The organism is Paenibacillus sambharensis, assembly GCF_003233845.1.
Lineage (GTDB): Bacteria > Bacillota > Bacilli > Paenibacillales > Paenibacillaceae > Paenibacillus_I > Paenibacillus_I sambharensis.
Genome location: NZ_QKRB01000031.1, coordinates 57,672 through 115,342, shown reverse-complemented (window position 1 = coordinate 115,342; position 57,671 = coordinate 57,672). Strand labels below are relative to the sequence as shown.

Sequence of the window (57,671 nt, the reverse complement as noted above, 5' to 3'; positions counted from 1 at the left end):
GAAACATGGCGCGGGTCGATCTGAAAATCGGCGGTGTAACGAAGGGAACCTTCTACTTCGGCGGGAGCTATCCTGCGGTTTACACAATTAACAATGTGAGTCATGGAACCGGCAACCAAGAGATTCAGCTCGTATGCACCTCGGATAACGGGACATGGGATGTGTTAATTGACTATCTGGAGATTAAGTAACACAAAATCCTGAACAATCGGCAGCCGGGCATGCTCCATTGACGTTCCTAACAATATGGATTACCCTGTCAGCAAGGAAGTCCCGAGTGTGAAAGGGTGATGGAAGATGGAAGCGGCAGTCTGGATTGCCATCGGGCTTTGCCTGGTTGTGTCGATTGGCTTGCTGTCCAAGAAGAAAAAGTAGTCCGTGAACTTGCTCAAGGCGCCTGATGGCGCCTTGTTTGCCTGTTAGGACGTTCACCATTAATCACGGGCACATAGTTGAAGTTTCCATTCTAGCAGAATATAATGACATGGAGATGCAAGCAAAGGGGTCAGGAATCTACTATGTGTACGCTATAAACTGTAGGGGAAACCATGGTTTGAACACGTAATGAAAGTGGCAATCTGCTGCTTTTATTTGCTGTTCATATCACCTTTACAGGGTACGCGGGCAGCGGTTATCATAAACCCAGCATGCGAATACCTGGCAGGTATTCGTTTTTTTTATGGGGAAATGCATCTCAATTGATTCCTGTCTGAATATCCTCCACACCGCAAAAGGAGGAACACGATGATTACATTAAAGAATAAAATAGCAGTTGTAACGGGTGTTAGCAGATCAACAGGGATCGGTACCGCGATATGCCGGTCACTTGCCAGCTTTGGCGCAGATATTTTCTTTACACATTGGAGTGCATTTGATGCGAAAGAAGGTAATGGTCTTGATCCCGGGTGGCCAGAAGCTTTAAAGAGAGAGCTGGAAACCATAGGTGTTCGGGCGTTCCATATGGAAGCCGATTTAGCAAAGGTAGAATCGCCTTCTCTGATCATGGATCAAGCAGAACAAAAACTTGGTACACCTGCGATATTAATAAACAACGCGACATTCGAAAGCCCTGCAAATTACAAGATGCTGGATGCACTTACACTTGACAACCACTATGCCGTCAATGTTCGTGGAACAATCCTGCTTACTGCCGAGTTCGCGAGGAGGTTTGAGACCAATATGCCGCAGGGAACTGTTGGCAGGGTGATCTTTATGTTATCTGGAGGTCCGGATCCGAACAACCTGGCTTATATTACGACGAAATCAGCATTAACGGGGATCGTTGAGCCTCTCTCCGTCGGACTAGCGCATTTAAACATAACTGTAAACGGGTTTAACCCTGGACCGACAGATTCCGGCTGGATGAATGAGGATATGAAGCAGCATTTTCTGGGAATGTTCCCGATGGGGAGAATAGGTACACCGCAGGATGCTGCACGCGGCGTCGCTTTGCTGGTGAGTGATGAATCCCAGTGGATTACCGGACAAGTCATTAAGTCAGAGGGTGGATTTCTTGGAAGATAATATTGACATTAAGCATACGACCCGGGAAGAAGTATTAAGCGGCGGGAATGTAAACCATATCGTCCGTGTTGGAGATACCGTCCGGCGCCCTACAGGTTATTGGAGTCCAAGTGTCCATGAACTTCTTAAACATTTGGAACAGCAAGGCTTTGAAGGAGCACCAAGATTTCTCGGAATCGATGATAATGGCCGTGAAATATTGACTTTTGTTACGGGTGAAATCAATCAGCCTGAACTCGAAACGCGCATATGGTGGACAGACGAAACGCTTACCGGCTTTGCATGCCTTTTACGTCAGTTCCATGATGCAACTCAAACCTTTAAGCCCGGCAGTGAGGCTAAATGGCAGCTTACTTACGCTAACGTTGCCGAGCACGAAGTGATCTGCCATAATGACGCAGCGTTTTATAATCTTGTCTTTCAGAATGGGAAGCCAGCGGCGCTGATCGATTTTGACATGGCAGGTCCGGGTCCACGCTTGTGGGACATTGCTTATACCCTGTATACCTCGGTGCCGCTTGGCGGTTTCACGCCTGATTTCTCTTCTGGAGCAATGGAGGTCGTACCTTATCAGCATGACAAACATGCTGCAGAGCGCATTCGAAAAATCCGTCTGTTCTTTGAAGCCTATGGTATTCCTGTTCCCAGCAATCTGCAGGAGTGGATAATCGAACGATTAATGGTACTGTGTGAAACGATCAAGAAATTTGCCGCTAACGGAAACCAGGCCTTTCAGAAGATGATTGATGAGGGGCATTTGGCGCATTATGAGAGTGAAGTTCACTTTATAAGAGATCATTTCGGTGAATGGGAAATAATCTGAAGCACTATCATCAACTGCGCAATCGAAAAGAAATCCCCTTATCCCTGAAATGATAGTATAGAAGCATCAAGTCCAACTATTATTAAGGGAGCTGTTGCGTAATGTCCATTCGTTTGAACCCTTACTTGAATTTCGACGGTAACACCAAAGAGGCCGTCCTATTTTACGAGAAAGCGCTTGGCGGAACGTTGCTCGGTATGATGAAATTCGGCGATATGCCAGAGGACCCGGAGCATCCGATGACGGAGGAAATGAAGGAACGCATCATGCATGCCCACTTGCAGGTCGGCGACTCTGAGCTTATGTTTTCCGACACGTACCCAGGTATGCCATATCAGCCGGGTGATGCCGTGCAGATCGCGATTCATCCCAGTGATGAGACAAGAGCGAGAGAAATCTTCTCGGCCTTGGAAGAGGGAGGGCAAGTCCTCATGCCGCTGCAGAAGACAGACTGGAGTCCCTTGTACGGAATAGTTAAAGACAAGTTCGGTGTTACCTTCCAAGTGAACGTCCCAATAGAAACTGGATGTGTCTAGAATGTCAGGCAGTCGGCGAGTACGCCGGCTGTCTTTTTTTATATATTCTATCTATAGCTTTGGGTTATAACCAGCTATAACTTATTGGTAGTCCATTATAACAGATCTATTATGTTATCTTTGAACCAATCATTAAACACTCAACAGCTAAGGAGATTTATCTTATGAGCACACAAATTGCACCCAAACAGCGTTCCGTTAGTCCGTTCCGATATGACATTGTTGGCAGCTTTCTGCGTCCCAGAGCGTTGAAGGATGCGAGGCGCCAGTTTCAGGATGGTGACATCACAGCTGATCAGCTTAGAGAAGTGGAAGATGCTGAAATCATTAAGCTTGTGAGTAAGCAAAAAGAGATTGGTCTTCAAGCGGTGACCGACGGGGAGTTTCGCCGCTCCTGGTGGCATTTAGACTTTTTCTGGGGTTTTGACGGCGTAGAACGGATTGTTCTCGATCAAGGCTACCAATTTAATGGCGCGCAGTCCAGACCAGAGACAGCTCAGTTGACTGGTAAAATACGCTACAGCAGTCACCCGTTTGTGTCCCATTACACGTTCTTGCAGAAGATTGCAGGAGATGATGTGATAGCACGCCAGTCCATTCCAGCGGCTGCGCAGTTCCTGTTCGAGCTGGACAGAGAAGAAAATCAGGCGAGCACTAAAGCGATATACAAGGACCGTGAAGAGCTTGTGTCCGACATTGCCAAGGCGTATAAGGCCGCGATACTTGAGCTCTATGCAGCGGGCTGCCGCAGCATCCAGATCGATGACTGTACATGGGGAGCGCTGTGCGACGAACGTTTCATGACTGTCATGAATCAGCTTGGCATGAACCTTGCTGAATACGCGAACGAATTCGCAAGGCTGAATGAAGAAGTTGTCGCCGGTCTGCCTGACGATTTGGTTGTTACGACACATGTGTGCCGCGGCAATTATGTATCCACTTATGCGGGAGTCGGAGGAGGCTATGAGCCGATCGCCCAGACGCTGCTTAGTATCGATAACTATTCCGGCTTTTATCTGGAGTATGATACCGATCGCGCTGGTGATTTCAAGCCGCTTCGCTTCCTGAAGGACAATCAGCAGGTCGTGCTTGGTCTGTTCTCTTCCAAGTTTGGCGAGCTCGAAGACAAGGAAGAGATCTTGAAACGTATTGAGGAAGCAACGCAATATGTCGACCTGGAAAGGATTTGCCTTAGCCCGCAATGCGGCTTTGCTTCTACAGAGGAGGGCAACCACCTGACCGAGGAGCAGCAATGGCGCAAGCTTGCTTTCATTAAAGAGATTGCTGAAGAGATCTGGAAGTAAGCGGTAACCCGCAGGTATCAGTAAATTACAATAGTTAAGATATAGAACATGGCTGTCGAGACCGACCTCGGCAGCCATTTTTGCATCCATTGAAGTCATTCTTCACATGTTCTTAATTGCAAAGTTCAGTTAGTAGTCATACAATTAGACTATAGTTGAAAGCGCTATCGATTGAGTGGAAAATGAAACCATTGATCCGCGTTTCGTAATCGAAGATTTTTATGACGACTAGCACAGTTTCATAGGAAAGGATGATTCTTATATGGGAGAGAATGTAATGGGCGACTATACGGAGAAGGTTGTAAAGATTAATCATCATGGCAGAGAAATCCATGGTGTATCCTATATGCCGGAAGGTGAGGGCAAGCACCCGATCGTCATCTTCAGCCATGGTTATAACGGCACGCATGCAGACTTTACGCTTAACAGCCGGTATCTTGCTTCGAATGGGGTAGGAGCATACTGCTTTGACTTCTGTGGCGGGTCCGTCAATTCGCAGAGTGACCTTCAGACGACGGAGATGACTATATTTACAGAAAAAGAAGACCTGTGTGCTGTAATCGACAGCGTGAAGCAGTGGGAGCAGGTGGATGCCAGCAGCATTTTCCTGTTTGGAGGCAGCCAGGGCGGCTTGGTCACTGCATTGACCGCTGATGAGCGCAGGGAGGATGTTAGAGGCGTTCTCTTGTTATTCCCGGCATTCCTGATCGCCGATCAATGGAATGAAAGATTTCCCTCGCTTGAAGATATTCCGGACACGCAAGAGCTGTGGGGGATGACGCTCGGTAGAGTCTTCTTTGAAACGATTCACGGGTTTGATGTATACAAGCATATCGGCAAGTACGACAAGAATGTTCTGATTTTCCACGGAGATCAAGATTCGGTTGTGCCGCTGGCAATCGGCGAGAAGGCTCTGGAGCTGTATCCTCATGTGAAGCTTGAAGTTTTCCCCGGTGAGGGACACGGCTTCTCTGAGGCAGGCAGTCAGCGTGTAACGGAGATGACGTACGAATTTGTGAAAGCGAATTTATAGGCGGAAAAATAAAGCCAGCAGGGCAGGGATGCCATGCTGGCTTTAAACTGCGTCAAGATTCATCTGGAGCTGTAACGTATGCCTCCAGCAGGGCTTATTGATCCTGATCCAGCTGAGCAATCCAGTCTTGAATGGCCGCTGCCGTCTCTTCGATTTGCTGCTCACCGGATATCGCAGGCTGCTGGTCGCCTTGCTGCATTCCGTAGGAGCCGAATTGGCCATGATTTCCTCCGTCAATCTCCACATAGATGGTATCCTCAGGTAAATTCACTCTGGAGCTTTCCCAAACCTCCCGGTTCAGCACAGCATCGTTGGTTCCCGTAATTTGCAGGACTGACAGCTCTGTATCCCGGATTGCAGCTTGTTCATCGGCATAGGACGCCAGGAAGAATACACCTTGAAGCTTATCGGCATGCGCGGCAGCATACCTCGAAGCGAAGACACCGCCTAATGAATGCCCGCCGATAACGAATGCTTCCTCAGGATATTGCGAAACGAATGAATCCGCCTTATTCTCACCGAAGATAGCCAAGTTCAAGGGCATGTCCGCGATGAACACCCGATGCCCCGCTTCAGCAAGCTCCCTCGCCAACGGCGAGTAGCTCACCGGTTCAACTAACCCTCCAGGATAGAAAATAATATTGGGCTCCTTCACTGGACCGTCTGCATATTCAAACTTATAGCCGCCTTTCACTTCCGTTACCGTCACCTTGCTGTCACTTTGCAGGCCTGCTTGAGCGATAAATGAAGGCTGGTAGGTGACAGACTTCAGATAGATATAACCGGCAGTTAAACCCAGAATGATAATAATGCCTACCCAAAGTAATATTTTCTTCCATTTACTTGTTCGAGCTGCTTTATGTGGTTTTGTCTGCACGATGATCTGCTCCCTTACTCTGGTTGTCTGGTATAACAAGCAAGCAACCAGCTATACGCTGGCTTACATATAACCGCGCACAGCTCTGCTGCGCGCTTCCTGATTGGCACTGCGGAGTGCGCTCTTGGCTTCACCATAGTCAGCTGTTCGAATCGCCTCATAGATCTTCCGGTTGAGTGCCGTCATGGAATAGTGGGGCTGGGTGGGCGTCAAGCTGTAATTGACCATGGCGGCCTGCTTGAACTTGTCATGCAGCGAGTCGAACACCCGCAGCATAATCACATTATTCGCGGCTCCGATTACGCCCTTGCAGAACGCAAGCCCGTGATCGACATACGCCCCATAGTTACCCTGCGCGGTGGCGTCCTCCTGCAGCCGCAGGCGTTCGCCAAGCATCGCCAGATCAAAGGCTGTTTCCTTCTCCGTGACGAGATCAATGCTTGCGGTCTGCAGCATCAGAATCATCTCGTACGTATCCAGCATGTCCTTGAACGGAATATCCTTCACTAGCACGCCCCGGTTCTTCAGCGCCTGCAGATAGCCTTCCTGCTCGAGCCGGGAGACTGCGGAGCGAATCGGCGTGCGGCTCATTCCCATCTCCGCGGCAAGCTCATTCTCCGATAGCACGGAACCGGGCAGCCGGTCACCTCTAACAATTTGTTCTCTTATATAATGATAAGCCGTTTCGACCATAGAATTTGCCGCCATAGATAATCCTTTCCTCTCCCCAAATCAATATATTGTCCATACTACAGGCTGTCTCTATCAGGTGCAAGCATCTGCTAAAGGCGGCCAAGCCTGTTTACAATTTCTTATTCTCTCCTTGATGTCCGCTTGATGGTTGGCCGTTATGATCATCTTGTATCCAAGTTGTATCCAAGTAGAAGCTTATCATTTCAGGGAGGTTTATTACAATGAGAAAATGGATGTTACTGCTTGCTGTCATCACCGTATTTACGGCCATCGTAACGGGATGCGGCTCGCAGGCGGCTTCAGCGCCGGACAAGTTCGTGATTGCCTATCTGCCGCAGGAGTCGGACACGCAGACGCAGCAGACGTACAAGGATTTTGAGAACAAGCTGTCTGAGGCGATCGGCGTGCCGGTCGAATCGTATAAGGCGACCAGCTATAATGCAGCAATTGAGGCTATGAAGAACAACAAGGCGGACCTGGCTATGTTCGGACCGTTCTCTTATATCGTAGCGGTAGAGCGCGCTGGCGTCGAACCGATCGTCGGCGTATCGATCCCGGCTCTGGCGAACGCGCCGGCTTCGGTTATTATCGTACCGAAGGATTCTCCAATCCAAACGCTGGAAGATTTGAAGGGCAGAACATTCGGCTTTGTCGATCCGGTCAGCACGACCGGCCATCTGTTTCCGAAGGCGACACTCGTGAAGCAGCTGGGTGTTACACCAGAAGAGCTCGATACCTCCTTCTTCAAGAGCGTCCAGTTTGCGGGCAAGCATGATAACGCTGTGCTCGGAGTGGTACGGGGACAGTATGACGCGGCTGCGGCATCTGCCATCATACCGGACATGCTGGTCCAGCGCGGTATTATTGAGAAGGATTCCTATCGCGTGCTGGCGGCAAGCGAAGCCATGGCGCCCATAACACCGTTTGCAATACGAAGCAGCGTCCCGCAGGAAATGAAGGACCAGGTGAAGAGCTTCCTTCTCGGTTACGAGGACCCGAATTATTTCAAGGCCGTCATGGGCTCGGACCAGGCGAAATTCGTAGACATAGCGGACAGTGACTTTGATCCGATCCGGGAGACGGCTGAGCTGCTTAACCTGAGCCCAGAGCAGCTGCTCGAGAACTGATGCTGTGAAGGAGAACTAGTCATGTTGAAGTTAACTGTTATACCCGGCGGTGCGCAGGCCCGCCGGAAGAGGAGGGCGAAGCAGTGGGCTGCGGCAGCAGCCCTTCTCCTGCTGACCGTTCTGTCACTGGTGTATATCCGGTTTGACGCGGCTGAGTTTATACTTGGCATCCCGACCTTCCTGCGGTTCCTGTTCAGCGATTTCCTGCCGCCGGATCCAGCCAACCTGCAGGGCTATATCAAGCCGGTGGCCGATACGTTCATCTATGCTGTTATTGCGACATTCTGCTCGTCGGTGCTCGGCGTCTGCCTGGCGCTCTTAATGGCGCGCACGACAACGCCGCATCCGCTTGTCCGGACCGTACTGCGGGGCTTGATATCGTTCCTTCGCAATATTCCTTTTCTGGCATGGGCCTCGCTGCTGGTCGTCATCTTTGGCGTCGGCACGACGGCAGGGCTGATTGCGCTTATCGTATTCGGCTGCGGCTTCCTTGCCCGGCTGTACGCGGAGTCGATAGAAGAGCTTGACCAAGACAGCATGGAGGCGCTTGAATCCTGCGGAGCAACCTATGGACAGCGCATTAAGCATGCCATCATCCCGCAGTTTCTGCCGGCCTTCTATTCCTGGACGCTGTTCATGTTCGAGATTAACATCCGGGCTTCGGCGGTACTCGGACTTGTAGGAGCAGGGGGCATCGGCGCATTGATCAAGCAGACGATGGATCTGTTTCAGTACGGGAAGACGTCGATGGTTATTGCCATTATGGTGGCGATGATTCTGCTGGTCGAGCTAATGACGAGCCGGATTAGGAGGCGATTGATCTAATGGCGGTACGAAAAATTCCGATCGCGCACAAGGCGACACAGCGGCAGCAGCGGATGCTGGGCATCAGCTCGCTGCTTCTGCTCGGCATCAGCCTTTACTGTGCGGATCTTGATATGAAGCAGATTGCTGCAGGTATGGAGCGGCTTCCAGCCATTGGGAGACAGCTGGCGCAGCTGTCGTTCACGAACGGGGGCGAGCTGCTGCGCGAGCTGGTGACCTCGATTGTCGTGGCCTTCCTCTCCGTCATTCTTGGTGTTGTGGCCGCCCTGTTCCTGGCATTCCTTGTGGCGGCTAATACGACACCAAACCGGTTGTTCGGAAGGGTGCTTAATGCTGTATTCGTCATTATCCGGACAATACCAACAACGATCTGGGTGCTGCTCGCCGTTGCCAGTATGGGCTTCGGTCCGATGGCAGGCGTGCTCGGCCTGATGTTTCCCACCGTGTCCTACCTGATCCGCACATTTGCTTCCCAGATTGAGGAGGCGGGGGGCGAGACAATCGAAGCCATCCGGTCTGTGGGCGGTACCTGGTGGCATGTCATAGCCAAGGGGCTGCTGCCGACGCTGCTTACAGCATTCATGGCGACTACGGCGTTCCGGTTCGAGATCAGTGTTGCCGAATCCGTTATTCTCGGAATGGTGGGCGCAGGCGGCATCGGCTCTCTGCTGCAGGGGTACATCAGCTATTACCAGTTCGCAGATTTATCGCTCGGCATTCTGATGGTATTCTTCACGATGTTCCTGCTGGAGATGGGTACGGTCCAGATCCGGAAGCGGATGGGCAGGCAAAATTAAGGAGGCGGCATAATGGAACCGATTCTGACGATACAAGGGCTGAAGAAACAGTATTCGGCGGGTACATGGGGCTTGAATGGCATCGAGCTGACTGTGCAGCCGGGTGAATTCATTGCGGTCATCGGACCGAGCGGCGCGGGCAAGTCTACACTGCTGCGATGCATGAACCGGCTGATTGAGCCGACAGAGGGAAGCGTTACCTTCCTTGGCGAGGATGTGGTGCATGCGAACAAACGTCAGCTCCGCAGTATCCGGGCGCGGATGGGGATGATTTTCCAGCATTACAATCTTGTCTACCGTTCCAGTGTTCTGGAAAATGTGCTGCACGGCCGGCTTGGCTATATAGGCTCGCTTGCGGGCATGCTGGGCCGCTATCCAGAGGCCGATAAGGAGGAAGCCATTGCGCTCCTGCAAAAGGTCGGGCTAGAGAACGAGGTCTACAAGCGTGCGGATGAGCTTTCCGGCGGACAGAAGCAGCGCGTTGGCGTCTGCCGAGCGCTTGCTCAGAAGCCATCGCTGATACTCGCTGACGAACCAATTGCTTCCCTTGATCCCAAGTCGTCGAAGACCGTAATGGATGCGATTCACACAAACTGCCGGGAACAGGAGATCGCCTGCCTGGTCAATCTTCACCAGGTCGATTACGCGAAAGCCTATGCGACACGCATCGTCGGGATCAAGGCAGGACGAGTCGTCTTCGACGGACCAGTTGAGCAGCTGACGAGCGACATCACGCAGTATTTATATGAGGGTCAGGAGCATGAGATGTTCCACAAAGCAGCCATCTAATCAGATAGGCGAGGCAATACATTTTAACGGAAATGAGAGGGTGTTTAGATGAGCAGCTATGCTGTATATCCGGATGGCCGGATGATTCCGTATGAAGGGGTACACAATTTTCGCGATATGGGGGGTTATGAGACCGGAGAAGGGAGGAGGGTCAAATACGGGCTGTTCTTCCGCTCGGCTGAGCTGCACGGTCTGACGCCAGCCGATCTGGAGCATCTGGAGACCCTCGGCATCAAGACGGTACTCGATTACCGGCATGAGCAGGAAGCTGCGCGGAAGCCCAATCCAGACATTGCCGGCGCTGCGTACGAGTGCATCCCTGCGCTGGCTGTCGATCCGTCGGTACCCGTATCTGCAGCAGGCTCGATCGAGGAGCTTCTGGCCGGCGGACTGCCGGCTGCGTTCGGACCGGACATGCTGGCCGGCTTCTATGCGAAGCTGCCATTCGGGAACGCTTCGTATCAGCGGCTGATGGCTGTCATACAAGAACCGGTTCGCCTCGGCCTCCTGCATCATTGTGCGGCTGGCAAGGACCGAACGGGTGTGGGATCGGCACTGATCCTGCTGGCACTCGGCGTGCCGGAAGAGACGGTCATGGCCGATTACCTGCTCACCAATGAAGGACTTGCTTCGTTCACAGCAGCAATCAAGGCGCGCCTTGCGCCTTATCTCGATGAGCAGGGGCTGGTGAGCTTCGAAGCGATGATGGCGGCTAAGCCGGCTTATTTGGAAGCAGCGCTTGATGCAATCAAAGGCCGTTATGGAAGCTATGACGCTTACTTTGAGCAGGAATTCGGCCTAACGGCTGAGCGGCTGGGCAAGCTGCGGGCGTATTGCTTGGAGTAGATTGTACAGGAGAATTGCAGGCGAAAGTGAAATATGCGGCTTATACGTGAATGTTAAGGAAGGCAGCCGAACGGCTGCCTTTTTACTATGTCTGCTAATTATAGTTCAAGTTATGGACTTGCATGGCTGTAAACTGATAAGCTGGGAATGAATCAACAATCGAAGGCAAGTTAGACTAGACGGGGGCATACTTCGTGGATATTGTAAAAGAAATGACCCATGGTCCTTACATACGCTATGAACTCGGACTCCAAAATCTGGTGGGTGAGGCCTATCGATGCGAGAGTCTTCGAAGAGCGCGGACCATATACCGTTCCATCTTTGAACCCGAGGACAATGTGATTTTTATCCATCGCACCAGCTATTACAGGTGTGATCGACAAGCCGGGAAGGTTCGGTTAAAACGCTTTTTCAGAGCAAGATTACCACAAGTACGATCGCGCATCCTGCCATATGAATTTGATGAATTGGATGAAGATCTTTGCACAAGAGAATGGTCTGTCGAAGTTAAAGCGAAGGAAATCCGAGTGCCCTATCTGCTTGAAGCCATTGAGAATACCGACTTCATGCGTAAACCTGCCTCCGGGGGACGGATTTACCTGTATAACCAAACAAAAGACATATTGTTTCACATGTATGACGACCGGGGCTGTGATGTTTTCAGTTCTGATAAAAACTCTCTTCTGCCGCTTTACCATTTGCACCGAAAATGGATCCTTGATTATAACCGATACGAGATTGACGGCTTCTTAGGCAAAGGACTCGCCGGTATCATTGAAACAGGCGAAGAACAGAAGAATCGGCGGAAATACAATGACAGGAAAGCTGCGGATTTGGGAATCAACCTAAGACGCGCTAATATCTGTCACATTACGCATTATTTCAAGATACCGTCCATCCATGCCGACAAGTTTGAAGAGGAAATCTCGTTGACCTCGTTCACTGTCCAGCGTATTTTATCAACAGATGACCAGGTTACGTTCACTGCTGCCAAAACAGAAGCTTTGGCGCTTATTGATTATCAAACTCATCTTATGAGCATGTACGGCAAAAAATATGGCAGCTATAACGGATGGAGCATTCTATAGAAAAACAGTCTTCCGAGACTTGGTCCTCTGTTCGAACCGCGCTCCACATCATCCTTGCTGGGAGGATATGGAGCGGCAGATTAGAATGAAAGCATTCCTGCTTATTGTGCCGGCGAGTATTCTTCGTCCAGGAAGGCTTGAATGGCTTGAAACGCCTGCAGCCTGTTTTTCTCCAACAGGACCATGTGCGTTCCTTCACCTATTTCTACCCAGCGGCGGTAGGCGGCACCGGTGAGGGAAGTAAAGAAATGCTGCGCCAGTTCAAGAGGCACGTCGATATCCCATTCCGCATGCACAAGTAGTACGGGCACTGTGATGCTCCCGGGTTCATAGAAGGCTTTGCCAGCCGCCCAATATTCGCGGATATCCTGAATCGGCCCGTTGGCTGCCCGAATGTGCCCGGGGTGTACGGCCTTTGCCTTAGGGTCAGATGCCAGTGTTGCCTCGACCCATTGCTCGAACCAGCCATCTGGGATCAGCCCGTCTCGTTTTCCTTCTGGAGCTGCGCTTAACCAGCGCTCCTTCGTCGTGCCTGCTGCAACAAGACGGTAGGAGCCAAGCGGGCCGCCCGTATCGATCGGCACAGGCTTGGTGCTTAGCCACTGCGGCGCAACAAGAGTCAGCTTGTTCACTTTGTCGTTATTGCGGCTGGTGTAGGCACCTGCCACCGTTCCGCCCCAGGACATGCCGAGGATATTCACCTTCGTCAGCCCGCGCCGGTTCAGGACATAATCGACCGCTGTGCCAACGTCCCGAACTCCAGTCTCGGTGCCGGCAAGCGGCGGATTCTGATCCGCCGGCTGCTCCATCTCAGGCGGCCTTGTCGAGCCGCCGTAGCCGCGAACATCGACGGCATAGACATCATAGCCATGGCTGGCGAGGTAATCTAGAAACGTATAGCCGTCCAGCTCCACATCGTACAGACTCGCGGTTGAATAGGTTGCGCCATGCACCATGACAATTGTTTTCTCATTCGAGAACGTATCCATAGCAGCCGGACGCTTGTTGCGAATCGATAATTCGATACCAGCCGTATCACTGGCAATCATAAGGTCTTCGGTAACGATCGGAACATGCGCCAGAAATTTATTATTCATCGGATTATGACCCTCCTTCATGAAATTAGATGAAGCTCCATTTGAATCCATTGCCTTCTCGAGTCACGTAACCTGCGGCGCTCTCGGGGAAATGGGTGCTGAAATAGATGACGGGGCGATCGGCAATATGCTCAAGAACAAAGCGGCGTGAGGCACGGGCCTGATCTTCGAATTCACAATACATGGAATTCCATTCGGGATGGAGCACTTGGAAAGGATGATGCATCACATCAGCGCCGAACAACGCTTCTTCTCCGCCTGATCTCAGGCTGATGGACATTTGCCCGATGCTGTGGCCTGGTGTCGGGATGAATGTAAAGCGGTCAAGAAATACGCCGCCTTCCGGGCCGATTGTTTCGGCTAATCCGGCTTCAATAACAGGCAGGACGCTTTCCTCGAATACATTAAAATCCGCCTCGTTTTTGGAATTGTGGCTTGCTGTGCTGCCGTAATATTCCTGCTCCTTAAGCGGGAAGACATATCTGGCATTCGGGAATGTCGGGACCCAATGTCCATCGACAAGTTTGGTATTCCAGCCCACATGATCCACATGGAGATGGGTCAGCAGGACGTAATCTACCTCCTCTGGCGTAACCCCGGCATCCTTCAGCCGCTCCAGATAAGGCAGCTGGAGGTTGGCGAGATCCGGGTTTAGGGGCAGATTCTTGTCATTACCGGTAGCGGTATCGATCAGTATCGTATGTTCGGGTGTCTTGACGACCCAAGTACCGATGGTTACGATGAGCTGTGCATTGCTGTCAATCAGACCAGCTGGAAGGGAGTCGTTATTCGATTCCAAGAAGTCGGGATCCCACGATCCGGGAAAATAGATCTCTGGGGACACGCCGCCGATCACCATTTCGGTAACGCGGGTAACGGTGACATCGCCTACGCGGTAAACCTTGGGACGATCGCTCATTGTATATCCGCCTCCTGCAATTAATACATGTAAAAAAGTAAGTATTCATATAAATTTCGCTGTAGTTGAAAAATGATATGGAATGAGTCTAGTGGAAATGCCCCGGGAACGAATTCGCACTTTAACTTTGATAAAAGCTTAATCCAATAATGGTGTCAAATCAACGTTTTTACAGCGTAAAACACACACCCCGAAAGGGCTTGATATCACTAGATAATTTCACTATGATGAACCTAATAATTTCGCTCACAGCGAAAATAATTTCGGTAATCAGGAGACCTGCCTATGAAATCAATCGGTGAAGTAATTCGCAGCACAAGGAAAAAGCAGAATTTAACGCTTAAAGAAGTCACACAAGCAGCCTCAATTTCGCTGTCATTTCTAAGTGAAATCGAACGAGATAAAGCCAATCCTTCCATTAGCGTCTTGAAGCGCATCGCCAATGCGTTGAACGTTAATTTCACAGATCTATTCGGCGAGGAGAAGCAAAGTATTGTCATTAGGAAACATGAACGTAAACCACTGGTGCATTCAGAGGGATCCCGAATTACGTGGTATGCCCTCAGTCAAGGAAGCGCCAACAAAATGGGAGCTATCTGGGGCGTGCTCGAAGAGGGGGCAACCTCCGGTGAAGTGGGCGTAGGCCATAGCGAAGGTGAAGAATTTCTACTTGTTCATTCCGGAAGGCTGGAGTTCTTGCTCGGCAATGATCGTTACACGCTGGAAGAGGGAGACAGCATCTATTACGATGCAAGAACGCCGCATAGCTACAAGAATATCGGGAAAGGCGAGACACTGCTGCTGGCGGTTTCGACGCCCGCTTCTTTCTGATAGATGTCCATCATCCTTAATACGGAGGGTGAATTGATTCAGCTGGAGACCAATAGGGAGTCACATCATCCCATCAAGCCACCTTTGATTAAAGGTGGTTTGATTGTGCAGAAGTACTAGTGGGGTTAAGGGGAGGTATTGACGATTATGGATCGCCTTGATATATTGACAGATAGTAATTATTTCGATTAGCGAAAGGTAATAACGATAGGGTGTTTGCAGCTTACGTGAAGTTTAAGATCAAGATCCCTGTACATAGTCATTGCTGAGAGACACGCCAGTGCTTCCCGTATGGAACCAATCCATGAAGAAAGCGGAAGGTGATGAAGCATGTTAAGGAATGAGCCTGACTTTGTATACTTGCAAATGAACTACAATGTTTCTCTCCAGCATCGCGAGAATGCCTTGTATACCGTGCGTTTGAAGGATCTGGCAGACCAAGAACATATGGAACAATTTGTTCAATTCTTCGTGCCATTATGGAGGGCGAAGAGTCCTGTTGTCGCGGCGGCACACTTGGGGAGCTGGCTCGGTGCCTTGTGTACGTCGTTACAGGACAGCATCTCACGTTTCGATCGCATACCTGTACTGACACTGGAGCGTTTAAGTCTGCAAATTTATGAGGAAGAGGGTCGCCGCAGGCATGCTTTCCATATTTCAGATCCAGAAACGGAGGAAGTACCGGTTAAGAATCGGGCAATATGGCGTAACAGAATGCTTGCATCATTCTATAGCGAGGTCATCAGACCATTGCTGGAGACGGCTTCTCATGCAACCGGTGCTCCGGTCAGAGAGCTGTGGGGGCAGTTCGTTATCCGCATGTACAATGAACACGAGCGTTGGCTGCAAGATGCAGCTACAGAACAGCAGAAGCGCAGGCTTGGTGACGACTTCGAGGCGCTCCGAAGCGGTTTGCCGCCGTCTGTCTTCGGACTGCCTAAGAACCCATTTCATGTACCTATTCGCTGGATCGACAACCCCTATAAGGAGGGAGAATTAATCCGAATGCGAAGTGCTTGCTGTCACGCTTACTACACTGAAAGCGGTCAAGGCTATTGCTACAGCTGCCCGCGTATGAGCGAGGAAGAACGCAGGGCGAAGCGGCTGATGTTGATAGCACAAAATGCTTGAGTAACGTCAGAGGAAAGATCATCCTTCCAAAATATAAGGAGCCGCATGCTTGCGGCTTTTTTCAGTTGGGCGGTATGCGGACTACACCTGTTAAACGTCTTGCAGAATTGTAAGATAAGTTTATATTTACAATAAATTCAAGTGGACATACAATTAGATTACACGAATGACCCCTGCGAAATCATTGACCCGAGGCGTTCCGGAACCTTTAGTCCCTTGCTGCAGCATGCTCAAAGCAGTTAATCTTGGCAGTCTAAGGAGGAGACAATAATGGCATTAACAATTAAGTCTTCGAACGCGCTTTTTAAAGACTCCGTTACACTTGCTGAATTCCTGGAAACGACGAACCAACTCGAACTCTCATTAGCAGAACGCCGCACCATCATAGACCAGGCACTGGTACTAATTGACTCTGTATACGTTCACCTGCCGCTCAAACAAGCCATGTATGCCATCAACCCGGTTCAAAAGCTGAAGATTCTGCGCCGCCAAATGAACACCCTGACAGAGCGGGAGTTTCACTGCGAAATGCTTCAAATTTTCAAAGAATTGCGCGATCTGCATACCAACTATATTTTGCCTGCCCCATATAATCTGTCTACTGCGTTCCTGCCATTCCTCATGGAGGAGTACTATGATGGCAATGATCAACGGCATTATATCGTTACCAAGCTGATCCCCGGCTTCGAACACGATACGTTTAAACCTGGGGTCGAAATCACCGATTGGAATGGCGTCCCGATTGACCAGGCAGTGGCCATTAATGCCGACCGTGAAGCAGGCAGCAACAAGGCAGCCCGCCACGTGCGAGGGCTGGACGCCATGACTGTAAGACCGCTTGCCATGTCGCTGCCGCCAGCCGAGCATTGGGTCATTGTCGGGTACAGCAGCGATAACAAGGACTACAGCATCCAGCTGCCCTGGCAGGTGAATCAGATCAGCTCATTCCATGCAATTTTAGCGCCGGCCGCAACCGGGGAGTATGCAGCTGCTAACGGGCTGGACCTTAATATGGAGCTTACTAATAACGCCCGAAAGGTGCTATTCTCCCCAAGCGCCATTGATGTGAGCAAAGAGGCTGCCGATCTCCGTTCAGCTGACGAGCCGCTCAACGAGAAGAAGAAGGACTTCTTCAAGAGCAGAAGCCGTTACCCGGACACCTTTCAATTTCGTCCAGTAGATACTCCACATGGTCAGATTGGATACCTGCGTATAAGGACCTTCAGCGATCCGGAGCCGGACGCTTTTGTGAATGAGGTCATCCGAATATTGAAGCTGCTGCCTGAGAAAGGTGTGATTATTGACGTACGCGGGAATGGCGGCGGGATCATTATGAACGGCGAACGACTGCTGCAGCTCTTCAGCTCCAACCAGATTGAAGCCGAACGGCTGCACTTTATTAATAACGAAATAACTCTTGCTATTGCTAATTCAGATGAGTTAGGCGGGTTTGCCAAACAATGGGTCAACTCGATTGACCTCTCCACAATTACCGGCTCCATCTACTCGCAAGGCTTCACTATTGAATCTCCTGAGCTCACCAACAGCATAGGAAGGCAGTATAACGGCAGCGCTGTCTTGATTACAGACGCCCGCTGCTACAGTACAACCGATATCTTCGCAGCAGGCTTTCAGGACAACAAGATCGGCAAAATACTCGGGGTAGATGATAATACTGGAGCGGGCGGGGCCAATGTGTTCACACACGACCTGTTAAGAGCTCTTCTGCCAGGGCCAGACTCTCCTTTCCAGGAGCTGCCCGGCGGTACATTCATGCGGGTTGCTATCCGTCAGACGACACGTGTAGGTGATAAAGCCGGTCTGCCCCTTGAGGACCTGGGAATACAGCCTGACGCCATTCACCGCCTGACCCGCGATGACGTGCTGAGCGATAACCGCGACCTGATTTCTGCTGCAGCTGCACTGCTGCTGCAATCGCAGGGCGACACGCAATAAATGATTAGCAAGCGGGCCTCCTTTGTGGGGGTCCGTTTTTTATGGGGAAAGGTTAACGCCGACACAAACACGAAGGCACAAGTGGATAGGGGATTTGGAGATATTATTAAAGCGATGATCATTAACATTCGTTCAGCGCTTTTTAATGCTTGCTTACTGAACCATTATTCAAGTTATGACCATATAAGGATGAACGGGCGATGAAGAAAGGAGAAGATAATTGGATATCGAAGAGCTTCACGAGTTAATGGAGCAGCATGGCAAGGCGCTATATGGATTTTGCCTTAGACTTATGGGAAATAAGGAAGATACAGATGATCTCTACCAGGAAACGTTGCTCAAGGCGATCGAAGGGCATTCAAAAGTAGACCGAAATCGGAATCCGAAAGCTTTCCTCCTGTCAATTGCAATCGGACTCCGCAAGAACCAGCGCCGGAAGTTCTCCTGGAGGCAGAGAATCGCGCCCACGGTAGCGTTCAACGAAGCCGCCGACACTTCTTACATGTTCACTAAAGAAGATTCGCCTGAAGATGCTGTGCTTACTATGGAGCTGCGCTGCAAGATTCAAGCCGCCGCGGACGGTCTTTGCGATAAATTGAAAATTCCGCTGTATATGTACTATACCGCGGATATGTCTATCGAGGAAATCGCATCCGTATTGAAAATCCCGTCTGGAACGGTTAAAAGCAGGCTATATCAAGCCAGAAAAGCAATGAAAAAGGAATTGGAGGTGGATACCCTGTGAGCGACTCCGATAAGTGGGACCGACTGCTTCGGCAAGCACTGGCTTCGGATGCTGAGCCAGAAGAGCAATTGAATAGATACATCATTAACCGGTATAGGGAGGGAAGGAAAACAAAGCCCCCTTATATCAAAAGATTTTCTATAGGAGTGCTGGTTACTGTGTGTATGCTTGTTATGTCGATGTCTGCATTTGCAGCCATAAAGCTTATAAGTTCCCAGCAGATAGCCGGACATTTAGGAGAAGAATTATTGGCTGAAGCTTTTGCAAGCAGCAACGCGGTTGAAATCAATGAGTCCGTTGTTTCTAAAGGCTATGAGATTACGTTGCACGGCATCGTCTCAGGAGCCGGGTTGCAGGAACTGGAAAGTCCGTCGAGTGATTTGTCCCCAGAGAAAACTTATGCCGTCGTATCCATTGCCAAGGCGGATGGAAGTCCTATGCCCACAGCGAATGATCTGGAATACAAAGAGGTCCCTTTTTTCGTATCGCCTCTCATCAAGGGTTTAGAGCCTTGGCGGTACAACCTCGCCTCGATGCACGGCACATATAGTGAAATCGTAACGGACGGTATCATGTATAGAATCATCGAATGCGATGAAGTGGAAATGTTTGCTGACAAGGGCGTGTATCTGGCCATTATCAGCGGCTCGAGCTTCTTCAGTATTGATGCGATCACGTACGATGAAAAGACAGGTAAAATGAGCGTCCGTCCGGACTATCAGGGGGTTTCCGTATTGTTCGATCTTCCTCTGGATAAGTCGAAAGCTGATCCGGCAAAGGCAGATGCGTATTTACGGAAACTGATGAAACCCGAGGAGACCGACGGCGATTCAGCAGTTGAAATGGCAAGAAAGGCAAAGCAATGGAAGATTAAATTCTCCCAAGGCAAAGGAACAACAATCCCTGGATCTGTACAAAAAGTAACCTACGATGAACAAGGGAGAATCATTTACAAGTATGGTGACTGGAAAATTAAGATACCCCCTGATCAATTGCCGGAAGAACAGACGGGCGATATACCTATCCAATTCAGTGAGAGAGAAGATGGAAAGGTAATGGTGCTTGTATTTACGGTAGAGGATAACGGCGATATCACTGGTAAAGTGGTTGAGGTTGAGCATTGACAGATGATGCAAGACGAGGCTGGCGGCAAATCCGGCAGCCTCGTTTCATTTTGGTATAAAAGGATGCTTTAAATACGAGTCATAAGATTGTTGTATACACTTTCAACATTCGCTATAATTTAAATTGTAAGCGTTTGCCAAGAGTGGGGCGTTTACACATAGATCATTTCCAAAGAAGGAGGTGTGCTGCCAGAGATTGCTGCTAGACTGTTAGACTAGCCGTTCGAACGGGCAGGCAAATAATGATTTGGAGGGATCTAGTGAAGATGAAATTAAGGAAATGGAAGGTTTCCCTGATTGCTGTATTGTGCATGACACTCGTGGCGGGTGTGTATGTTCCCGGTAACAGTTACAAGGCCTATGCGGCTGAAACCGTTAACGCACGTGATTTTGGCGTGAGGGCGGGGGTGACCAGTGATCAATCGGCTGCACTGCATGCGGCCATGAAGCATTTTTATGACAGAGGCGTTCAAGGAACGGTGTATCTTCCGGCGGGCACTTACTATGTGGATAATGCAGTGCGTTTACATGCGGGTGTGAGCCTGGTCGGAGACGGAATGGGGAGGACGATCATCAAGAAGACGGGCACGGTGGGCAGCTATGTATTCGGCAATCCGATCCTGCGGGGGAACAATGACCTGAACGCGACGGTCTCTTACCTGACAATTGATGCGGATCGTACAAACCGTGCTGCACGCGGTCTTGGTCAGGTCGGCGGCATTAATATCGATGCAGACATCCGCAGGCTGACCCTCTCCAATGTAGAAATACGGGATACGACGATTGGTGCGCTGCTGAGAAGAACGAAGGATTCGGTTATTACGAACAGCGTGTTCGACCGGACCAGCGGACATGCGATTGCAGCAGGGCATGAGAGCTACCCGGTCGGGGAATTCCGCAATGTCCAGATTACCAAGAACCGCATCACGAATTCCACCGGCGGCAGCGGTATTAACTTGTCCCGAGCAGCCCACTCTGTCGTAACGGACAATGAGATTATCAACAGCGTGCAGCAAAGCGATACGTACGGCGGTATCCGCATTCCTAACGGCGGTGAATACAATACGGTCAAGAATAACCGGATTGTTAACTACCCGCGAGGGATCTTTCTGACCACCGGCGCCAGATACAATACGATTGAGAATAACACGATTGTGGATTCCCGCATTCATGGTATCCTGGTTGAATCAAACAACAACTACTTCAGAGGAAACATCATTCAGCAGGTGAACACATCGCTCAATCCGGAGACGATCCGCCTGTCTAATGCAAGCAGCAATGAAGTTTCCGGCAATCGCATGTCAACCTATTCCAGCTTCCGGAATTTCGGAATCCGTGTGACAGGCAACTCGAACAACAATCAGATTCTGAACAACGTTACGAGTACGTCCGGTACGTCTGTCAGTATCGAGGGCGGCAGCGGCAATACTGTACGGGGCAACACGAATACGCGCTAGGCGCTGGAAGAGCCTCAGGCTGCAGTAACTTTGAAGGAGTCATTATATAAGAACCTCCAGTCAAACGCCCATCGCGCTGCTGGAGGTTTCTTTTGCGAAACCGTTGCCGGGACAGTTTTTTAAGAGTTCTACAGAATGAGAAGAAGTAATCAATGGGTAACAAAATCAACAATTGCCACTTGCGCCATTGCTGACGCCACTAGAATAATGATAAGTAAACATCTATTCAATGGAATGCCGAACAAACGGAAATGGGGTTGTGCCTGTTGCGGGTTTCCTACATAAAAAAAACGAAGCTAATGTTGCTGCCAGCCTGTCTGCTTGCTGCCTTCGTCCCCCTATTGTCAGGATGTATAAATAACAATGAGAACTCACATCTCCTGGATTCAAAGCAGGAAACCATCGTTTACCAAGACCTCGGCCTTAGTAAATACGATCCTCCGATTGAGGTGGTTTTCGTAAGGGACTATACCTCTAGTCTGGAAAATCTTATTAACGACATGCCCGGTCAGTTGTTGGAAGATAATACGTGGAGCCGTCTCTACGAAGAAGCATTGGGAATCCGCATCCGTTACGATTGGGTAGCAAGAGGAGATCTTTACCGTCAGAAATTAGGCATGGCGATCGCATCGGGGGAAATTCCTGATGTCGTCAAGGTAAATGCGCAGCAGCTGCGGCTGCTCACAAATGCTGGACTCATCCAGGATATGACGGAGATATACGAGACCTACGCAACGCCGCTCACCAAGCGCATTCTCAGCGAGGAAGGGACAGGGCCGTTTGACTCAGCAACTATCGATGGCAAATTAATGGCGCTGCCGGAGACGATCGCTTCTATTGAAGGAGCACAATTCATTTGGATACGGACGGACTGGCTTGAGCGTGTCGATAGACAGCCGCCACGAACAATGGACGACTTGCTCGCAATTTCGAAAGCGTTTACAGAAGAAGATCCCGATCAAAATGGGATTGACGATACCTATGGACTAGCTGTATCCCAGCATTTATGGGATCCTGTTATGGGTATTATGGATTTTCTGGCCGGTTATGGCGCCTATGCGAAGATATGGCTGAAAGGCGACGACGGGAAACTTGTCTACGGAGGGATCCAGCCGGAAGTAAAGCTGGCGCTGAAAGCGCTGCAGGAGATGTACAAGAACGGGCAGCTCGATCCCGAGTTCGGACTGAAGGACGGCAATAAAGTGAAGGCGATGATTGCTTCGGGTAAAATCGGTATGTTCTACGGTGAGCAGTGGGGCTCGTTCGTCGCACAAGCCAGCCGTAAAGAGTTTCCTGAATCACAATGGCAAGCGTTCCCGATCGTTTCAGATCACGGGGAGAAGCCGAAGGTACCGCTTCGTTTCAGCACCTATCAGTACCTTGCGGTCAGGAAGGATTATCCATACCCCGAAGCGATTGTGAAAATGTTCAACCTCCACCTCGAGAAAAACTGGGGGAAAACAGCCGAATACGAAACGTATTACAGTAATCCGCTGCCGGTATGGCAGTTGTCGCCGGTAACGCCTTTTCCCGTAAAGAAAAACTTGGAGGCATACAGACAAATGGAAAAAGCACGGCGTACTGGAGATACATCCCAGCTGGGGGCTGAAGCGAAGGCGATTCAGAGAAACATCGATTCCTATTTATCCGGAAGCGCAGACAGTGACGCCGGATGGGGCTGGGAGAGGACCTATGGCAGGAACGGGGCATTCGCTATTATGGACGAATACGAGAAGAAAGGCCAGCTGCTGTATGAAAGCTTTGTTGGCGCTCCTACGGATACGATGATCAATATGCAGGCCATTCTGGATGAGCTAGAGCTTGAGACTTACATTAACATCATATTAGGACGTCCAATAGAAGATTTCGATCGCTTTGTAGCAGAGTGGAAAGAATTGGGCGGCGACCAGATTACCGAAGAAGTGAACCGTTGGTTTGCCGGAAAGAGCGTACATCAACCATGAAATAATTGCGGCAACGGAGGCGTTTGTTTGATTAAATTTCCTGCATTCTCCATGCGGAATTCAATATTTGCCCGTTTGGTATTTACATACCTCATCGTGGTAGTTCCAATCATTCTGTTAGGGGTTTATTTATATCAATGGAGCTATCATAACGCAAGCAACGATATTACGAGAGCAACCGTTAAGCAGCTGGAGTATTATCTGGACGGCTTGAACCGGGAGATCGAATGGATGGAGCTTCAGTTGTTCGACACAGTGGAGGACAGCGGGCTTAACAAGCTATCCGCAACTTGGTCCCTAATGGACAGCGCAGAGCAAAGGGAGAGCCTGAACGAGCTGCTGAGCCGGTTGACCTCCTTTCAAAACAGCAGTCCCTACATGAAGGATGTCTCCGTGCATATTCGCCCGATTAACAAGACGGTATCGGCGGTGAATGCCGTGCAGCCGCTTGATGAAGTCAGGTTTCATACGTTTAATACCCGTACCGGGCTGACAGGAAGCCGCCTTCGATTATGGAATGGAAAGCTTCACCTCAGCGCTTCCAAGCAAAACGCAAGAAATGGGGAAGATCCGATCTTCATCGTCCAGATCGAATTAGATTCGGAGAAGCTGCGCAGGTCGTTGAACCAGATCAATCTATATAAGGATAGCGGCTCCCTGCTTATTCTGGAGGAAAACGAATACACCATTCGCAGCCACCCGCAGTCGGACGCTTCGATTCTGCAATTCGTGCAGAAAGCAAGTTCGACAAGTGACAATGAATTTCGTATGGAGATGAATGGAAAGAGCTACCACTTGAACAAAGTGTATTCCCAATCGCTGGGTCTGTCGGTCGCAGCCTACCTGCCAGAGGAAACCGTCAAGCGGCCGCTAAGCAAGTTTTATACGTGGGGGCTGTTATTCGCGTTGACATCGCTTCTTGCGGTCGTAGCATTCTCATATTTCTCCTACCAATCTATTCACCGGCCGCTGCTGTATTTGGTACAAGGCTTCAAACGAATGGAGAACGGATCGCTGAACACGCCGATCGAGCATGAGAGGAAGGATGAATTTGGCTATCTGTACACCAGGTACAATCAAATGCTGAACAAGCTGCAAAGCTTAATCGATCAAGATTTCAAGCAGAAAATGATGATGCAGAGGGCAGAGCTCAAGCAGCTGCAGTCCCAGATCAACCCGCATTTTTTGTATAACAGTTTTTTTATTCTGAACTCGCTTGCCAGGACAGGGGATCTGGAAAGAATCGAGCTCTTTACCAATATGCTGGGTGAATATTTCCGGTTTATTACCCGCAATGGGGAAGATCATGTGCCCCTCTCGGAGGAAGTGAAGCATTCTCGCATATATTCGGAAATTCAAAAGCTGAGGTTCTCGAGGCGCATCCGTGTGCAATTCGATGAGCTGCCGGCCGAGATGGAGCGGATTCGCGTTCCGCGTCTGATCATCCAGCCGATTATCGAGAATGCATATGAGCACAGTCTCGAGAAGATGGCAGAAGAGGGAATATTCCGGCTCACCTTCGAGCATACAGAGAACGAAATATGCATTACCATTGAGGATAACGGCAGCAGCATAAGCGATTCCGATATCTTGGCATTGCAGTCACGAGTAGAGAACACGGTCAATTCCTTCGAAAGCACGGGCCTCCTTAATATCCATCGCAGGCTTGTTTTAACCTTCGGTGCGGGGAGCGGACTAAAGCTGTCAAGAAGCGAGTTGAACGGGCTGAAAGTATCCATTCGAATCAGGCGGGAGGATACGAAACATGTATAGGCTATTGATTGTCGACGATGAAGAGATCATTACGGATGCTCTATACGAGGTGTTTCAGCGGCAGTTGTTGGAAAATTTGGATGTATGCAAAGCCTATTCCGCCAAGGAGGCGCTGGATTGGCTGTCCCGTACCCGCATCGACATCGTGCTTACCGATATCCGGATGCCGGGCATGAACGGCTTGGAATTGTCACAGCAAATTCAGCTCTACTGGCCGAGGTGCAAGGTTGTGTTCCTGACAGGCTTCAGCGAATTCGATTACGCCTATCAAGCGATACAGCTTCCCAATACACGTTATCTGCTAAAGACGGAAGGGTACGACAAAGTAACGCAGACGGTTCAGGATGTTATTCGGGAGATTGATCAGGAATTGCAAATGGAGAAGCTGGTGAAGACATCGCTTGAACAGTTGGATGCTCTTGAGCTTGCTGCGCATGACGAATATTTCCGTCAGTTACTCCGAGAGACCTCTTTAATAATTGAACGGCGGGAAGAGCTGATTCGTGATTTCGAAGAACTCCGTATCCCCCTTTCGGCGAATGCCCCTGTACTTCTCGCTCTCGGCCGGGTGTCCTATAGAGCGGATACAGGTTATGCGGGAAGGAGCAAAGCGCTCACGGACGTCCGGCGAATATGGGAGTCATTTATGTCGGAACAAACGGCAAGTCTCGGAATCATTGATAAGCATGGCGATATACTCTGGTTCATTCAACCGTCGCCCGAGGCCGAAGAGACGTTTCACCAGCATCTCGCCCGTTATTTGGAAGGGACCTTGGAGCTGATTCAGGAAGCCTGTCTGGCTTCCTTGCAATCTGCGATCAGTTTCACGGTTAACGGCGCCTTATGCGAATGGGAGGAAGTGACAAACCGGTATGAGAGACTCCGCCGCCTGCAGCAGCTGAGGGTCGGGGACGGACTGTCCATGCTGCTCATCGACCGGACCGACCAAGCGGATACGGATGCGTGGAAGGAAGTCATATCCATCGATCATAAAGCGGCTGTCTTGGAGGCGCACCTTGAAGGAGGGAAGGCGGCAGAGTTTCTGGAAGAGCTGGATACACTTTCAGTAAAGCTGACTCAGGCTAGCGGGAATGTCCAGAAGACAATCGAAGGCTATTATACCGTCTCACTGCTGCTGCTTTCTTATATGAACCGCTTAGGAATGAAAGACAAACTGGCGGAGTTTGGGAAGCTCATGCGGCTGGATGATCATAGTTCCATGAAGGAAGCGTTCTTGTATTTGCGTGAAACAGCTGAATCCGTGTTCGATTGTAAAAATAAAGATGAAAAAGACAGGGCATCCAAAGTGATCGAACGCATCTGCCAATTTATAGAGGAACATCTGGAAGAGGATCTGTCTCTGGTCAGGCTGGCGGAGGTCCACTATTTCAACCCGTCTTATCTGTCTCGCTTCTTCAAGCAGGAATTCGGCATGAACTTGTCCGAGTATATCGATAAGTGCCGGCTGCGAAAAGCAAAGGAGATGCTTTGCAATTATGATATGAAGGTGCGGGATGTTGCTGCGGCAGTAGGTTACGAAGCAGCTCATTCCTTTACACGTTTCTTTAAAAAGATGACCGGGCTGACACCACAGGAATATCGGGACGGTTTGACTTGAACTGAATGGGCATAGGAGAGGGAATCCGTTGACGGCGTTCAACGGATTTGTCGTGAGTGATGCTAGAAGTACACGGGTGCCGGACCTATGAATCGGCAGGTTGTAGCCGTTAAATGTAAGCGATACACTTTTTACAGCGGACGATTCCTTCGCGAGTAAGCAAACGATACGCTGATCGTTCTCTATAAGACTTAAACCGAACAGGGGGATGAAGACAGCCATGAGTGAAGAAATCAGATTGAGCGCGCCGCCTGCAGGAGCTGTAGGGAAGCTGCCGGGAAACGGTAATCCCGTCGTTGCCCACAAATTCGGTGCAGATCCGTATGCGCTCGTGTACAATGACCGCGTTTACTTGTACAACACGAACGATGTGCTGGAATATGACTGGGAAGGCGAAGTTAAGGATAATACGTACAGCAGCATTAACCAATTGTCCGTCATATCTTCCGATGACTTAATCAACTGGACAGATCATGGCGTGATTAACGCCGCCGGCCCGCAAGGCGCGGCCAAATGGGCAACGCAGTCTTGGGCGCCTGCTGCTGCTCATAAGAAGATTAATGGCAGGGATCAATTCTTCTTGTATTTCGCCAATAACGCGAGCGGGATCGGCGTTCTGACGAGCGACAGCCCGACCGGGCCTTGGGTGGATCCAATCGGCAGGCCACTCATCTCGCGGGACATGCCTGCAGCCTCTGGTGTGACTTGGTTGTTCGATCCCGCCGTTCTGGTCGATGAAGACGGTACGGGTTATCTTTATTACGGCGGCGGAGTACCAGAAGGGCAACACGAAATGCCGAATACGGCACGGGTCATCCAGCTCGGTGACGATATGGTAAGCATTGTCGGCGAAGCCGCGACGATACCGGCCCCTTATATGTTTGAGGATGCGGGAATTAATAAAGCGGGCGGCGTCTACTACTTTACTTACTGTACCAACTTCTATGATGGGGTAAGGCCGGAAGGCAGTCCACCCGCCGGGGAGATCGCTTATATGACCAGCGAGAATCCGATGGGTCCATGGACATATCAAGGCTGCATCTTGAAAAACCCGGGTTATTTCTTCGGAGTTGGAGGCAATAACCATCATGTTATCTTCCAGTTCGGCGAGACATGGTATATCGCTTATCATGCTCAGACCTTGTCTAAAGCAATGGGCGTTCCCAAAGGTTACCGGTCGACGCATCTCAACGAGGTGCACTTCGCCGGAGACGGCTCTATTAATGAAATTATAGCCGATATGCAGGGCGTGACACCGGTCAAACTGCTCGATCCGTTCATCATGAACGATGCCGTAACCATGGCGTGGAGCGCCGGAGTAAATGTGGAGCCGCTTGCTGCAGACGGTAAGGATCACAAACCAGCGAAGCTGGCCGTTAGCGGCATTCACAACGGGGACTGGACGGCAGCAGCGCAGGCCAATTTCGGTTCAGGAGCTTCTTCCTTCTCAGCTTGGGTTGCGAGCGAGGCGGCGGGGAGCACGATTGAGCTTAGGCTGGACAATCCAAGCGGCAGGCTGATCGGGGTACTGGAAGTGCCAGATACGGGCGGAATGCAGCAGGGGAGGGAGGCCATAGCAAGAATAGCCGGCGCCGAAGGCATTCATGATCTTTATTTCATCTTCAGAGGCGAGCAGGGGAAGGAACTATTCCGCTTTAGCGCTTGGAAGTTCAGCCGCTAAGACTCCTATCGAATATATACAAAAACGGCCGGTCCGGGACAAAGTCCTGACCGGGCCGTTTTTGTGCGTTTAGGCCGTAATCGACCTCATCTTACGGTATTCATTTGCGCTTACACCGGTATAGGACTTGAATTTCTTGTAGAACCAGTCCATCTCCGAATAACCGACCTCATTAGCGATTTCATAAATCTTAAGGTCCGTGCTCTCAAGAAGGGCTTTGGCTCTCTCCATACGCTGCTTCAGCAGATACTCATTAAAGGTCATGTTCTCTTCATATTTAAATTTTTGCCCCAGGTATGAGCAATTGAAATGCAGGATGCTGGATATTTCTTTGAGCGTAATATTTTGGCTGAGTGCCTTCGTTGCGTATTCCTTCACCTTATCGATCACGGATGCCGGTTCCGGGGGCTTCATCTCCCAAGCCACCGATTTATCAGCGTCCAGCTTTCGGCGGATAAGCTGAAGGCTTGCCGATAAATCGTTCAGGCACAAGGGTGCGGGCAGGTAGTCACTTACCTGATATTGCATCGCTTTCCGTGCGAGGCCGAAGTTTGTCCCGTCACCTATAAGAAGGATCGGAACCCGGCTATTGACACGAATCCGGCTGCACAGCGCAAGGCCCTCTTCGGGCATGCCTACCATGTTAATGAGAACCAGTGAATAAGGCTTCGAGGCAAGCAGCGCCAAGGCACTGTCCACGTCGGTTTCGTTATCTATTGAGAAGCCAAGTAAGCCCCAATCCAGTGCGGCCCTTGTACTGGAGACCGAGCGGCGATTCAATTCCACGATCAGCATGTTGTACATTCTTATCCCCCCATGCGTATTGCGGCATACCGTCAATGTACACCTCAAAATGATTACGCTTTCATTATGGAAAATTAAGAAGACATTAACAATGTGCTTATCTTTGTATCGCTAGCAGATGTTTACTTCTTGCTTATCAGGATGGATGACTGTTACGCGGCAGTTCCGCGAATCTAGTATTAGAGGGGTAACAGACCTTGATTTCCCCAGGTTGTTGGGAGCGTAATGTAAGCGCTACACTTTGAGTGTGTTCACAATTCACGAGGGGGATGAATTCATGCGGAGTCGAATCATGATTACGCTGCTGTGTGCGATGGTTCTCGTTCTTGCGGCATGCAGCGGTGGTACCGGCAACTCTAATAACGGTCCAGGAAACGAAGGAAACGGCGGCGCCAATGCCGGTGCAAATAAAGGCGCTGCTGAGACACCAGCGGCAAGCAACACGGTCAATACCGCTGAAAAAGACGTATACCGCACACCGGAAATGGATTTCGACTTGGGCGGCAAAACGATCAAGATCGTATCATGGTGGGATATGACGATCCCCGAGGACAATCCGGACAACATTCAACGCAAGCAAAACCTGGATGCTCTTATGGAAAAACATAACTTCAAAGTGGAGTACGTCGTTGTTGACTACGGCGAATACAAAGAGAAGGTGACTGCCTCACTGCTGGCGGGCGAGCCGATCGGCGATATTGTTCGTCTGGGCAAAACCTATACGGTACCGGCACTTGTGAAACAGGATCTGCTCTGGCCGGTCGATGAATATACCAAAAACCCGATTGCATTCAACCAGAAGGTCACGAATGAGTATTACACCTACGAAGGCAGAGGCTACGGCTTCACAGAGAACCAAGCAAATCTCGTACAGGGAATATTCTACAATCGCACGCTTATGAACCAGCTCGGCATGAAAGCGCTTCAAGAATATGTTGACGAAGATAATTGGAATTGGGACACATTTGTTCAAACCGCTAAAGAAGCCAACAAGGATACGAATAACGATGGCAAGCTGGATACTTGGGGACTCGCCAACGCCTCTTTGCTTGATCACGCCCTCTATTCCAACAACACGAGCCTGACCAAAGGGAATAAACATAATTTGGACGATCCGAATCTGATGGAGGCACTTAACTTCGTCTCCCGCTTGGCAAACGAGCAAATCGCCAGACCGACAGAAGGTGGCGACTGGACGGAGCCGGGCCAATTCTTCCGCCAAGGCAACACGCTGATGTACGCTGGCGCTCTTCATGAGTTGAGCGGGCTGCAAACTGATATGCCAGACTATGAGATCGGCTTCGTGCCATTCCCGAAAGGACCGAACGCCACCGATTATCATTCCGCGGAAGCCTTGTTCCAAGCGCTCACCATTCCGAAGTCCGTCGACAATCCTGAGCAGCTTCTGTATATCTGGGAGAAGATTAATGACATTAATTCTATGTACGATTATCCCGACCAAGCCTCATACGAAACATTATTCGCAAACGAGGACGATCTGAATAACGCCAAGATGGTTGCGCCTAATATGATCGTTCTGGATCATCACACGTTCCCGAACCTCAAGTACTACGATTTTGTCGGGGAATTGAACGATGGGGTTTCGGTATCCACCGTCGTCGAGAAATACAAGCCTACTTTCCAGGCGGCGATTGACGAAGTGTACGGACCATAACGTTTGGATACGCTCATCGGCATTTCCTTTTTAGATCATTTTCTATAAAAAGGGATGCCGATGAATGTGTATACGTCTGGCAGCTGGAGGGGAGAACCGTTGAGCACCAAAAAGAAAAGAATGTCCATCGCGCTGCTGGCTCTTGTCCTATGCGCGGCGTCCCTGTGGCCGTTTTATCCGGCAAGCGTGACAGTGGGGGGCGGAGAGGCGCAAGCTATGGCGGACTTTGAAGCGATTACCGGCCCGGACGAAGATGACAGCTATGATGAATATTTAAACCGGTACGCGGGAGCCGCACGACCGGATAAGGTCATTCGAATCGAAGGCGAACATTACATAGAAGCAGGCAGCAGCTTTCAAGTAGAAGACCGTTTACACGGGCTTGACGGCAAAGCTGTCATAACGCCTGAGACAGGAATCATCTCGTGGGAAGTGCCCGTTGAACAGGCTGGCTTGTACAATATCCGGATTCATTATTATCCGATTGAAGGCAAGAGCTCAGCAATCGAAAGACAATTCGAAATAAACGGCGAGATTCCGTTTGACGGAGCAGATATTCTCTTGTTCGACCGTATATGGGGCAACAAGCTGGACGAGATCCAGCGAGACGACAGGAACAATGACCTTCGTCCGAGACAGGTGGAGAAGCCCGGCTGGCAGCTGGCTTCCTTCATTGACCGTTACGGTTATTACGATGAGGCTTATTCCTTCTATTTCGAACAGGGAACACAGCGGATTTCCATGACGGCACTCAGGGAGCCGATGGCAATTGATTACATCGAGTTGTATCAGCATCAGCAGCCCAAGAGCTACGAACAACTAAAAATCGAGTATTCGAACGGCGGGATTCAGCCTGCCAGGGATCAATACGTACGAATTCAGGCGGAAGATGCGGCGTACAAATCTTCTCCGACGTTGTCCCCGGTATCCGACAGGTCCAGTCCCACCGTTATTCCATATGACGTTTCCAAGATACGGATTAACTCGATCGGCGGGCTGAATTGGAAGCTGCCTGGCCAATGGATCGAATGGGAGCTTGAAGCTCCCGAGGACGGTTTGTATCAAATTGCGATCAAGGAGAAGCAGAACCAGCTGCGCGGCATCTTTGCAACACGAAGCTTGATGATCGACGGCGAATATCCGTTTCAGGAAATGAAGCGGATCCGCTTCAACTTCAAACGCGATTGGGAGATGAATGTGCTTGGCGGGGAAGAACCATATTTGTTCCACTTAACCAAAGGGAAGCACCGCATTCGCATGACCGTGTCGCTTGGCGAGATTGCGCCTCTATTGCGGACAGTCGAATCCAGTGTTCTTCAGCTTAACGATATGTACCGGAAAATTCTCATGATCACGTCGAATACACCTGATCCCTACCGCGATTATCAGCTTGAGAAGCGAATTCCGGCTATGGTGACCGTATTCGAGGAGCAGGCGGAAACGATTCAAAGCGTCGCGGATTATCTCGAACGTATAACGGGCGAGAAGAGCGACAAGGTAGCCGTTCTGCACGCGATGGTGCATCAGCTTAAGGACATGGCTCAAAATCCCGAGACGGTAGCGAAGCGGCTGAAATCGTTCAAAATCAACGTCGGGGGTCTGGGTACCTGGATTCTGACGGTTCGGGAGCAGCCTTTATCGCTCGATTACCTCGTCATATCCTCTCCAGGCTATGATCTGCCGAGAGCGGAGGCTACCTTCCTGGAAGAAGCGAAGCATGAGCTTGGCGCGTACGCCGCTTCGTATACGGAGGATTACGACAGTATCGGCAACACGTCAGAGAGCAGCCGTTCCATTGACGTATGGGTGACGACCGGACGCGACCAGGCGCAGGTACTGAAGGCATTGATCGACGATTCATTCACGCCGGAGACAGACATTTCCGTAAGGCTCCGGCTCGTCCCCGCTAACATCCTGCTACCGGCCACGCTGGCGGGCGAGGGACCGGACATCGCCATGCAGATCGGCGAGGACGTACCCGTCAATTACGCCATGAGGGGAGCAGCTGCGGATTTGACGCAGTTCGATGATTTCGAAGAAGTGGCAGGGCGATTCCGCGACAGTGGTCTCGTGCCTTATCAGTACGACAACGGCGTTTATGCTTTGCCTGAGCAGCAAATCTTCCCGATGCTGTTCTACCGCAAGGACATTCTGGAGGAGCTGGGACTGACGCCTCCGCGAACGTGGACGGATGTCTACAGTATGATCTCGGTCCTTCAGAAGCATAACATGGAATTTTATCTGCCGCTTGAAGCGGCAAACGCAGTTCCAAATGCCACTCTAGTTCCGAACGCAACATTCTCCATGCTGCTGTATCAGAATGGAGGGGAATTTTACCAGGAAGGCGGCAGACAAAGCGCGCTCGATTCTGAAGTGTCTATGGACGCGTTCAAGAAGTGGACGCGGTTCTATACCAGCTATAAATTCCCTCTGCAAGCAGATTTCCCGAACCGCTTCCGGACAGGTGAGATGCCGATCGGCATTGCAGATTATACGACGTACAACATGCTGACGGTCCTGGCGCCGGAAATCAAAGGGCTCTGGGAATTCACGCTTGTCCCAGGCACGGAGCTGCCGGATGGCTCAGTAAATCACGAAGTCGCCAGTCACACGACCGCGGTCATGATGCTTAACAACGCCGAAGACAAAGCATCGGCTTGGACATTCATGAAATGGTGGACCGGCAAGGAAACCCAAATCGCATACGGCCGCGAGATGGAGGGACTGATGGGTGAAGCTGCCCGTTACCCGACGGCTAATATCGAAGCGCTTGAAGAGCTGCCTTGGCCAGTCAAGGATTATAACAATCTGGAGAGCCAGTGGAAGTGGGTTAGAGGCATCCCCCAAATGCCGGGCGGCTATTTTACAGGCAGGCATCTGGATAACGCTTTCCGTAAGGTCGTCAATGCTAACGAGAATCCGCGGGAAGCCTTATTGGACTATATTCTCTATATCAACGATGAGATCAACATCAAGCGGAAGGAATTTAATCTACCGTACGAGTAAGGGGGTGGAAGAACGTGCAGATGGAGACGAACGTTAGACCAGCAAAGGAGGTCTCGCGTCCGGTACGGCTGTCAAGGCTGGCTCGTATTGGCAAAGAGTTAAACCGCAGCAAGCATTATTACTTGCTGATGAGTCCGTATATGATCATCTTTTTCCTATTCACCGTCATTCCCGTCGTGCTGTCGCTCGGCCTCAGCTTCTTCTATTTCAACATGCTTGAACTCCCGCGGTTCGTGGGCTGGCAAAATTATTCAAGGCTGTTCCTGAATGATGATATCTTTATGATCGCCTTGAAGAATACGTTGATGTTCGCCGTTATTACCGGTCCGATCAGTTATTTGGCCTGTTTTATATTTGCGTGGATTATCAATGAGCTGTCGCCCAAAGTGCGCGCTTTTATGACGCTAATTTTCTACGCTCCTTCCATTTCGGGCAATGTGTTCTTCATCTGGCTCATCATCTTCTCGGGAGACAGCTATGGCTACATGAACGGCTTCCTGATGAAGGCTGGTTTTATTCTGGAGCCGATTCAATGGCTGCTCGACGAGAAATATATACTTCCAATCGTCATGATCGTTCAGCTCTGGCTCAGCCTTGGCACCAGCTTCCTGGCATTTATCGCAGGGCTTCAAACGGTCGACAAAACCTTAATCGAGGCAGGCACAGTGGACGGAATCAAGAACCGCTGGCAGGAGCTGTGGTACATTACACTGCCTTCCATGAGACCGCAGCTGATGTTCGGAGCCGTCATGCAGATCACAGCATCATTCGCGGTCGCGGACATCTCCATCGCGCTGGCCGGCTTCCCGAGCGTCAACTATGCGGCGCACACCATTGTCACACATCTTATGGACTTCGGTACGATTCGATTTGAGATGGGGTACGCTTCTGCAATTGCAACCGTTCTGTTCTTCCTCATGATCGGCTCGAACAAGCTGACGCAGAGAATGCTTCGAAAGGTGGGCGAATAATCGTGGTATTAAAAATGATGGCTGTTTTTCGGACACCGCGAAAGCTCAACCGGTCCTTCGCCGTCAGCTTAATGCTGTTCGCGTTCCTCGCCTTGTTTGGCGCATTTATGGCACTGCCTCTCATTTACGCGGTGAATAACGCATTCAAGCCGTTAGATGAGTTGTTTATTTTCCCGCCCCGCTTCTTTGTAGTTAATCCGACGATGGAGAATTTCTACGACTTGTTCGCCCTGATGGGCAGCTCCTGGGTGCCATTGTCGCGTTACATCGCCAATACACTGCTCATAACGATTGTTGGTACAGCAGGGCATATCTTATTGGCGTCGGCTGCGGCATACCCGCTGGCAAAATACCGGTTCCCAGGATCGTCGGCGCTGTTCTCCATCGTCGTTCTGTCGCTGATGTTCTCTCCGCATGTTACGGCTATTCCTAATTACATGATGATGTCGTGGCTGGGCTGGATTAATACGCATGCTTCCATTATTGTTCCTTCACTGGCATTCCCGCTCGGACTGTTCCTGATGAAGCAATTCATGGAGCAAATCCCTGATGCGCTGCTCGAGGCTGCCAAGATCGACGGAGCGAGTGAGTACCGCATCTATTGGAGCATTGTCATGCCGAACGTCAAGCCAGCTTGGCTGACGCTTATGATTCTGCAGTTCCCGATGCTGTGGGGGTCGGACGGGGGCAGCTTTATTTACAGTGAGAACCTGAAGACACTTCATTACGCACTTGGACAGATTACACTCGGGGGTATAGCCAGGGCTGGTGTCGGCGCAGCGGTTGCGCTTATCTTGATGATCGTTCCGATCACGCTTTTTGTGATTTCACAGAGCAGCGTCATGCAGACCATGGCGACTTCAGGGATGAAGGATTAGAAGGGAGCCGTTCACGATGTTGAAGAGCATTCTGAAATCAAGACCGCTGCTCCTGCTCGCGATCTGCTGCCTGCTCAGCACAACGTTAGGCGGGGCAGCTGCTTATGCTGAAGGCGACGGAACTTCTTATAATTACTCATTCTGGGGAAGAACAGCAGCGGCGCCCGCAGCTTATCAAGCAACAGATTTGTACAATGGTTCTGATCTTGGTGTCGGCGCCTTCAAAGAACCAAGTGATCTGCACGTCACGACAGATAATCGCATCTATGTATTGGATTCTGGCAACAACCGGATTGTCATCCTGGATGAGCACTTTAAGCCCATAGAGGTCATCGACTCCTTTGTCAGGGAAGGGCAGGCGGATACATTCGCGAAACCACAGGGACTATTCGTTACGGACCAGAACGAGATCATCATTGCAGATACGGGACATAACCGGGTCGTTCATCTGGATTCAGAGTTCCGGTGGGTGAAGACGATCGAGGCTCCGAAGTCCGATCTGCTGCAAGCGAACTACCAGTTTCAACCTGTCCGCGTTGTGATGGATCAAGCACAAAGAACCTACGTCATGGCGACCGGCGTGTTCGACGGCTTCATGGAATTTAATGCGCAGGGAGATTTCACTTCCTTCATTGGCGCGAACCGCGTCTACATCGACCCCGTTGAATATTTCTGGAAGCAGATTTCGACGCAAGCCCAGCGCAGTCAGATGCTCATGTTCACACCGACAGAGTTCACCAGTCTCGACATCGACGGAGAAGGCTTCATCTACGCGACGAACGGAGATCAATGGGGCGACAACATCAAGAAACTGAACGCGCAGGGCACCGATATCTTACGCCGCAGCGGATATTTCAGTCCGCAAGGGGACATCCGGTATACGAGCGATACCGGGCCCTCAAGATTGATCGATATCGACATCACGGACAGCGAGATGTATTCCGTACTCGACTCGAAGCGCGGACGCATCTTCACGTACAACGGCGATGGACACTTCATGTACGTATTTGGCGGTCTCGGCAATCGGATTGGTGAATTTAAGACGCCAACGGCCATCGAGCGTGTAGGCGATGACTTTATTGTACTGGACAAAGCGCTCGGCGAAATCACGGTATTCAAGACAACTGCCTACGGCAGGACGCTTAACGATGCTGTTCGCAGTTATTACCGGGGGGATGAGAAGCAAGCGTTCAGGTTATTCAATGAAACCATTAACATGAACGCAAATCTGGAGTTCGCTTATGCCGGAATCGGCAAATCACTGCTTCGTCAAGGCGATTACAAGGAAGCGATGAAGCATTTCAAGAGAAGCATGGATCAGAACAATTATTCCAAGGCGTTCCTGCTCTACCGCAAAGAAGTGATGAGGCAGTACTTTGGATTCATCATGACCGCAGTCGTGACGATTGCAGCGATCTGGGCGGGAGTCCTTGCCTACCGGAAATCATCGCGAAGAAAAGGAGGGATCTCCTTTGAATAGAGAGCTTGTCACATTCCCGTTTCACGTCATCGTTCATCCCTTCAACGGCTATTGGGATCTTAAGTACGATCGGGACCAGAAATTTAATCTGATCGTATCGTGTGTCGTCTTGTTCCTGCTGGCACTCACCAATATATTAGGCGCACAGTACAGCGGGTTTGTAGTGAATTTGTACAATCCGAATGAAATGAACAGCCTCCTTGAGTTGGTCTATGTCGTCGTACCGGTGCTCTTCTGGTGCGTTGCTAACTGGTCGCTTACCACCCTTATGGACGGGGAAGGGAAATTCATAGAAATTTTTACAGCGACCTGTTATGCCTTAATTCCGATTGTCGTCATCAACTTTCCGTGGATTTGGCTCAGCAACGTCATCTCGCTTCAGGAAACATCGTTTTATGCGTTCTCACACGCAGTCGCCTATCTTTGGTTTATTTTCCTGCTGTTCGCAGGAAACATGACCGTTCATCAGTTCTCGGCTGGAAAAACACTCGGCATCATGGTTTTGACAGTCATTGCAATGGGCTTCATGGCCTTTATCAGCCTGCTATTCTTCAGTCTGGTGCAGCAAATCATCGCCTTCATAACGGTCATCTATCAAGAGCTGGTTATGAGGAGCTAGGAAGGAGGGAGAGAGATGATCGCCAACGCAAGGAGCATGCTGTTAGGTGCTTGTCTGATGATTGGAGTGCTCGTGGCCGGATGCTCAGACGACCCGGATTCTGCGGATTCGGGCGGGTCAGGCCAGGGGATTACAGCATTCGAACAGAGCAAGCCGCTAGCCGCTGCTTTCACAGATTCTCGGGCTGCCGGCATGAAAGGCATAGCCGAGAACGACTCGCTTCGGCTGCTCACAGATGACCTAACAGGCGCGGTGGCCGTCGTGCATAAAGCCAGCGGGGCCATATGGCACAGCAACCCGATCGACCGTGATACCGACTCCCTGGCCGCTGGTGTGAACAAGAGCGAGTTGTCCGCTCAGCTCAAGCTTCATTATTACAATTCGTTTGGCCAGCTTAATGCGGTCAATTCCTATTCGGATGCGGCTTTGCACAAGCAGCTCAGCTTTGAAGCTATTCCGGATGGTGTAAGGGTGAACTACCAGTTCGGTACGAGCGCCAAGACGGCTGAAGATATGCCCCAAAAAATTAGCAGCGCCCGTTTCGAGGGCCTGCTTGCCAAGCTGGACAAAGCGGGACAGCGTGCTTTAATGCTCGTCTATACGGCAGACAAGGAAAGTCCCGTGTACGTCCGTAATGACGGAGCGCTTAAAGGCCTGCAACTGGACCGGGCGCTCAAAGCGTTCGAAGAAGCTGGATATACAGAAGATGAGCTGGCGATCGACATAGAAGAGAACAATCTGAATCAGACTAAGCCGGAGCCTCGATTGTTCTTCGCTTCGATTGAATATACGTTAGACGGAGACAGCCTGGTAGCCAGAGTGCCTGTAGACAGCATCCGTTATCCGGAGCAATACCCCTTGAACCAAATATCGCTGCTCAGCTACTTTGGAGCAGGAGGGCTGAAGGAGGAAGGCGCAATTCTCGTCCCGGATGGTTCGGGCGCTCTGATTCGTTTCAACAATGGCAAGATTCACTATCCCGCTTATCAGCAGCCGGTTTACGGTTCGGACAAAACAATGGACCGAACCTTAGACGCGTTGACGGCGCAAGAGATCCGGCTGCCCGTATTCGGCATCCTGAAGGAAGGCAGCGCCATGCTCGGCATTATCGAGCAAGGAGCGCCGGCCGCCGTTGTGAGCGCCGATATCAGCGGCAAGATTAACAGCTACAATTATGTGTATCCCGGCTTTACCGTACTGAACAAAACCGATATGAGTCTTAACGCAAATGACCAGCAGCGCACCATTCCAGCCTTTCAGAAAAAACCTGTGTCGACCGATTTTTCTGTCCGCTATGCTTTTCTAGCGGGAGAGCAGGCATCCACTGAGGGATTGGCCAACTATTACCGGCAATATTTGATTCGGAATAATGGACTTACTGAACCCCGAGAGACAGACGGAATATCGGATAATATCCCGTTCTATCTGCAGCTGATCGGCAGCATTTCCAAACAGAAGCATTTTGCGGGCATCCCATATCAGGCGCTGGAACCGCTGACAACCTTCGAACAGGCCCAGGATATTCTCACGCAGCTGCAGCAGCTGGAGATCCGCGATATCAAACTAAGGTATGCTGGTTGGTTTAATCAGGGGCTTGACCATAAGGCGCCCAACGATATTTCGGTCGATAAGGCGATAGGAGGCAGCAAAGGCATGAAAGCCCTCTCGGCTTTCGCCGAAAAGCATGGTATCTCATTATATCCTGACGTTGCCGTTCTGATGGCTAATTCCAGCTCTGATTTCAATGAGGCTAAGGAAGCCGCCAGGACGCTGCCGGGGGATCCTGCAGCTGTCTACCCGCTGGATTTGGCGATTAACCGCAGGGACCGGAGCAGGAATCCGGCCTACGTCGTCTCGCCGGGGACGGCAAGCGGCTATGTGGACAACATGCTGGATGAGCTCGCGGATTTCAGAACGGGCGGCATTTCGCTGCGAGACCTTGCAGACCAGCTCAATAGCGACTTCCGCAAGAGCAAGGTGATCGACCGTGCGGAATCTGAGCGTCTGTCCGTGCAGTCCTTGAACAAAATCAGAGAGGCGGGCATGGACATCATGGCCGAAGGCGGAAATGCCTATGCTTTCCCATTCCTGAAGGATGTCGTACATGCGCCTATGTCAAGCAGCAAATTCAAGATCGAGGACGAAGAGGTGCCTTTCTATCAGATGGTCGTGCGCGGGTATATCGATTATGCAGGAGCGCCGTATAATCTCTCCACGTTTACGGACGTGAAGCCATACATTTTGAAATGTCTGGAGTTCGGGGCAAACGTTTATTTTGAATGGATATACGAGCCGAACTATAAGGTCAAGGATACGGAGCACAGCGAGTTGTATGCTGTGAATTACGAGCTTTGGATTGATGAGGCTGCGGATATTTACCGGGAAGTGAACGCCATATTGAAGAACGTCCGGCATGAACCAATCACAGGGCACGAACAGCTGGAAAAGGGCGTATACCGGACAGAGTATGGGAATGGGATGTACATCATTGTAAATTATAACCGTTCCGCCGTGACGATTGACGGGCGGATGATCGAAGCCGAGAGCTACATAACAGGTGGTGAGCAATCATGAGATCCTTCTTAAAGCCGGGTTTGAAAGGGCGGACGTACGCGCAGCAGAAAGCGTTCTGGGGATTTCTCTATGTGCTGCCATGGCTGCTTGGGTTCATCTTCTTCTTCTTGGTGCCGCTGCTTACGTCATTGAGATACAGCTTCAGTTCAATCGAAGCCAAGTCAAGCGGCATCATGGTTACGTTCTCCGGCTGGAAAAACTATGTTGATGCGCTGACCGTCAATACCAGCTTTAACCGTATGCTGACAGAGGCCGTTGTCAATATGGCGGTCAATGTGCCGCTCATCGTTATTTTCAGCCTGTTTCTAGCGGTATTGCTCAATCAGAAATTTGTGGGCCGCTCGGCGGCACGGTCGATCTTCTTCCTGCCTGTCATCCTTGCTTCTGGCGTCATTATGAGCCTGGAGAGCACCAGTCTGGTTCAGGCGATTAATGCGGAGAGCGGAAGTTCGGGCATTCTAAGCGGCTTCGGCAGCTTCGAGCTGTCCCGGATGATGCTGCAAGCGGGCGTTAATGAAACGATCGTTGACTACCTGACCGGAGCTGTCGACCGCATCTATCAGATTGTCAGCCAGTCGGGCGTTCAAATTCTGATCTTCCTGGCGGGCATTCAGACCATATCGCCACAGCTGTACGAAGCATCCAAGATTGAAGGCGCAACCGGATACGAGGCATTCTGGAAAATTACGTTTCCCATGGTCAGCCCGTTGATCCTGGTCAATATGATTTATACGATCATCGATTCGTTCTCGCGCAACTCACTGACAGAACTAATCCGTGACACGGGGTTTGTTAATTTCAACTTTGGACTCAGCTCAGCGATGGCTTGGATCTATTTCGCTGCGATCATCATCATCTTGTCCATCAGCACCTACCTTGTGTCCAGAAAAGTCTTTTATCACGAATAGAGAGAAGGTGCAAGCGATGTTCCTTGCCCGATTATTGTCGATTGAAAGCTGGAAGCGTCTATTATGGAAAATCGTGCGGCTGACGCTAATTGCCGGGTTGTCGTTCGTCATTCTGTATCCGATCCTGCAGAAAATATCGACAGCCATCAAGCATCCGCGGGATCTCTATTCACCAATCGTCGTTTGGATCCCAGAGCATCTGACGCTGGATAACTTCCGGAACGCAATTGAGATAATGGATTATTGGGAGACGCTGGTCAATACGTTCACTCTATCAGCGGTGACCACCATTCTGACCGCGCTTTCCTGCGCGCTAGCGGGCTACGGCTTCGCCCGGCTTAAGTTCAAGGGCAGCAACCTGTTGTTCGCAGGTGTCATCTTAACCATACTTGTGCCGCCGACGACGATTCTGATTCCGATTTACTTGAATTTGAAGGATTTCACGCTGATGGGCATCATTCCTTTGATTACGGGTAAATCCGTCAATCTGCTAAACTCGTATTGGCCGTTTATCCTCACGTCCTTGACAGCGAATTCGCTGAAGGCCGGTCTTTATATCTTTATATTCCGGCAGTTCTTTAGAGGCATCCCGAAGGAGGTGGAGGAGGCGGCGTACATCGACGGCGCTGGGGTGGGCAGAACGTTCACCCGGATCATGCTGCCAAACGCGGTTCCAGCGATCATTACGACAACTCTGTTCTCGTTCGTCTGGCAGTGGAACGACAGCTTCTTCACGACAACTTACCTTACCTCAAGCAAGGTGATGTCCACCCAGTTATCGTCGCTGCCATATAATCTTGCGGTCGAGCTTTCGGGCGGAGACGCCTCCAAGGCCGATCCATTCTACTTAAGCATGGTGCAGGATACGGGCATTCTGCTCGCTATACTGCCGCTCATTATCCTATACTTGTTCGTTCAGCGTTACTTCGTCGAAAGTATCGAACGGACAGGTATCGTTGGATGAGCATGGATAGTTGAAAGGGGATATTGCATGAACCAACAGAGAAGAAGAAGCGCAGCAGCCGCAAACGTCAAGCTAGCTGGCACACTGATTCTTGCCGCTATCCTGCTGTGGGGCTGTGCTGGCCCGGCAGATTCGGGGGAGACGCCGGGCACGGACACAGGGGAGGAACTTGACATAGTGCCCGGCATTGAAACTCCAAGCTCATCTGAGCCCGTTCCTGTTCCGGCAGAGCCATCCGTGCAGGCGGAAATCCCGTCGCTCGCTGACACCTTCGTGGATTATTTCCCGATCGGGGCGGCCATCGAGCCATTTCAAACCGAAGGGTTGAAAGCCGAACTGTTAAAAAAACACGTCAATTGGCTGGTAGCCGAAAATGTGATGAAGCCAGATGCGATTCAACCCGCGGAGGGGGTTTTCAATTGGACGAATGCAGACCGGATCGTCGCCTTCGCGAAAGCGAACGGCATGGAGCTCCGCTTCCATACCCTGGTTTGGCATACGCAGGTAGGAGACTGGTTTTTCAAGGATGCTGAAGGCAAGCCCATGGCTGATGAGAGCGATCCGGAGAAGCGTGAGGCGAACAAGAAGCTGCTGCTGATGAGGCTCGATAAGCATGTCCGAACGATTGTAGACAGGTATAAAGGCGATATCACATCCTGGGATGTCGTGAACGAAGTTATTGAGCCAGGCGATCCTGACGGCATGCGGGCTAGCGACTGGTATAAAATCACAGGCACTGATTATATCGCTACAGCTTTTCGCGCAGCTCGCGAAGCGGGCGGGCCGGATATCAAGCTGTATATTAATGATTACGGCACGGATGATCCGAAGAAGCGTGACCTGCTGTACGAGCTGGTGAAGGGACTGCTGGAGCAGGGCGTGCCAATTGACGGCGTCGGCCATCAGACGCATGTCGACGTTCACTGGCCACCTGTAGAGGCTATTATCAAGTCGTTTCGCAAATTCGCGGAGCTGGGGCTCGATAACATTGTAACCGAGCTGGATATGAGTATCTATGCCTGGGATGACCGAAGCGATTATGGATCAGATATCCCGGAGGATATCCTGACGAAGCAGGCAGAGCGGTATGGGGAGCTGTTCAAGGCCTTCCGGGAAAACAAGGATATATTGAGCGGCGTCGTATTCTGGGGCATAGCAGACGATCATTCCTGGCTCGACGGCTTCCCGGTTAAGCGTACCAATGCGCCTCTGCTGTTCGACAGACACTATCAGGCAAAGCCGGCGTTCTGGAGCGTTGTTGGAGAACCGGCCGAATCCGGCTAACTCGGACCGGTTCCCTGTAAGAGCCTAGCTGACCAGCTTGGCTCTTACCACCACGCAATCATGAGCCGGGACAACCGGACAGAACCTTTCCTTGAAGACGCCCAGCTCTTGCTGCTCCCAGCAGTCGTATAGCGATAGTGAATAACCTGAGGCGTAAGGGAGCCCCATATCCCAGAATTGCAGCGACAATTCTCTCTGCCGGTCGCTCAGGTTGAAGAAGCCGATAGCCAGATCGCCATCCGTCAGTACCTTCACCAGCATGAAGACGTCGTCCGAATGGAACCATTGCGGCTCCGGCTTGATCCGGTATGCGCCGCGCCCTTCCGTGTCCTGATTGATTGCGATCAGATCCCGGTTGAGCAGGATGTCTTTTGTCGGCTGATTCGCACTGCGTATGTCGCAGCCGATCATGAGTGGTGAGCCCATGATGCTCCATAACGAAAAGTGGGTCTTGTATTCGTTGTCGGTGCAGCCTCCTGACTTCGCGCCGATAAAGTCATTATTGCTGCCGCCGTACATCCCGACAACGAGCATGTCCATATCGTTATGGCAGAAGGCCCCGGTGTAGCACTCCTTGTCCAGCTGAGACAGGGCCAGGCTTTTGATGGAATTCCAGTGATCCTGAATATCATGGGTGGACCGGTACATATGGGCGCCAGATCCACGTATCCATTGATACACGTTGTCTTCCCCCCAGTTGCAGGCGGAGAACAGGATATCCCTGCCGCAGTTCTTCAAAGCGAGGCTCATGCGCTTATACAGCAGCTCTCCCGAAATTTGGCGAGGCTTGAAACAGTAGTCGTATTTCAAATAGTCTACGCCCCACTCGGCGAACAAACGGGCATCCTGGAATTCGTGCTCAAAGCTGCCTGGGTAGCCTGCGCAGGTATGGGTGCCAACACATGAATACATGCCGAACTTGAGACCCTTTGCATGGATATAATCGGCGAGCGCGCGTATGCCGCTCGGGAATTTGCTGGAGTCGGCAATCAGATTGCCGTTCTCATCCCGTTCCTTCAAGCTCCAGCAGTCGTCAATGACGATATATTCATATCCCGCATCCTTATACCCCTCAGAGACGAATCGATCGGCCACGTCCCGAATCAGCTGCTCATTAATATCCCAGGTGAAGGTGTTCCAAGAATTCCAGCCCATAGCTGGCGTCAGGCCCAGCGGCTTGTTATTATGCATGGTTTGATTCCTTCCTTTCACGGATATGAATTGTCATCTCTAACTTTCTATTTATTCGGCTAGACGCGTCTAGAGGACATAACCAAAGCCCAGTATCGTAAACCTTTTATTCTCGTGACCAGCCGCCATAAAGATCTCAACCATGTGTTCATTCGATTGCTCCGAACGATGCAGAATGACAGCGTGGCAGCGCGTCCAGCGTACAGCATGAGAATTCGCCGTCCCTACATGTTTTCCATTGACCCAAAGCTCGGCACTGCCGAACATGTCACTGCCTGAATTTTTGTAGACGAGGAGAAGGCTCCGGCAGCGAATCGTCATCTTGAAGCTCTGGCTGGCGGAATCACCGGTATGCATCCAGTTGTGGGGGAACTGCGGCGTACCATAAGAGTGGTCGTCCATTTCGGCAAGCTGCAGCTCGGTATCCGTGCTCATGAAGCTGCCTTCCGCAATTGCAGCTATGTCGGTGCTGCTGGCTCGATCGAGTAATCGAACGCCTGTGAAATCATTACCGATCAGCGGCGGCAGATCGAGAGCGATATCTTCTTGATCCGCTGGGGAACGATTCGTTTCTTCAAACAGCCACCCCAGACAGTCGGCCATGATCGCATGTCCTGTATTTGTCGGATGATAGATATCAGCAAAAAACTGTTCTTTTGAAATCAAGCCTCCATCGGCAGGACTCTTGCGAAATTGTTCTGTAACCGCGTCCTTGATGCTCACCATCGGTAATCCGTAATGGCTGCCGACAGGGGAGAGGCGGTCCTGTAAATTCCAATCATTCTCGAACACGCTGAACAGCAGGATAACGGCTGGCTTGTTCGGCGCAGATAGCGCTTTCAGAACAAGACTTTCGTAGCAGACTCCTTCCGTCTCGTCGTCCGCATCATTAACCGCAAATTCGATAATGACGATGTCAGGCTGCACAGTCCCGTCCCTCAGCACATCCCGCTCGTAGCGGATCATGCCCAGCTCGGAGGGCGTCCCGCCTAGGCCTGCTTTAACGAGATGAATGGAATCGCCGCCGCTTCTGCCGAAGCAGGCTTTGAAGTCTGCATATGACCGGTAGGCATAACAGGCTGATGGGAGAGGGTCGGCTCCGGCGCCATGGGTAATAGATCCTCCAATATAGGCTAACGTGACACTTTCGCCTCTCTTGGCTTTCTCGATAGCTGTCTTCAGTCTCTTGCTGCTGCCCCGGCTTAACAGTGACCGGGCGACCATCTCGCGGTAAGCCTTAGTGATTGGAACGGTATCGAAGAACCTGGCGTTCAGCTCTGTCATCGGCATTCGCCTCCTTCAGGTATAATCTCTTATTTTAAGCAGGATGACATGGGATGAATACCTGTCAAATTATAGGCTTTGCTTTGCAAATCTCTACAATCCATCGCTTGGCAGGTTGTTTGCTTTTTTGGGCAGGGGTACAATTTTGGTGTGCAGTTGCCCGCTGCAGCTCCCCTGGAACTATTAAATTGTTGAGTGAGAGGAGAAATAAGTCGTGATTAAAAAACCAACCGCATTTTTGATAGCGTTTTCAATGCTGCTCACCCTTACATCACACGGTGCGCTGCATGCTGAGCAGAATACGCATACATACGAGAACCCGATTATCTGGGCGGATGTGCCCGACCCTGATGTCATCCGCGTCGGTGATGCGTACTATATGTCCAGCACAACGATGCATATGAATCCTGGTGTCCCTATTATGAAATCCTATGATCTTGTTCACTGGAATATCGTCAATTATGTGTACGACATCCTGGCAGATAACGACGAGCAAGCACTGCGGAACGGGAAGAGCAACTACAGCAAAGGTTCATGGGCAAGCAGCCTCCGCTATCATAACGGAACCTTCTATCTCGCTTTCGCATCTTACGACACGGGCAAAACTTATATTTACCAGACCTCGGATATTGAGCGCGGGCCATGGACACATGCCGAGCTCGATGGCGTCTACCATGACATGTCGCTGCTGTTTGACGATGATGGTCGCGTATATATGGTTTACGGCGGAGGCGACATCCGGATCATTGAGTTAACTGCTGATGCCACTGCTATCAAGCCGGGTGGTATGGACAAAGTCATTATACCGGACGCCAGCCGCGTTGCGGGAGAGAACATTGGCCTCAAGGCGGAAGGCACTCATATTCAGAAAATAAACGGCTATTATTACGTGTTCAATATCACTTGGCCAAGCGGCGGTATGCGAACGCAGATCGTGCATCGCTCTGATACCATTGACGGGACGTATACCGGGAAGGTGGCGCTGAAGGATGCCGGCATTGCACAAGGCGGACTGGTGGACACGCAGGAAGGCAGCTGGTATGCGATGCTGTTCGGAGACCGGGGCTCGGTTGGCCGCATCCCGTATCTGGTACCCGTTACATGGGAGGATAACTGGCCGGTATTCGGGGTAGACGGGAAGGTGCCCCAGTCGTTGGTTATTCCTGCCGGGGGAGAAGCGGTGGAAAGCAACTGGGTGGCATCGGATGAGTTTTACAACTCGGCAGCCAGCGTAGGGATTTCCCGCAGGGCTGTGAGCTATTCACCAGTGCCGGCAGACAGCTCTGCAGCGCCGACTGTACAGCCATCTGCCGCAGTTCCGGTCAAAGACATTATCGTGAACAGCGGTTTTGAGAGCGGTCTCGAGCCTTGGTCAGGGCACCAAAACGCGACTGTCACGGTCACGACAGATCAGAAGTTTAGCGGAACCAGCAGCTTGTTCGTTAGCGGCCGGGAGGGAACCGGCTCCGGACCTCAGCAAATGCTGACGGGCAAGGTGAAGGCGGGAGGCGTGTATGAATTTTCCGCTAAAGTCATGTACGACGGCGATGAAACGCTCCCCGCCTCCCGAGTGTTCAATATCGCCTACCAGGACGGCGACTGGCAGACCATCAAAGTCATGGGATCGGTAACGATCAACAAAGGCGAGTGGGGGACCATTGAAGGAACGTACACCATTCCCCCGGATGCTGCGCTGAACAACCCGCTGATCTTCATTGAGACATCCTGGACTTCGGCACAGGATCCCGTCAAGGACCGGATGGATTTCTACGTTGATGACGTATCCTTCATTGACGTTACGCCAGCCGGGGGAATGGATAAACCCCAGCCGGGCGAATACGATCACAATGGATCAAGCCTGGCCTTGGCTTGGCAGTGGAATCATAACCCGGACAACCGCAATTGGTCGCTCACGGAACGTCCCGGTTACCTGCGCCTGACAACTGGCAAGAAGAGCACAAATCTGCTCGATGCTAGGAATACATTAACGCAGCGGACATTCGGACCTGAAAGTTCTGGAAGCGTAGCGGTCGAAGTCGGGCAGATGAAAAACGGTGATTATACGGGACTCGCCCTGCTGCAGAAGGAATACGGCTACGTCGGCGTCAAGATGTCCGGCAATGCCAAGAGCATCGTCATGGTAAATGGCAGCACGGGCACGGCCGTCGAGGCAGCATCGGTTCCGCTCACACAGGAACGGGTTTATCTGAAAGCGGAAGCGGACTTCCGGAATCAGACCGACAAGGCGAATTTCTATTACAGCCTGGACGGCACGAACTGGACGAAGATTGGCGATACGCTGCAAATGCGTTATACGCTGCCTCATTTCATGGGCTACCGGTTCGCTTTATTCAACTACGCGACGGCTGTAACGGGCGGCTACGTTGATTTCGATTATTACCGGATCGGTGACAAGCTGACCGGCGAAGGCGCAGGGGTTAAGGAGCTGCAAGCAGAGCTTGGCCATGTATCCGATGTGTCGGGCGTACCAAACATCGAGCTTGAGGTCCCCCTCCGTATGGATGAGCTGCCGGCAGGTGATTACCGTTCCATCCTCGCATCGTTCAACATTCCAGATGCCCTGGAAGTAACCGGCGTTACATTTAATGAAGCGAACATTGATGGAGCGGCAGCCTTCAGCACGCAAGGAAACAGGCTGCAGCTGCAGGTTACCGGCGAAGAAACGAACTTTACCCATCACGGGTCTAATCTGTTCGCTACAATTCATCTGAGAGTGGCAGATTTTGCGCCGACCGATCGTACGGTTGTCATTCGAACCGACTACATTCGGGCGGAAGGCGGCAGCGCCGTCTATAACGTTCACCAAGCAGCTGCCCATATCGGCTTGAAGACGCTGAATACAACAGCACTTGCTAAAGTTCCGGGTTATCACAACCCGCTAGTCAGCCATAAGTTCGGTGCAGATCCATTCGCGATGGTGTTTGACGGAAGAGTGTATATATATATGACGAACGACGAATATGAATATGACGCGAACGGCAATATCGTGAACAACACGTACGGTAAAATCAATACCATTACTGTTATCTCGTCTGCCGATATGGTGAACTGGACGGACCATGGCGCGATACCCGTTGCTGGACCAAACGGCGCAGCCAAATGGGCGAGCAATTCCTGGGCGCCTGCTGCCGCCCACAAGGTGATCGACGGCAAAGACAAGTTCTTCCTGTACTTCGCCAATAACGGCAGCGGTATCGGCGTATTGACCGCAGACAGTCCAGTCGGTCCATGGACCGATCCGATCGGCAAACCTCTTGTTTCCTGGTCCACTCCCGGCGTTAGAGGTGTCGTGTGGCTCTTCGATCCGGCCGTGCTGGTGGATGACGACGGCAAAGGCTATCTGTACTTCGGTGGAGGATTGCCGGGCGGCAGTAGTCCAACACCGGCGCAAATTTCCAATCCGCGAACCAGCCGGGTCATCGAGCTTGCGGACAATATGATTGAAACAGCAGGCTCGGCAGTCGAAATCGACGCGCCTTATATGTTCGAGGATTCCGGCATCCACAAGTTTAACGGCAAGTACTATTATTCATATTGCTCAAACTTTGCGGGTGTTCATCCGGAAGGTACACCGCCGCCAGGGGAAATCGCGTACATGGTGTCGGACAGCCCGATGGGACCGTTCACTTATGTGGCTCCGATCTTGAAAAATCCTAGCACGTTCTTCGGTGTAGGCGGCAACAACCATCATTCGATCTTTGAATTCCAGGGTGAGTGGTACATTGCGTATCATGCCCAGACTGTCAGCAAAGCTGCTTTGGGTGACGGAAAAGGCTATCGTTCCACGCATATCAACAAAGTGGATATTTACGACAGCGGGTATATACGAAACATTCAAGCGGATATGAAAGGGGTGCCCGCTATCGCGAATCTGAATCCATATAAGAGAGTTGAAGCCGAGACATTCGCATGGAACGCGGGCATTCGGACATCAGCCGCGAATGCGCCGGCGAATGCGGACCAGCCAGTGAATCTCTATGTGACGGATGTTCATGACGGTGATTGGTTTGCGGTTGCTAACGTTGATTTCGGCGATACGGGTGCCAAGACATTCGAGGCAGGTGTCTCTGCAGCGGCCGGCGGCACACTGGAAATCCGTCTGGACAGCCCGAACGGCCAAGTGATCGGTAAAGTCAAGATCGCTCCATCCAAAGGCAAATCGAAGTGGAAGGTTGCGTGTACGGAATTGAAGCAAGTAAGCGGCGTTCGCCATCTCTTCTTTACCTTCAAGGGGGCGAAGGAGGAGAGGTTAATGGATATCGACTACTGGTCCTTAAAGAAAGCAAAATCAAGGAAATAGACAAACTTGTTACCGCGACCGACTTAGCAGGAGCTTGTGATCAGGAGCTGCGGACCGGTCGCGGTTATTACCGTACGACCATGACTTCACATAAAAAAAATTTATAAAAGGAGATGGTAAGTGATGAAGAGATTGGGCCTGATTGGAAAGCTGCTGTTGCTGATGGCGCTGCTGCTGCCCCCGCTTATAGCGGACGGCAAGTTGGCAAACGCTTGGTCGGGAATAACCCCAACCAAGCTTCACGTAAGCGGCAACCAGCTTGTCAACAGCAGCGGTCAGCCGGTGCTTCTAAGCGGGTGGCATCAGCCTACAGGTTCTTACTGGACCTACCAGAGCAGCAATTATTATCTGAATCAGCACGGAGGGAACAGTTATGCCGCTAGACTCGCCTATTTGAAGGACATCACCGATACGTTTACAAGCACATCTCCCAAATACGGCAATGAGCATGGCTGGTACATGAACCAGGTCCGCCTGTTTATCGACAAGGAGGATATGGGCGATGTAGCGGCAGGCACCTACAATTTCGCCGGCTTGCAAGCCGTTACGCAGAACGTCATCATCCCTTATATCCAATATGCCAAGACCAAGGGACTGTATGTTACATTAGGACTTGACTTTACGCTGCAGAACAATCAGGCGACCACTCAAGCGAACCTGGACAAATTCAATCAGATCTGGAGATATCTAGCTTCGCAGCCCGGCATAAAAAGCGCAGACAATGTCATGTTTGAGCTTGTAAACGAGCCGGTACTCGCGTACGCGAACGGAACCTGGGGAGGGCATCCGTCCGATTCGAACTTCGTTGCACACTGGAATGCACTTCGGAGCTTCCAAAACTCCATGATTGCGACAATCCGCAACCAAGGGGCGGACAATGTGATCTGGGCAGCAGGTCTGGGATGGGACCAATATTACCAGCTTTGCGCCACGCATCCGCTATCCGATCCGCTGAACAATGTGGGATATTCGGTTCACTGGTATCCCGGCTATGGCGCTAATGATAATTACGCGACGCTGCAGCAGCAGTGGAATACCAATATTAAGCCTTGCGCTGATCACTACCCGATTAACATTACAGAGACAACCTGGTTCAAATGGCAGCAGGGTGACTCCGATTACTGGAAGCTGTTCGACGGAACAAATGCAGGGTTCGGCAAAAATACGAAAGCCATCTTCACAGCGGCTGGCAATGTGAGCATCGCTGTCCATATGAACGGCTTCCTGCTGCAGCCCGGCCCAAGAAGCTCGTTCGCGGACCCGACAGCGGGCTTAATGTTTGACGGTAATACGGCCAGAGACGGCATGGCACGGTTTATATTCGAATGGTATTACGAGCGCGCACAGATGCTGCCATGGAACGGTGTCTGGAACGGGATAACGAACGGTGCGACATACACGTTCATTAACCGCGCTTCGGGAAAAGCCATCGACGTTCCGGGTGGTCAGAATACGAACAATCTCCAGCTTCAGCAATGGCAGAGCAACAACGCGACCGCCCAGCAGTGGACCGTGGATGACATGGGGACGTACAACAATCAATACCGGCTGAAGAGCGTGAGCTCGAGTGACGGGAAGGTAATGGACGTCCGCAATGGCACGAAAAACAACGGGGAAGCGATTCAGCTCATGCAGGATCTCTCCAATAGCGCACAGCGCTTCCGCATCATCAAGCTGAGCAACGGTTATTATTGTATCCTGAATGTGAACAGCAACAAGGCGGTCGAGGTTGCCGGAGCCTCAACAGCTGACGGCGCGAAGCTGCAGCAGAATCAGTACCGGGGCGATCTGAATCAGCAGTGGCAGCTGGTCAAGGTTAATTAATTGACGCCATATCCAGGTTTGTTAGCCTTCATCAATGTTCATTAACAATTCGTGCAATATGATAAGGAGCTTCCCGCATGCAGGTTTCATCGGGAAGCTCCTTTTTTGTTCTCAAGACAATTTGAAGCGTTGTTCATGCCAGCTGGCGAGAGCCGATTTTCACTGATGAAGCGCCATTACCTGCCGTCTTTCCGATAAAAGGATGGGGGATATCCGGTGATCTGCTTGAACACTCTTCCGAAATGTGTCACGCTTCCAAAACCGACCCGCTTGGCAATCAAGTTCGCTTTCATGGAGGAGCTGAGGAGCAGCGTCATCGCTTCCTTGATCCGGACATTGTTCAGATATTCCACATAGGTAAAGCCGGTTGCTTCCTTGAAGAATCTGCTTAAGTAGTAGGGGCTGATGTAAAATCGTTCAGCAAGTCGCTCGAGCGACAGCTCCTCCATATAGTGACTGTTAATGAAACGAACGACCTCCGAGATCCGTTCATGCTTGCAGCTGGTCGGTGCCGGCGCGCTGTAACCGGATTCGGAGAGCAGCCGGCAGCACTCAATGAGCAGCTGCAGCGTCAAGGCCTGCGCATACCTCTCGAAGCCGGGCTTCTTCTCCTGCACCTCCCGGATAATGCTGTTTACGACCGGATCCATGATGGCCTTTCCGCTTGCTGAGCCTTTCAGATAAACATATTCCTTCCCGAACAGCGGTTCCAGGGCTTCCGTATGAGATCCATCCGGCGCGGCTAAATAGCTTTCGTGGATGTTCACGATGAAGCGTTCATGCTCAGGTATCTCGGTATTCGTCGTCCGGTGCAGAATATTCGGAGACAGGATGATCATGTCGCCTTCTTCAATGACGATGGTCCGGTCCTTAATGAAAAATTCACGCTTGCCGGACATCAGATAATAGATTTCGTATGTTCGATGAAAGTGGCTGCTCACCATATGATGGCTCATCGCCTTCCGGTGATGGACCACGAAGGTCTCTTTACTATTCTCGAAGAGAAGTTCTCCCAACGCCCGCACCTCGCCTTTGCTAGCCTTTGCCTTTCATTATACCTGACCTCTGAGAGACCGCAAGATATGAGATGAATTCGAGAAAATATGCAAAACATGTACATTCCTTTGTGCTAGGATGGTGGTAGTAAGCAATAGGGAGCAATAAAAGCCGAGTTCTTCAGCAGATCAGGCAGCACACTCGAATATGACTAGATATGGAGGCATAGGATATGAAACTGCAAAATGACCCAGCAGAGCTGAAACAGATTATTGACCGGGTGGCGGATTACACGCTTGGCATGGATTTGACCTGGGACTGGCCGTGCGGCGTTGCCTATTACGGCGTCAGCCGGGCGTTTGAAGCGACGGGGAACGAGAATTACGTAGAGCGAATGGTAGAGTTCTGCGATGAGTATATTGAAGCGGGTCTCCCGGTTTGGACGGTTAACGCCTGCGCGATGGGGCACATGCTCGTGACGGTATATGAATATACGAAGGAGCAGAAATATCTGGATCTTATCATGAGCAAGATCGACTATCTGGAGAACAAAGCACTGCGCTTCGGGGACCGGGTGCTCCAGCACACCGTGTCTGCCAAGAACGATTTTCCGGAACAGGCTTGGGCCGATACGCTGTTCATGGCGGGCTATTTTATGCTGCGGGTCGGTATTATGCAGGGGAATAAGGCACTGATCGAAGATGCGCTGCACCAGTACTTCTGGCATATCAACTATCTGCAGGATGAGGAGACCGGCCTTTGGTACCACGGGTACAACAATATCAATAAGGACCATATGTCCGGCATCTATTGGGCGCGTGCGAACGCATGGGCGGCATACACGATGTCTCGCGCGGCGAAGGTGCTGCCAGAAGCTTACCTGTATCCGCCGATGATGCATATCTGGAGTTCACTGCGCGATCAGCTTGCGGCGCTCAAGAAGCTGCAGAAGGAAGACGGGCTGTGGGGCACTGTGCTCGACTACCCGGAAGCCTACGGCGAAGTATCGGCAACCGCTGGCATTGCAGCCGCGATGATCACACAGGGGAATCCGCTGCATGCGAAGTACGTCCAAAAGGCGCTGGACGGTACAATCGCGAATATCTCGGATAATGGGCGGGTACTGAATGTTTCGGGTGGCACCGCTGTTATGAACGATATAGCCGGTTACCTCGGCATCGACCGCAAATGGGCTCAGGGCTGGGGGCAGGGATTGGCGCTCGCCTTGTTGACGGCAGCATTGGAGAATCAAGAGAGTGCCCGCAGGCAATAAAATAATGGAACGAACCTGGCCGTCCTTAAAGGGCGGCCTTCGTCGTAACTGAACAGTTCCAAGGCATATGTGACTTGTGAATTATTACATCAAATTTTTACCATTTATTCAAAATAAGATTAATTTCTGTTGACGAAACCATTCTATACTATTCTCGAGCCCTCAGAGAAATCCGCGCGGATGAGCGGCTAAATGAATAACAAGGAGTGGAAAACCGGACATGATACGATACACTGCCTACCATCGAAAAGAAAGAAGTTGGTTAATTACACTACTGATTATTGCCATGATCTTCTCCAGTTTCCTTGCCGTTAGGGCTCACGCTGAAGAAGCTTCGACACTCACTGAAGCTGGACAAGCAGCTTCTGAGGGCACCGGACAGCTTACCGTCCCAGTCGATGAGTCACCTGCTGCCGGCATGCTGCAAACCGAGCAGGAAGCAAGCGCACTCGCTGACAGCAGCTACACAGCCACCCACCTATCCATGGCACCCGGACGCAATGAATCCGAGCTGAACTTTGCATGGTATTCACCTGTCAATCCTGCAGGCAGCGTTGTGCAGATTGCGGAAAGGTCAGCCATGACAGGAAGCCAATTTCCTTCAAGCAGGGCAATGACCTTCAACGGTCAAGCTTCGCGTGCTGCAAGCGGATACGCCTCTAACAAGGTAACCGTTATCGGCCTCAAGCCGTCCACCTCGTATGTCTACCGTCTGGGAGACGGGCTGGAAGGGCATTGGAGTCCCGTCTACACAGTAGAAACACGCCGCTCTGATTCATTCCGGTTCCTGTTCATAGGAGATCCGCAGATTGGTTCAGGCAATCTAGCTGCCGACGCGGCAGGCTGGACGGACACCCTTAATAAAGCGGCCGGGATGTTCCCGGATTACAGCTTTATCATGTCGGCTGGGGATCAGGTAAACATAGCAACCAGTGAATCGCAGTACGAGCAGTACTTCAGTCCAGGCGTTCTTCGCCGGCTGCCTGTAGCCACAACAGCAGGCAACCATGACAACGCAGTGAACTATACGTATCACTTTAACCAACCGAATGAGTCGAAGGCGTATGGGGTAACGGCAGCCGGTGGCAACTACTATTACACTTACGGCGATGCGCTCTTCATGGTCCTGAACACCAATAATAACAACGGCGCATCACATAAGGCTTTTCTGCAGCAGGCGGCTGCAGCACACCCGAACGCCAAGTGGAAGTTCGTCACCCTGCATCATTCGATATACAGTGCCGCCAGTCACTCAACAGAATCTTATATTGTGAACCTTCGCAAGGCACTTGTTCCGGTCTTTGATGAGCTGGGCATCGATGTAGTCTTTATGGGTCATGATCATTCCTATGTCCGTACTTATCAAATGAAAGGCGATATTCCGCTGAAGAACCAGCAGACCGATAGCAGCGGGCGGGTTGTAAACCCCGAAGGCACTCTATATCTGACAGCCAACTCCGCAAGCGGCAGCAAGTATTATTCGATGAAGCCGACAGCGGAGCCTTATTCCAGTGTCAGAAGCCAGCTGCGCGTTCCGACCTTCGCGACAGTGAACGTAACGCCGACAACATTCTCCATTACAACCTATCGCACCGACACCATGCAGGCGGTCGATACGTATTCCATCGTCAAGGATTCGTCCCGCACTGTCCGTAACACCGTACTCGTTGATGGCGCTTCTGTCTGGAAATACCTCGATAACGGTACGGATCAAGGTACAGCCTGGCGTGCAGTCGATTTTGATGACAGCAGCTGGAAATCAGGTGCCGCTCCGCTTGGCTATCCTGCCAGTAAGACAACCAGCAGCCTGGGTCCTGTCAAAACAACGATCAGCTACGGTCCGAGCAGCAGCCGAAAATATATTACCTCTTACTTTCGTAAAGCCATTATGGTTGATCAAGCCGACCAAATCATCAGCCTCACGGGAAAATTCGGGGTAGATGACGGATTCGTCCTGTATGCCAATGGCTCGGAAGTATACCGCTGGAATATGCCATCTGGCGAGATCAGCTACCAGACGCTCAGTGCGAATACAATAGACGAACCCCAGACCGTTACTGCCGACCTGACAGATGCGCTCAAAGGCAAGCTTATTAATGGCGTAAACGTACTGGCTGTCGAAGTACACCAGCGCAGCGCCAACAGCTCTGATCAATATTGGTCCATGGAGCTGAACGCTTCAGTCGTTGCTCTAGCCACCCAAGCAGCGGCATAGAATAAGACTAAGGACAGAACAAAGCTCCTAGAGCGGTGTTCTGTCTTTAGTCTCGTATTTATACGTATGGAAAGGAGAGGGAACGCAAGCGGAAGAGGAGTAGAGTAGTAAGATATTCATGACTATGCTGTCAGGTACTATCGTTTTCTTGCTTTAACTACAAACGTTACAGGAAGCATCTTTGCCTTTGCTGCAAAATCGCTGCTATCGTCCCGTGCCTGCATAAGCTCAGCATCCGATTCCTCAACCATTTGCTCGATGACGAATCCCGCGTCGGCCAGCGCATTCACATAGGTGGATAGCTTGCGGTCCGATAATGTCAGCGTGCCTTCACCAAGTGCTGCCGAATACCAGGATTCATCGAAATAACTTTTCTTAAAAACAAGCTTGTTATCTTCTGCAGCAACACATTTGTGAACAGGGTGAGACCAGCTGAAAATAAATACACCATCTCTCTTGAGATAAGAAGCGATTCTGGAAAAGGTACCCTCAAGGTCAGTGGTCCAGCCTATGGCGTATATGGAATAAACACAATCAAAGTAATCCACTGGCAGGCCGCAATCCTCTTCCATGGGAGAGCAGATCAAGTTTGCGGCGAGACCGCATGACTCCAGGTGCTGTGCTGCCTTTTCGATTTGTTGCTTGGACAGATCCACACCCCATAGCTCAGCTGCATTGCGTTCACCAAGATACTGCAAGGATTGCCCGCTTCCGCAGCCGATCTCCAGCATCTTCCTCCCAGAAACTTCGCCAAAAAGCTGGCATTTCTCTTCAGAAACAAACGCTCCAAAGAGAGGAAGCGAGATTGCTCCCAAAAACTCATTACCGTATGTATTCCAATAGGAG

General features: G+C 51.0%; 45 protein-coding genes (2 of these 45 cut by a window edge). 36 read left to right on the top strand and 9 right to left on the bottom strand.

The annotated features are described in order from the left end of the window. From DNH61_RS04395 to DNH61_RS04365, 6 genes are all read left to right on the top strand, one after another. Nucleotides 1-191, top strand: partial view of a polysaccharide deacetylase family protein gene (locus DNH61_RS04395; RefSeq protein WP_111145460.1) — the end only. Its footprint begins 883 nt before the window's first position; 191 of the gene's 1,074 nt are visible here — the last part of the coding sequence; its start codon lies beyond the left edge, outside the window; the stop codon is at nt 189-191. A gap of 553 nt (nt 192-744) precedes the next feature. Then, complete coding sequence (locus DNH61_RS04385; RefSeq protein ID WP_111145459.1) at nt 745-1,524, top strand: SDR family oxidoreductase; 780 nt, start codon at nt 745-747, stop codon at nt 1,522-1,524. After that, nucleotides 1,514-2,347, top strand: a complete 834-nt coding sequence (locus tag DNH61_RS04380; protein ID WP_245947930.1) for an aminoglycoside phosphotransferase family protein — start codon at nt 1,514-1,516, stop codon at nt 2,345-2,347. Before DNH61_RS04385 ends, DNH61_RS04380 begins: the two co-directional genes overlap by 11 nt. A 101-nt stretch (nt 2,348-2,448) precedes the next feature. Beyond that, complete coding sequence (locus DNH61_RS04375) at nt 2,449-2,883, top strand: VOC family protein (RefSeq protein ID WP_111145457.1); 435 nt, start codon at nt 2,449-2,451, stop codon at nt 2,881-2,883. Nucleotides 2,884-3,047: 164 nt separating this feature from the next. Next, nucleotides 3,048-4,187 (top strand): 5-methyltetrahydropteroyltriglutamate--homocysteine S-methyltransferase, encoded by a 1,140-nt coding sequence (locus DNH61_RS04370; protein ID WP_111145456.1) that lies wholly within the window; start codon nt 3,048-3,050, stop codon nt 4,185-4,187. Between the two features lie 262 nt (nt 4,188-4,449). Further along, nucleotides 4,450-5,220, top strand: a complete 771-nt coding sequence (locus DNH61_RS04365) for an alpha/beta hydrolase family protein (RefSeq protein ID WP_245947928.1) — start codon at nt 4,450-4,452, stop codon at nt 5,218-5,220. A gap of 94 nt (nt 5,221-5,314) precedes the next feature. Here DNH61_RS04365 and DNH61_RS04360 read toward each other — a convergent pair whose 3' ends face one another. Together DNH61_RS04360 and DNH61_RS04355 are read right to left on the bottom strand one after the other, a co-directional pair. Then, nucleotides 5,315-6,097, bottom strand: a complete 783-nt coding sequence (locus DNH61_RS04360) for an alpha/beta hydrolase (RefSeq protein ID WP_111145510.1) — start codon at nt 6,095-6,097, stop codon at nt 5,315-5,317. 63 nt (nt 6,098-6,160) lie between these two features. Continuing rightward, on the bottom strand, nt 6,161-6,805 hold the full coding sequence (locus DNH61_RS04355; protein ID WP_111145455.1) for a GntR family transcriptional regulator: 645 nt from the start codon (nt 6,803-6,805) through the stop codon (nt 6,161-6,163). A 206-nt stretch (nt 6,806-7,011) separates the two neighbouring features. On the opposite strand from DNH61_RS04355, the gene DNH61_RS04350 reads away from it, so the two are divergent. From DNH61_RS04350 to DNH61_RS04325, 6 genes are all read left to right on the top strand, one after another. Then, on the top strand, nt 7,012-7,917 hold the full coding sequence (locus tag DNH61_RS04350; protein ID WP_111145454.1) for a phosphate/phosphite/phosphonate ABC transporter substrate-binding protein: 906 nt from the start codon (nt 7,012-7,014) through the stop codon (nt 7,915-7,917). Nucleotides 7,918-7,938: 21 nt separating this feature from the next. Beyond that, on the top strand, nt 7,939-8,742 hold the full coding sequence (gene phnE, locus DNH61_RS04345; protein ID WP_111145453.1) for a phosphonate ABC transporter, permease protein PhnE: 804 nt from the start codon (nt 7,939-7,941) through the stop codon (nt 8,740-8,742). Further along, nucleotides 8,742-9,539: a PhnE/PtxC family ABC transporter permease gene (locus DNH61_RS04340; RefSeq protein ID WP_111145452.1), complete on the top strand. Its 798-nt coding sequence runs from the start codon at nt 8,742-8,744 to the stop codon at nt 9,537-9,539. The genes phnE and DNH61_RS04340 overlap by 1 nt, the downstream gene beginning before the upstream one ends. 12 nt (nt 9,540-9,551) lie before the next feature. Continuing rightward, nucleotides 9,552-10,328 (top strand): phosphonate ABC transporter ATP-binding protein, encoded by a 777-nt coding sequence (phnC, locus tag DNH61_RS04335; RefSeq protein WP_111145451.1) that lies wholly within the window; start codon nt 9,552-9,554, stop codon nt 10,326-10,328. 48 nt (nt 10,329-10,376) lie between these two features. Continuing rightward, entirely contained in the window at nt 10,377-11,174 is a 798-nt protein-coding gene (locus DNH61_RS04330) for a tyrosine-protein phosphatase (RefSeq protein WP_111145450.1), read from the top strand. A 194-nt stretch (nt 11,175-11,368) separates the two neighbouring features. Further along, nucleotides 11,369-12,262, top strand: a complete 894-nt coding sequence (locus DNH61_RS04325; protein ID WP_111145449.1) for a DUF3885 domain-containing protein — start codon at nt 11,369-11,371, stop codon at nt 12,260-12,262. A gap of 101 nt (nt 12,263-12,363) precedes the next feature. Here the strand turns inward: DNH61_RS04325 and DNH61_RS04320 are convergent, their stop codons facing one another. Beyond that, nucleotides 12,364-13,359 (bottom strand): alpha/beta hydrolase, encoded by a 996-nt coding sequence (locus tag DNH61_RS04320; RefSeq protein ID WP_111145448.1) that lies wholly within the window; start codon nt 13,357-13,359, stop codon nt 12,364-12,366. 25 nt (nt 13,360-13,384) lie between these two features. Then, complete coding sequence (locus tag DNH61_RS04315) at nt 13,385-14,278, bottom strand: MBL fold metallo-hydrolase (protein ID WP_111145447.1); 894 nt, start codon at nt 14,276-14,278, stop codon at nt 13,385-13,387. Between the two features lie 285 nt (nt 14,279-14,563). Here DNH61_RS04315 and DNH61_RS04310 point away from each other — a divergent pair, with 285 nt between their 5' ends. From DNH61_RS04310 to DNH61_RS04260, 10 genes are all read left to right on the top strand, one after another. Beyond that, nucleotides 14,564-15,109 (top strand): helix-turn-helix domain-containing protein, encoded by a 546-nt coding sequence (locus DNH61_RS04310; RefSeq protein ID WP_111145446.1) that lies wholly within the window; start codon nt 14,564-14,566, stop codon nt 15,107-15,109. 330 nt (nt 15,110-15,439) lie between these two features. Continuing rightward, nucleotides 15,440-16,240 carry a hypothetical protein gene (locus DNH61_RS04305; protein WP_111145445.1) on the top strand — a complete coding sequence of 267 codons (801 nt, stop codon included), beginning with the start codon at nt 15,440-15,442 and terminating at the stop codon, nt 16,238-16,240. A 270-nt stretch (nt 16,241-16,510) separates the two neighbouring features. Then, entirely contained in the window at nt 16,511-18,196 is a 1,686-nt protein-coding gene (locus DNH61_RS04300; protein ID WP_111145444.1) for a S41 family peptidase, read from the top strand. Between the two features lie 220 nt (nt 18,197-18,416). Then, nucleotides 18,417-18,941 (top strand): RNA polymerase sigma factor, encoded by a 525-nt coding sequence (locus DNH61_RS04290; RefSeq protein ID WP_111145442.1) that lies wholly within the window; start codon nt 18,417-18,419, stop codon nt 18,939-18,941. Continuing rightward, nucleotides 18,938-20,065, top strand: coding sequence for a hypothetical protein (locus DNH61_RS04285; RefSeq protein ID WP_111145441.1), 1,128 nt, complete (start codon nt 18,938-18,940; stop codon nt 20,063-20,065). Before DNH61_RS04290 ends, DNH61_RS04285 begins: the two co-directional genes overlap by 4 nt. Nucleotides 20,066-20,331: 266 nt before the next feature. Beyond that, entirely contained in the window at nt 20,332-21,522 is a 1,191-nt protein-coding gene (locus DNH61_RS04280; RefSeq protein WP_111145440.1) for a glycosyl hydrolase family 28-related protein, read from the top strand. Nucleotides 21,523-21,821: 299 nt separating this feature from the next. Further along, nucleotides 21,822-23,486 carry an extracellular solute-binding protein gene (locus tag DNH61_RS04275; RefSeq protein WP_111145439.1) on the top strand — a complete coding sequence of 555 codons (1,665 nt, stop codon included), beginning with the start codon at nt 21,822-21,824 and terminating at the stop codon, nt 23,484-23,486. A gap of 27 nt (nt 23,487-23,513) precedes the next feature. After that, nucleotides 23,514-25,259, top strand: coding sequence for a sensor histidine kinase (locus DNH61_RS04270; RefSeq protein ID WP_111145438.1), 1,746 nt, complete (start codon nt 23,514-23,516; stop codon nt 25,257-25,259). Further along, complete coding sequence (locus DNH61_RS04265) at nt 25,252-26,877, top strand: response regulator transcription factor (RefSeq protein WP_111145437.1); 1,626 nt, start codon at nt 25,252-25,254, stop codon at nt 26,875-26,877. Before DNH61_RS04270 ends, DNH61_RS04265 begins: the two co-directional genes overlap by 8 nt. Nucleotides 26,878-27,097: 220 nt before the next feature. Beyond that, complete coding sequence (locus tag DNH61_RS04260; RefSeq protein WP_245947926.1) at nt 27,098-28,558, top strand: glycoside hydrolase family 43 protein; 1,461 nt, start codon at nt 27,098-27,100, stop codon at nt 28,556-28,558. A 69-nt stretch (nt 28,559-28,627) separates the two neighbouring features. On the opposite strand, the gene DNH61_RS04255 is transcribed toward DNH61_RS04260, so the two are convergent. Next, on the bottom strand, nt 28,628-29,362 hold the full coding sequence (locus DNH61_RS04255) for a helix-turn-helix domain-containing protein (RefSeq protein WP_111145435.1): 735 nt from the start codon (nt 29,360-29,362) through the stop codon (nt 28,628-28,630). Nucleotides 29,363-29,639: 277 nt separating this feature from the next. On the opposite strand from DNH61_RS04255, the gene DNH61_RS04250 reads away from it, so the two are divergent. The 10 genes from DNH61_RS04250 to DNH61_RS04205 all read left to right on the top strand — a co-directional run bounded on the left by DNH61_RS04250 (nt 29,640) and on the right by DNH61_RS04205 (nt 43,721). After that, complete coding sequence (locus tag DNH61_RS04250) at nt 29,640-31,037, top strand: ABC transporter substrate-binding protein (RefSeq protein ID WP_111145434.1); 1,398 nt, start codon at nt 29,640-29,642, stop codon at nt 31,035-31,037. A gap of 120 nt (nt 31,038-31,157) precedes the next feature. Next, on the top strand, nt 31,158-34,043 hold the full coding sequence (locus tag DNH61_RS04245) for an extracellular solute-binding protein (protein WP_181438580.1): 2,886 nt from the start codon (nt 31,158-31,160) through the stop codon (nt 34,041-34,043). Nucleotides 34,044-34,063: 20 nt separating this feature from the next. After that, nucleotides 34,064-35,014, top strand: coding sequence for a carbohydrate ABC transporter permease (locus DNH61_RS04240; protein ID WP_111145509.1), 951 nt, complete (start codon nt 34,064-34,066; stop codon nt 35,012-35,014). Between the two features lie 14 nt (nt 35,015-35,028). Then, complete coding sequence (locus DNH61_RS04235; protein ID WP_425452216.1) at nt 35,029-35,892, top strand: carbohydrate ABC transporter permease; 864 nt, start codon at nt 35,029-35,031, stop codon at nt 35,890-35,892. Between the two features lie 16 nt (nt 35,893-35,908). Next, nucleotides 35,909-37,372: a hypothetical protein gene (locus DNH61_RS04230; protein ID WP_111145431.1), complete on the top strand. Its 1,464-nt coding sequence runs from the start codon at nt 35,909-35,911 to the stop codon at nt 37,370-37,372. Beyond that, nucleotides 37,365-37,991, top strand: coding sequence for a YIP1 family protein (locus tag DNH61_RS04225; RefSeq protein WP_111145430.1), 627 nt, complete (start codon nt 37,365-37,367; stop codon nt 37,989-37,991). The genes DNH61_RS04230 and DNH61_RS04225 overlap by 8 nt, the downstream gene beginning before the upstream one ends. Before the next feature lie 15 nt (nt 37,992-38,006). Then, nucleotides 38,007-40,565, top strand: coding sequence for a DUF5696 domain-containing protein (locus tag DNH61_RS04220; protein WP_111145429.1), 2,559 nt, complete (start codon nt 38,007-38,009; stop codon nt 40,563-40,565). Next, complete coding sequence (locus DNH61_RS04215) at nt 40,562-41,473, top strand: carbohydrate ABC transporter permease (RefSeq protein WP_111145428.1); 912 nt, start codon at nt 40,562-40,564, stop codon at nt 41,471-41,473. Before DNH61_RS04220 ends, DNH61_RS04215 begins: the two co-directional genes overlap by 4 nt. Nucleotides 41,474-41,489: 16 nt before the next feature. After that, entirely contained in the window at nt 41,490-42,437 is a 948-nt protein-coding gene (locus DNH61_RS04210; protein WP_111145427.1) for a carbohydrate ABC transporter permease, read from the top strand. Nucleotides 42,438-42,464: 27 nt separating this feature from the next. Further along, on the top strand, nt 42,465-43,721 hold the full coding sequence (locus tag DNH61_RS04205) for an endo-1,4-beta-xylanase (RefSeq protein ID WP_111145426.1): 1,257 nt from the start codon (nt 42,465-42,467) through the stop codon (nt 43,719-43,721). A 24-nt stretch (nt 43,722-43,745) separates the two neighbouring features. Here DNH61_RS04205 and DNH61_RS04200 read toward each other — a convergent pair whose 3' ends face one another. Together DNH61_RS04200 and DNH61_RS04195 are read right to left on the bottom strand one after the other, a co-directional pair. After that, nucleotides 43,746-44,912 carry a glycoside hydrolase family 27 protein gene (locus DNH61_RS04200; RefSeq protein WP_111145425.1) on the bottom strand — a complete coding sequence of 389 codons (1,167 nt, stop codon included), beginning with the start codon at nt 44,910-44,912 and terminating at the stop codon, nt 43,746-43,748. Between the two features lie 69 nt (nt 44,913-44,981). Continuing rightward, nucleotides 44,982-46,196 carry an SGNH/GDSL hydrolase family protein gene (locus DNH61_RS04195; protein WP_245947924.1) on the bottom strand — a complete coding sequence of 405 codons (1,215 nt, stop codon included), beginning with the start codon at nt 46,194-46,196 and terminating at the stop codon, nt 44,982-44,984. A 214-nt stretch (nt 46,197-46,410) separates the two neighbouring features. Here DNH61_RS04195 and DNH61_RS27200 point away from each other — a divergent pair, with 214 nt between their 5' ends. Continuing rightward, nucleotides 46,411-50,517, top strand: coding sequence for a family 43 glycosylhydrolase (locus DNH61_RS27200; protein WP_425452210.1), 4,107 nt, complete (start codon nt 46,411-46,413; stop codon nt 50,515-50,517). Nucleotides 50,518-50,640: 123 nt separating this feature from the next. Next, nucleotides 50,641-52,341 carry an RICIN domain-containing protein gene (locus DNH61_RS04180; protein WP_111145423.1) on the top strand — a complete coding sequence of 567 codons (1,701 nt, stop codon included), beginning with the start codon at nt 50,641-50,643 and terminating at the stop codon, nt 52,339-52,341. A gap of 176 nt (nt 52,342-52,517) precedes the next feature. Here DNH61_RS04180 and DNH61_RS04175 read toward each other — a convergent pair whose 3' ends face one another. Next, nucleotides 52,518-53,357 (bottom strand): AraC family transcriptional regulator, encoded by an 840-nt coding sequence (locus DNH61_RS04175; protein WP_111145422.1) that lies wholly within the window; start codon nt 53,355-53,357, stop codon nt 52,518-52,520. A 212-nt stretch (nt 53,358-53,569) separates the two neighbouring features. Between DNH61_RS04175 and DNH61_RS04170 the strand changes: the two genes are divergently transcribed. Next, entirely contained in the window at nt 53,570-54,610 is a 1,041-nt protein-coding gene (locus DNH61_RS04170; RefSeq protein WP_111145421.1) for a glycoside hydrolase family 88/105 protein, read from the top strand. A 220-nt stretch (nt 54,611-54,830) separates the two neighbouring features. Continuing rightward, nucleotides 54,831-56,825: a purple acid phosphatase family protein gene (locus DNH61_RS04165; protein WP_111145420.1), complete on the top strand. Its 1,995-nt coding sequence runs from the start codon at nt 54,831-54,833 to the stop codon at nt 56,823-56,825. Nucleotides 56,826-56,962: 137 nt separating this feature from the next. Here DNH61_RS04165 and DNH61_RS04160 read toward each other — a convergent pair whose 3' ends face one another. Further along, nucleotides 56,963-57,671, bottom strand: partial view of a class I SAM-dependent methyltransferase gene (locus DNH61_RS04160; protein WP_111145419.1) — the 3' portion only. The gene runs 104 nt beyond the window's last position; 709 of the gene's 813 nt are visible here — the last part of the coding sequence; its start codon lies off the right edge, out of view — the gene reads right to left on this strand; the stop codon is at nt 56,963-56,965.

Coding starts and splice junctions, on each gene's coding strand:
- DNH61_RS04385 (WP_111145459.1), top strand. CDS start 745: ATGATTACATTAAAGAATAAAATAGCAGTTGTAACGGGTGTTAGCAGA.
- DNH61_RS04375 (WP_111145457.1), top strand. CDS start 2,449: ATGTCCATTCGTTTGAACCCTTACTTGAATTTCGACGGTAACACCAAA.
- DNH61_RS04370 (WP_111145456.1), top strand. CDS start 3,048: ATGAGCACACAAATTGCACCCAAACAGCGTTCCGTTAGTCCGTTCCGA.
- DNH61_RS04365 (WP_245947928.1), top strand. CDS start 4,450: ATGGGAGAGAATGTAATGGGCGACTATACGGAGAAGGTTGTAAAGATT.
- DNH61_RS04355 (WP_111145455.1), bottom strand. CDS start 6,805: ATGGCGGCAAATTCTATGGTCGAAACGGCTTATCATTATATAAGAGAA.
- DNH61_RS04350 (WP_111145454.1), top strand. CDS start 7,012: ATGAGAAAATGGATGTTACTGCTTGCTGTCATCACCGTATTTACGGCC.
- phnE (WP_111145453.1), top strand. CDS start 7,939: ATGTTGAAGTTAACTGTTATACCCGGCGGTGCGCAGGCCCGCCGGAAG.
- DNH61_RS04340 (WP_111145452.1), top strand. CDS start 8,742: ATGGCGGTACGAAAAATTCCGATCGCGCACAAGGCGACACAGCGGCAG.
- phnC (WP_111145451.1), top strand. CDS start 9,552: ATGGAACCGATTCTGACGATACAAGGGCTGAAGAAACAGTATTCGGCG.
- DNH61_RS04330 (WP_111145450.1), top strand. CDS start 10,377: ATGAGCAGCTATGCTGTATATCCGGATGGCCGGATGATTCCGTATGAA.
- DNH61_RS04320 (WP_111145448.1), bottom strand. CDS start 13,359: ATGAATAATAAATTTCTGGCGCATGTTCCGATCGTTACCGAAGACCTT.
- DNH61_RS04315 (WP_111145447.1), bottom strand. CDS start 14,278: ATGAGCGATCGTCCCAAGGTTTACCGCGTAGGCGATGTCACCGTTACC.
- DNH61_RS04310 (WP_111145446.1), top strand. CDS start 14,564: ATGAAATCAATCGGTGAAGTAATTCGCAGCACAAGGAAAAAGCAGAAT.
- DNH61_RS04305 (WP_111145445.1), top strand. CDS start 15,440: ATGTTAAGGAATGAGCCTGACTTTGTATACTTGCAAATGAACTACAAT.
- DNH61_RS04300 (WP_111145444.1), top strand. CDS start 16,511: ATGGCATTAACAATTAAGTCTTCGAACGCGCTTTTTAAAGACTCCGTT.
- DNH61_RS04280 (WP_111145440.1), top strand. CDS start 20,332: ATGAAATTAAGGAAATGGAAGGTTTCCCTGATTGCTGTATTGTGCATG.
- DNH61_RS04275 (WP_111145439.1), top strand. CDS start 21,822: ATGTTGCTGCCAGCCTGTCTGCTTGCTGCCTTCGTCCCCCTATTGTCA.
- DNH61_RS04265 (WP_111145437.1), top strand. CDS start 25,252: ATGTATAGGCTATTGATTGTCGACGATGAAGAGATCATTACGGATGCT.
- DNH61_RS04260 (WP_245947926.1), top strand. CDS start 27,098: ATGAGTGAAGAAATCAGATTGAGCGCGCCGCCTGCAGGAGCTGTAGGG.
- DNH61_RS04255 (WP_111145435.1), bottom strand. CDS start 29,362: ATGTACAACATGCTGATCGTGGAATTGAATCGCCGCTCGGTCTCCAGT.
- DNH61_RS04250 (WP_111145434.1), top strand. CDS start 29,640: ATGCGGAGTCGAATCATGATTACGCTGCTGTGTGCGATGGTTCTCGTT.
- DNH61_RS04245 (WP_181438580.1), top strand. CDS start 31,158: ATGTCCATCGCGCTGCTGGCTCTTGTCCTATGCGCGGCGTCCCTGTGG.
- DNH61_RS04240 (WP_111145509.1), top strand. CDS start 34,064: ATGGAGACGAACGTTAGACCAGCAAAGGAGGTCTCGCGTCCGGTACGG.
- DNH61_RS04235 (WP_425452216.1), top strand. CDS start 35,029: ATGATGGCTGTTTTTCGGACACCGCGAAAGCTCAACCGGTCCTTCGCC.
- DNH61_RS04230 (WP_111145431.1), top strand. CDS start 35,909: ATGTTGAAGAGCATTCTGAAATCAAGACCGCTGCTCCTGCTCGCGATC.
- DNH61_RS04220 (WP_111145429.1), top strand. CDS start 38,007: ATGATCGCCAACGCAAGGAGCATGCTGTTAGGTGCTTGTCTGATGATT.
- DNH61_RS04215 (WP_111145428.1), top strand. CDS start 40,562: ATGAGATCCTTCTTAAAGCCGGGTTTGAAAGGGCGGACGTACGCGCAG.
- DNH61_RS04210 (WP_111145427.1), top strand. CDS start 41,490: ATGTTCCTTGCCCGATTATTGTCGATTGAAAGCTGGAAGCGTCTATTA.
- DNH61_RS04205 (WP_111145426.1), top strand. CDS start 42,465: ATGAACCAACAGAGAAGAAGAAGCGCAGCAGCCGCAAACGTCAAGCTA.
- DNH61_RS04200 (WP_111145425.1), bottom strand. CDS start 44,912: ATGCATAATAACAAGCCGCTGGGCCTGACGCCAGCTATGGGCTGGAAT.
- DNH61_RS04195 (WP_245947924.1), bottom strand. CDS start 46,196: ATGACAGAGCTGAACGCCAGGTTCTTCGATACCGTTCCAATCACTAAG.
- DNH61_RS04180 (WP_111145423.1), top strand. CDS start 50,641: ATGAAGAGATTGGGCCTGATTGGAAAGCTGCTGTTGCTGATGGCGCTG.
- DNH61_RS04170 (WP_111145421.1), top strand. CDS start 53,570: ATGAAACTGCAAAATGACCCAGCAGAGCTGAAACAGATTATTGACCGG.
- DNH61_RS04165 (WP_111145420.1), top strand. CDS start 54,831: ATGATACGATACACTGCCTACCATCGAAAAGAAAGAAGTTGGTTAATT.